Raw genomic sequence first — 56,632 nt, 5'->3', positions numbered from 1 at the left:
CGTCAAAGGTGATACGCCCCCGGCGAAACGCCTGACGGTAGCGGAACTCAAGCGTGCGGGTCACACTGGACAGATAGGGCGTCAGGGTCAGGTCGCGGTGGTCGCCCAGTTTGATAAAATACGGTACCTTCAAGCCGGTGCCGAGCTGCGAGGTGGTGCGGGTTGAGGGCACCAGAAACCCGGTGGCGCGTTCCAGCCCCGGACCGGGCAAACGCAGGCGCGGGATATAGAAGACCGGCACGTTCAGGATGCGAAACTGGGCCTGATCAAAATACAACTGGTCTTCAAGGCGGTCATGGATCACCCGCTGGGCACGGATTTGCCACAGGGGGGCACTGCCGTCGTTGCAAACCCTGCAAGAGGTTGCAGATACTTTGGAAAGCTGGCTGTAACGGCCTTCGACCCGGTGTACCTGTGCAGCGGCCAGTTGCAGTTGCTGGTTCAGGATCATCCGCGCGCCGGTCAGAATGCCGTTGCGCATATCGGCATCTAATTGCCCCGCATCAGCAAAGATCAAGGTTTCGCTGCCCTCGGTCAGCGTGATCGGCCCCTCGATAATCAAACTGCCGTCAGCCTGACTGTAACGTACGGATTTGGCCTGAAGTCGTGTCCCGTCCTGAAACGCCTCTACATTGCCACGGGCGACCAGCGTGCGGTCGCTTTCAATGAACACCTCGTCGGCAATCAGGATGGCCGCAGCCTGGGCGTCCTGCTGGGCGTGCAGGGATGCGGGCAGGGCCAGAGTAAGGACGATAAATAGGCAGCGCAGCATCAGCCGTCCTCCACATGCAAAAGTAGTCCGACCGCAAGCAATACCGATGCTATCGGCGGTGCCCATGCGGCCAGCAAAACGGGGATCTGGCCGTTTTCACCCAGGATTTGCGCAAAGCTGCGGATGAAATACAGACCAAAGCCAAGCAAGACCGCCATCAGCACCGCAACACCGGTGCCGCCAAATCGCGTGTGACGCATACTAAAGGCGCTGGCAACCAGAACCATCGCCATCAGGAACAGGGGGCGGGCAAGTTCAGTCTGCAACCAGACCTCGTGACGACGTGCGGAAAACCCGGCTTGTTCGAGCTGGCGGATGAAGGTGGGCAGATCATAGATCGACACAGCTGCGGGTTTGCCAATGCTCTCGCGGATACGCTCCAGCGTCAGGGACGACGGAATTTCCAGCGTTTCGAAATACTGGGCATTGGCCTCGGCGTTCACCCCGGGGGTCAGTGGCCAAGCCTTGGCGTCGTTCAAAGACCATGCGCCATCCATCAAAGCGGCGCTTGCGGCCTCGATCCGACGCACGGGACCGTTTTCCAGATCATAGGAGATAAAGGACACCTCATAGAGGACAGAGGCATCCGCGTTTGACCGCCATGCGCGCACCACGGTCTGCCCGTCTGCATTGCCCTGACGCAACCACAGACCTTCGTCGCTGATGGACAGGGCCGAGGCACCGCCGGCGCGATAACTTTCGGACAGTTGCAGGTAACGGTTGCCGGTTGCAGCAACAATCGGGTTCAACATGCCTACGGCCATGACCCCGATGACAAAGGCCACAAAGACCGGGGCAATCAGCGCCCGCATGGCTGACCGGCCCGCCGCGCGGGTCACCACCAGTTCCGAAGAACGCGCCAACGAAATAAACAGCGTGATGGTGGCCAGAATTACAATCAGCGGCAGAATCAGATTGATGGTTTGCGGCGCATTCAGAAACGTCAGCCCCAACAGCCGCTGCCAGCCCAGATCAAGCCCGCTAAATTTTCGGGCTTGTTCAACCGCGTCGACCAGCATCACCAATGCAAACAGGACGCCGCAAATCATCAGAAAGGCCAGGAGGAAACGGCGCGCGAAATAGACATGCAAAATCATGATGTTGCGCGCCTTCTACGCAGGCTGTTCAGCCAGCCGGAATTGGCCACATGCCAAAGCATTGCAAGCACCAGCAGGCCACCGACCACCGAGGGTAGATACAGCAGCGGCCAGCGGCTGGCATCTTCGCGTACCGTATCAACCAGTGCCCCGCGCATCCCGTCAATGGCGATCAGCAGGCCAAAGGCGATGGCAATCTCGCGCCAGACCCCGAAACGTGAAAATCCGCCCACCAGCAATGTGGCATAGCCCACAAGGGCGGCGATGATGCAGAATAAGGGCTGCGCAAAACGCCCGTGCAGCTCTTCGGCGATGACTCCCTTGGTATCGCCGGTCACAGCGGCGACATGGTCCCAGTCTGCCATCAAGCGGGGGGAAATCAGATTGGCAACCGGCTGCGCGCTGGCAATGCTCTGATTCACGAGGGTCGAAATATCAAAGGAAAAATCGCGGAACTTGGCGGTGGCCAGACGGGAATCGGATTTGTTTAACCGCTGCGCCAGACCATCGACCATGATCAGAGTGGTGCCGGCACCATTGCGTACCAGATAGGCCTCTGCGGCGGTATAGATCACACCTTCGGCGGGGTTGCGACGGTCCGAAAGGAAGACATCCCGCAACACGCCGCTGGAATCGATAACGCGGGTGTAGAAAGTGACGTTTCGCGTTGGGTGCAGGAACTGGCCTTCGCGCAAAAGGCTTGCGGTGATATTTTGCGAGATTTCATTTTCGCGGTGGGTCAATTCGCCCTGTGCCATGGGGACCAGAAAATGGCTTAGGATGCTCATCATCGCCGCAACGCAAACCCCGTAGATGAACACCGGTCGCGCCAGACGCCAAGGGCTTGATCCGGTTGATTGTAAAACGGTCAGTTCGGATTCGGATGACATCCGGTTGGTGACATAGACCGCGCCGGCAAAGGTGGCGATGGGCAGAACCGTGGTGATCAGCTTGGGCAGGCCCAGGGCGGCAAACTCCAGGAAAACAAGGGCGGATTGCCCATCTCCGATCAGCCGGTCAAACAAGACAACCGCCCGATTGATCCAGAACAGCGCAACCAGCACAAGGGCGAAAAAGCCAAAAAGCAGCAATAGCTGTGACAGCATATAGCGGTCTAGTCGTGCCACTCGTTCCTCCCCAAAGGTTCTGCGGGCCCCCAAACATCACGGTTTGGTCTGATTTTCCCGCAATCTGTAAAGCAAAATATGGGCGGGGAAAACTGCTAACTGGTCATAGGTTGCCCTTCACGCTAGGTCTTGTGGGAAATCGCAAACAAGGGCCCATCTTATGACCGCAGTTACCCCGATCACATTCGCCGCCACTGATATTGAAAAGATCGCTACGCAGGAAGGTCGCGTGGCGATTTTTGTCGCCCCGGAAGGGCCGCTGGATGCCGGGGCGCGACGGGTGAACAAACTGACACGCGGGGCGGTGCAGCGGTTGATGGAGGGGCAGAAATTTGCCAAATCCAAACCCGGCGAGATGTTTTCACTGGATTTTCCTGTCGGTATGGCGGCCGAAGCTGTTGATATCGTGCATTTGCCGCGCCGGACTGATGTGCAGGAGGCGCGCAAAGCGGGTGCCGCCCTGGCCAAGCGGCGCGGGCAGGCGGATCTGTTGATGATCGCAGCAAATATGAAATACATCGCCGAGGTTTGTTTTGGCTTGGCAATGCGCGATTACGGGTTTGACGATCACAAATCTGATGCCAAGGAACGTCGTGGCGCGGTGCTTGTGATGTGCAGCAAACCGGAAGAGGCCGAGGTCGCGGCAGCGCCTTTGATGGCGATTGCCGACGGGGCCTTCATGACCCGTGATCTGACCAATGCGCCAGCGAATGTGCTGACAACCACAGAGTTCGCCAATCAACTTGAAGCTATGCAGGATCTTGGCCTTAAAGTTGAAGTGTTGGATGAGGATGAGCTTTCAAGTCTCGGAATGGGAACGCTTTTGTGTGTCGGTCAGGGGTCGGATAGCCCGTCAAAAATAGTTGTTATGGAATGGAATGGCGGCCCCAAAGGGGACGCTCCATTGGCGCTGGTTGGTAAAGGTGTGGTGTTTGACACCGGTGGTATCAGCCTGAAACCGGCAGCAGGTATGGAAGATATGACCATGGACATGGGCGGTGCCGGCGTGGTGGCGGGCGTGATGCGGTCGCTCGCCCTGCGTGGTGCCAAGGCAAATGTCGTGGGATTGGTGGGGCTGGTAGAAAACATGCCCTCTGGCAACGCGGTGCGCCCAGGCGATGTTGTCACCTCTATGAAGGGCGATTCGGTTGAGGTGATCAACACGGATGCCGAGGGGCGTTTGGTGCTGTGTGATGTGATGTGGTATGCGCAGGACCGGTTTGAACCCGCGGCGCTGATTGATCTGGCAACGCTGACCGGCGCGATTATTGTCGGTCTGGGCCATGAAAACGCAGGAGTGTTTTCCAACGACGATTCCCTGTGCAACGCCTTCTTGAAAGCAGCCGAAGCCGAAGGAGAAGGTGCGTGGCGGATGCCGATGGGCAAGGGTTATGACGCGCTGCTGAAAAGCCGGATTGCCGATATGAAGAATATCGGCGGACGGGCAGCGGGATCGGTAACAGCCGCGCAGTTCCTCAAGCGGTTTGTGAAAGATGGCACACCTTGGATTCACCTTGATATTGCCGGTGTGGCCTCGGTCAAATCGGAAACCGCATTGGCACCGGCGGGGGCCACCGGCTGGGGTGTGGCAGCACTGAACCGGCTTGTGCGTGACCGGTTTGAAAAGGGATAGGCGCGATGGGGGCGGCCTATTTTTACCACCTGACGCGCCGGCCATTGGTCGAAACCTTGCGAATGTTGCTATCCAAGTCGCTGGAGAATGACTGGAACGTGGCCGTGCGCGGCACTGATGTGCAGGCGCTGGCGGATCTGGATCGGGTATTGTGGCTGGGGCCGGAAGAAGAGTTCCTGCCCCATGCCATGGCCGGGGGCGATGATGATGCTTTGCAGCCGGTTCTGTTGACCACGGCGGAAACGGCGGAAAATGCGCCGGATTGTGTGATGTCGGTACATGGCGCGGCGGTCACCGTAGAGGAGGTCGCGGCGTTGCAACGGGTTTGCGTGTTGTTTGACGGCGAAGATGAGGCCGCGTTGAACGTCGCGCGTGGCCAGTGGAAAGCGCTTAAGGCCGCAGGGGCCTCAGCGCAATATTGGTCAGAAGAATCAGGACGTTGGGAGAAGAAGGCCGAGACTTGAACGGGGGGGGTATTGGGCTTTGCTGATTTTTTGAAAAGACGTGTGAAGCAATGTATCTGTTTTGAGGGGCTTATTTGAAAGAGAAGGACCTCAAAAATGCTCTCATGGCACCATTGATATGCAGCGTCGTCTCATTTGCTCTGCTGACAATTTTGGGTGCGGCGGTCATGCTGGTACCCAAAAGTCGCTTGGAAAGGGATGCAGAGGCTTTAGCAGAAGTGCAGGCCAGAAGAGTGATCTGTAATCTTACACCAACGTTCAGCGGATTTGACGCCGTAGCTGGAAAGTACGACTTTGAAAGAGAAGCGCAGCAGAAGTTCAAACGAACATATATCTACTACTTTTCAGCAGCTTATGATAGGATTTTGGCTCAATCTACCCAGCAGCAGAGCTTGCTTTGCAAGCATCTGAACGTTCCAGAGGATGGGGATAGGGGGAGCGTCATCGATTGATGTAAGCTTGCTGTCGTTTTGCTGAAGCGCTCGGTGCTTGCATGTCACACGCCTTGCCTCCTTCCGCCACGGTTCCCTCATCAATCACCGCGTCAGGATCAATTCACCGCCGGTGATTTCGATGCGGCCCCAGCGTTGCAGATAGCCCATGCCCAAAAGCGATTGTTCCATCTGGCCTTCGTTCACCACAGCGGCAACATCGGTATCGACAACACCGCCCAGTTGCACTTGGTCAAGTCTCACAAAAGCGGTGCGCACCTCGCCGTTGGCAGTATTAGCGCGCCCCATATAGGCGAGGGAAGCGGGGTCAATGCCGGCGCGTTTGGCATCCGTCTGGGTCAGCACCATATCGGTGGCCCCGGTGTCGACCACAAAGCGCAGGGCGGTGCCGTTCACTTCCGCTGTTAGGTAATAATGGCCGTCACGGGCGCGTGGCACGATGATCTGGTCGCTGCCGGCGACACTGAATTGCGGGGTGCGGGCATCGCGGCTGATGTCTTGCCACAGGCCTACGGCGGCGGCTCCGCCGATAAAGATCATCATCCAGACCGCGGCGTATTGCAGTGTTTTGTTCAACCCTTCACGCGATTGCATGAAGAACCAGCCGCCGACCATTAGAAGCAGGACGATCAGATAGATCAGGTTTCCTGTGTCAAACTCGTCCATTTTGCGGCCCCTCGTCGCGGTTTCATCATTATATAGAACCTGCGGTGGTGATGTCAGCCCGGGGTGGGGCCGAAACCGAAGGCGGCCAGCCCGTCCAGAACAAACTGAACGGCGAGAGCAGCCAGAAGCATACCGAGGATCCGGGTGATGACGTCGATCCCCTTTTTGCCGATCAAGCGGTCAAGATAGCTGCTTGCCATCAGGGTCAGCCCCAAAGCCACCAATGTCAGGGCGGTGATGCCCAATACGGTGATCAGCCCCTCGCCACCGGGCCGTTCACCGATCAGCAGGATGATCGAGGCAATGGAACCAGGGCCGGCAATCAGCGGGATTGCCAGCGGAAAGACAGAAGGATCGTCGATTTCCTCACCTTCGGTGCGGTCCTCGCGGCGTTTGCTGCGCCGTTCAAACAACATATCCAGCGCGGTCAGGAACAAGAGAATTCCGCCAGCGATACGGAAAGCCGGCATGGAGATACCGACAAATCCAAGCACTGCCTCGCCGAAAAATGCAAAGAGAACAAGAACAAGGCCGGCGACCAGACAGGCATGCAGGGCAACCCGCCTGCGCTCCCCAGGTGTCATGCCCGCGGTCAGTGCGAGGAACAGTGGGGCAATGCCGATGGGGTCGATCACCACGAACATGGTGACAAGGGCCGTGATCATATAGGCGGTGTCGAGTGTCATCTCAGCGTCGATCCAATTGTGGGCTGTGCCCGTTCTTTTGTTTTAGGGGGCTCTGCCCCATCGGTCAAAGACCGATTCCCCGCAGTATTTACGGCCAAAAAGAGCAATATCAGGCAGAGGCCTTTTCGAGTTTCTCTTCCGCTTGCATCCAAAGGCTTTCCGCGCGCGATAAGGCGTCCATCACTTCAGCATATTTCTTGTTCCAGACTTCAAGTTCACCGATTTTACTGCTTTCGTAAAGAGCAGGGTCTGCCAGTTTCTTGGCAAGCTTGTCCCGCATCTCGTTGATCTTGGTCACACGGGCCTCGGCCTTGCGTACCTCGGAACGCAGGGCAAGGATGTCTTCGCGGCTGGCGCGTTTCTCTTTGGGTTTTTCCTTGACCTTGGTGTTTTTGCTGATCGGCTTTGTGGGGGTCAGCAGCAGTTTGCGGTAGGATTCAAGGTCGTCCTCATAAGGGACCACCGTGCCATTTGACACCAGCCAAAGCCGATCAGCCACCATCGACAGAAGGTGCATGTCGTGGCTCACAAGGATGACTGCGCCGGAATATTGAGTGAGCGCCTCGACCAGAGCCTCGCGAGATTCGATATCCAGGTGGTTTGTCGGTTCGTCGAGGATCAGCAAATGCGGTGCGTCGAGCGTGGCAAGCAGCAGCGAGAGCCGCGCCTTTTGACCGCCCGACAGGCGGCCCACTTCGGTTTCGGCCTGATCGGGCCCAAGGCCAAAGCCAGCCATCTGCGCACGCAATTTTGAGTGCAGCACACCAGGGCGGGCCGAAATCATATGTTGCAACGGGGTTTCATTCACGTGAAGTTCGTCGACCTGATGCTGGGCGAAGAAGCCGATGCGCAGTTTGTTGGCATTGATCGCTTTACCATCCATCAGCACAAGCCGGTCTGACAGAAGCTTCGACAGGGTCGATTTACCCTGACCGTTGCGTCCCAACAGTGCGATGCGGTCGTCCTGGTCAATGCGCAGGTTGAGGCGCGACAGGACGGGGTTGCCTTCGGAATAGCCCACTGCGCCGTTCTCAATCGAAATGATCGGCGGCGAGAGTTCTTCCGGTTCGGGGAAGGTGAACACCCGTTTTGCAGCCTGTTCCGGCGTTGCAATCATGTCCATCTTTTCAATCATTTTCAGACGGGACTGGGCCTGTTTTGCCTTGGATGCCTTGGCCTTGAACCGGTCCACAAAGGATTGCATGTGGTCGCGCCGTTGCTGCTGTTTCTTGGCCATGGCGGCCTGAATGGCGCGTTGTTCGGCACGTTGGCGGGCGAATTGGTCATAGGGGCCCTGATAAAACGTCAGTTTGCGCTCTTCGAGGTGTAGGATGCCATTGACCGCGCGGTTCAACAGGCCACGGTCGTGGCTGATGATGATGACCGTGTGCGGGTATTTAGCAAGATATGCTTCCAGCCAAAGGGCCCCTTCAAGGTCGAGATAGTTTGTTGGCTCGTCAAGCAGCAACAGGTCAGGCTGGGCAAAGAGAACCCCGGCCAAGGCGACACGCATGCGCCACCCTCCGGAGAAAGCAGAGCAGGGCATCAGCTGGTCTTCGGGTTCGAACCCCAGACCTTTGAGAATCGAGGCGGCGCGCCCTTCGGCGGACCATGCATCAATGTCCGACAGGCGTGACTGAATATCCGCAATGCGACCCGGGTCTGTGGCGGTCTCGGATTCGGCCATCAACGCCGCACGTTCGGTATCCGCCTCAAGGACGGTATCCAGAAGGGAGGTTTCCGAAGAGGGCACCTCTTGGGCGACACCGCCGATTTTGGCCCGCGAAGGCAGGGAAATATCCCCTGCATCAAGGCCCAGTTCGCCGCGAATGATCTTGAACAACGTGGTTTTGCCGGCGCCGTTGCGCCCGACAAGCCCCACTTTGTGACCATCGGGAATGACTGCGGAGGCTTCCTCGAACAGAGGGCGACCTTCGACGGAATAGTTGATTTCTGAGATGCGTAACATGGGCGGGGTGTGCCGCAATGCGGGCTGCGCGTCAATCGCGGGTTTTCATAGGCCAAACCTCATGCTAGGGAGCGGCCAAATTAACCCCCACAGGAGCAAGCCACATGGCCCTAGAGCGCACATTCTCTATCATCAAACCAGACGCAACCCGCCGCAATCTGACAGGCGCGATTGTCAAGAAATTCGAAGACGCAGGTCTGCGTGTTGTCGCGTCCAAGCGTATCCACCTGACAATGGCGCAGGCTGGCGAATTCTACAAAGTACACGCTGAACGTCCTTTCTACGGTGAACTGTGTGAATTCATGGCATCTGCGCCAATCGTTGCACAGGTTCTGGAAGGTGAAGACGCCATCGCGAAAAACCGCGAAGTTATGGGCGCAACCAACCCAGCGGACGCTGCGGCCGGCACCATCCGCGCCGAATTCGCTGAAAGCGTTGGCGAAAACTCTGTTCACGGTTCAGATGCGCCAGAAACCGCCAAAGAAGAGATCGCGTATTTCTTCTCCGGTCTGGAGTTGGTGGGTTAAGTCTAGCGACTGCCATCAGAAATATCGGAAGGGGCCGCAGCGATGCGGCCTTTTTTATGGGCAGAGATCAGGGTTTGCGCACGCCGATGTCGTCGAGCAACTGGTCCAGGGTGTGTTCCGGGGCAGGGCGGTGCGCCGCTTTCAACGCATCGAAGCTTTTGCGCAGCGCGGCTTTTTCTGCACCTTTGCAGTCGTTCCACGGGCGGCCCTGAAGCGCCATTACGAGAACGTAATACCCGATGAAATGCGGCTTGGTGCCTGCGGCGAGGAGTTTCGCATAGGCGGCGTCTGGCCCGAGATCGCGCAGGGTTTCGGCATCTTGGATGCCTGCCGATGTGCAACTGGCCTCGAATGCCGGGCCGAGATTGCGAAGTGTTGAGACCGGTGTGGACATGGCCGCCAACCTATCGCGCAAACTGGCGGTCTGTCACCTGTCAAAGGCTGGCATAATCCGTAAATACCGGTTTTTGCTGTGGCTTTGGTGGTGCGGCCTGCGTGTTGGATGCAGGTTTCTGTTGTTGGGTGGCGGGTGTTTTGCTTGTGTCTAGGCGTGCCATTTGGCTGCTCCTGGGTTACGGCCGGACGGGAAAGAAACCAGCCAATGCCAGAAGGCTGCCTGAAAAGCTGGGCCTGAGGAGGGCGGAAATGTGGCAAGAATTTGTTCTCAATTTTCGGAAATGTCAGAAGGCCCACCAGACCGATGGCCGCAGTCTTTTCTTAGATCCCATCCCATTTCTGCGGAGACCCTGGGCGTAGGTCTGGGGCCGATCCCTTGTGTGATACGAGTTGGCTTGCGGTTTTTGGGGTTGTCATGAGGCTTTTGCGAACCATGTCTTGCCCTGAGGGCTGACATCTGTGAAAGGCGGGATTAACCAGATTCAAATGGCACGCCCGTGGCACCCGTGCCATTCGATCATCTTCAGGAGAGCATCCATGAGTATTGCATACCTCGTTACCCATTCCGGCGGTTTTCATGCAGATGAACTGCTGTCCTCTGTTATCCTGACGCGTCTTTACCCGGATGCACAGTTGCAGCGCAGCCGGGACCGGCAATGGATCACCCCGGCGGCAGACCGGATCATCTATGATGTTGGCGGCGCATTTGATGCGGAGGCGCAAATCTTTGACCACCACCAGCGGCCTAGCCCACTGCGGGAGGATGGACAGCCTTATAGCTCTTTTGGATTGATCTGGTCCCAGTACGGGCGGGCCTATCTGGCTGCGCTGGCGGTGCCTGAGCATGACATCGAAGCGGTACATACCAAATTCGATACGAAATTCGTCCTGCCGATTGATCTGTTGGACAATGGGGCCGTGGAACCCTCTGTCGCGGGCCCTTTGTCGGCGCTGACCTTGCCGGCATTGTTGGGCAATCTTAAACCGTCCTTTGACGACACATCCCCAACGGCGGATGATGACGCGTTTCTTGCGGCTTTGCCGATTGTAAGTGCCTTGATCGAAGCCGAAATTCGTACGATGGCAGCTAAAGCGCGGGCCCGTACCCTTGTTCTGGAGGCAATTGAGGCGGCGGGAACTTCCCCGATCCTAGAGTTGCCCATGGGTATGCCCTATGGTGCAGCACTGGATCAGGCGGGCGCAGATCACATCCTGTTTGTTGTTTGTCCGCGCGGTGCCGACTGGACGCTGGGGGGGATCAAGCTGTCGAATGACACGTTTGAACAGCGGGCCGACCTGCCAGAGGCTTGGGCGGGATTGACCGATGCGGCACTTGAGGCGGCGAGCGGCGTTAAGGGGGCGAAATTCTGCCATAACGCGCGTTTTATCGCAGTGGCAGACAGCCGTGAGGCCATCCTGAAAATGGCAGAGATTGCTGTGCAACAGGCCTGAGCCTGGGAACAAACCCTAGAGCGTCCCGCCTTAAATATGAATCGCTTGTTCGCGGCCTCTCCCTTTGGTCGAACGCGAAAAGCGATATGGGATGGCTCAGGTTAAAGGCGGGAGGCTTTAGACGAGCCGCAAGGCAGAGACCGCCACATCAGCCTGAAACGCCCGCCCGATCGCAAGCACCCCAATGCGGCGCAACCGGTCGGGATCAAAGGCGATGTCGGTGCGATGTGGCATGATATCGGCAAAGGGAATGCGAATTTTCTGCCAGAGTGGTTTCGCCCTGAATTCAGCACGATAGGACTGCCACGGTTTCACCAGCTGATCGGTGCGAAGGCGCAGATCATAGATTTCGCCGTTGCCGTAGACCTCCAGTTCAACCGCGCTAAAACTGGCAGCATTCAGGACGGTACCCTCGGCGGCCAGGTCGCAAGCCATCTGTACAAACCCCCCGTTGTTCTCCAGCGATACCGTGCCGGTTAACCGCGTGGCGGGGCGTGCGCAGACCTGCAAATGGGTAATCTTGCCGGTAGAAACCCCGCCCATGACAGTATCTGCGACATATTCCCAGTTGGGTGACAGTTCCATTCAGAACCTCCTGTGATCGGGCCGGCATCAAAAATCCGGTGTGACGGGCAGGGTTGTTTTAACGCTTCCTTTAGCGTTCCGTCTTTAACCTGAGCCATCATATATCGCTTTTCGCGTTCGACCCAAGGGAGAGGCTGCGAACAAGCGATTCATATTTAAGGCGGGACGCTTTAACATTCCGCAGGCCTTTTCCAAGAGACCCGCAAAAGGCAGCTGTGGTTTCAAAGCGCAGTACAAATATTTAGGGGAATAAGTGTCGGATTCTGTTGCCAGGCTCCGACAGGCCCCGCCTTAGGTCGCTAAACCCAAGGAGTTAAGTTTCAATAGTTCCGGTCGCTTACGCGGCCATCGCCATTGGAGCACGATTGTCATTTGCAATTGTACAGTTTGGGCCGATACGGTGGCACCCAGCCGAAACAAAGCTAACTTCTTTAGGCGTTCGTCGATCCTATTTCGACCCCATGATCCCCAAATGAAGGATGTTTGGTGGAGTCGCCGGGTACCGCCCCCGGGTCCGATCCGATTATTACAAGCGCGTTTATGTCCATAGTCCCGAAGGACAGTGTTAAAATAGGACAGTCCCCGCGTGTTATCAATGGGTAGCGGTCAGATTTTCACGTGATTTTGCCCGTTTGGCCATCACATCTCGGCCCAGGTGCAGGGTGTAGCGTTCAAGTTCGCATAGGGCGGTGTCGGCCGCGCCCGCATCTCGCGCCTCTAGCGCGTCGGTGACCTGCGTGTGCAGGGCGACAATTTCCCCACGTGAACGCGCAGTAAAGGTGATCATATTCATCAGAGGCTGCATCGCTTCGACAGCGCCAGCCAATTGATAGGACATCACCGGATTACCGGTCCCATCAACCAAAGCGCGGTGAAAGGCGACATCTGAGGCGCAAAACGCTTCATCTGTTAGCCCCGGCTGCGCCTGTCGATGACATTCGGCGCGCATGGTGGCAAGGTGATCTGCGCTGCGTCGGGCCGCACTCAGCGGCGCGCAGGCCCGCTCCAAAGCATAGCGTGCCTCGCAGGCGGTTTCGAAGCTGACTGCGTTCATGGACAGCAGTAGCGTTGAGGTGGTGATGTGCTGGCTATAGGCCTCTTCAAAGCTGATCCGGTTGACAAATGCGCCGCCTGTAGCCCCACGCTGCGTTCGGATAAGTGATTGTGCAGCAAGCCTTTTTAGCGCTTCGCGTACGGTTGGTCGTGACACTGTGAATTGCTCTGCCAGTTCCGCCTCACAGGGTAGTCGCTGGTTGACGATAAGATCACCCGATACGATTGCGTCGCGAATGGCAGCCGCAATTTGGGCAGACAGATCGGTCGAGGTCTTGGGGCTGGTTTTCATATGTCTTACAATTAGTATTTGCGAGGTTTCTAATTGTCTGACATTAATTTGACAAGAGGGCGAGTCAGGAGGGCGCTTGGATGATTGCAACGGTGCGCCGTTCTTGTCTGGATGGTTTTCCCGGCCTTGCCGCGCTGATCTCCTTTGATTCGTGTATTCAAAACAATGCTTTGAACGCTCTAAGGGGAGCAACGCAGATGTTGTATGCCGACCATCAACCAGTCGACGCGAAAGGAGCAGATGCATGATTAACGCGGGATATATATTGATGATGTCACGTTATAACATGTGGCAAAACAAACAGATAACAGATGTTGTTAAGGTCATGGATGAGGCAGAGCTGCGGCAGGACCGTGGTGCATTCTTTAGCTCGATCCTGAATACACTCAATCACATTCTCTGGGCTGACACCCTCTGGATGAGCCGCTTTTGCAGCGATGTGGGCTTGCCAAGCGTGCCGGGGTCAGAAAGCGTTTCCTATACGGCGACGCCGGGGGAATGGCAGGCGGCGCGGTTCCGTATGGATGGGCGGATGCGGATTTGGGGCGAAACCGTTTCAAATCTTGATCTGTCCGGTGATCTCACGTGGTATTCTGGCGGCATGAAGCGGGATTTCTCCCAGCCGATCGCGCTTTGCATCATCCATATGTTCAACCACCAGACGCATCATCGCGGTCAGGTACATGCGATGTTGACGGCGTCGGGTCATCCAGCGCCGACGACCGATATTGTCTTTATGCCGGAGGATGCCTGATGGCCCTTATTTCACCGTCCCGCCGCCTGCGCCGTACGCCATTTTCTGAGGGGGTCGAAGCTGCGGGTGTCAAAGCCTATACCGTTTATAACCGGATGCTTCTGCCCACAGTTTTCCGATCAGTAGAGGAAGACTATCGGCACTTGAAAGAGGCGGTGCAGGTCTGGGATGTAGCTGTGGAACGTCAGGTTGAGCTGCGCGGGCCGGACGCGGCACGGTTGATGCAGATGCTGACCCCGCGTGATTTGCGCCGCATGTTACCGGGGCGGTGTTTTTATGTGCCAATTGTTGACGAGACCGGCGGCATGTTGAACGATCCGGTGGCGTTGAAACTGGCCGAGGACCGGTGGTGGATTTCGATTGCCGACAGTGATTTGTTGTATTGGGTCAAAGGGATCGCCAACGGGTACCGTCTGGATGTCTTGGTTGATGAACCCGATGTCAGCCCGCTGGCGGTGCAGGGACCGAAGGCAGACGCGTTGATGGCGCGAGTCTTTGGCGATGCTGTTTGCGACATACGGTTCTTTCGCTTTGGCTGGTTCGAATTTCAGGGGCGTCCCTTAGTTGTTGCGCGTTCAGGGTACTCCAAGCAGGGCGGATTCGAGATTTATGTCGAAGGGTCCGATATCGGGATGCCCTTGTGGCACGCGCTGATGGAGGCCGGTCGAGATCTGGATGTATATGCAGGATGCCCCAACGGGATCGAACGCGTTGAGGGGGGATTATTGAGTTATGGCAATGACATGACCGATGACAACACGCCCCATGAATGTGGTTTGGGGCGGTTTTGCGATACTCAGGCGGCAATTGGCTGTATGGGACGGGATGCGTTGTTGCGGGTGGCCAAAGAGGGTCCGATCCAGCAGGTACGCGCCATCGAGATCGCCGGTGACAAGGTGCCGGTCTGTGATCGGGTTTGGCCGGTGATGGCGGGAGAGAAACGTGTGGGGCAGGTGACCTCGGCAGCGTGGTCGCCTGATTTTCGTACAAATGTGTCGATTGGCATGGTGCGGATGACCCACTGGGATGATCGCACAGCGGTGCAGGTGGCGACCCCTGACGGGCTGCGCGATGCTGTTGTGTACGAAAACTTCTGGACATAGGTGTTCGGAGTGGGCGGTGGTTTTTCGGGGCGCTGCCCCGGACCCCGGAGTTTAATTGCAAGATGAAGAGGGGGCGTGGGCCCCGGGATGGAGAAGACGATGTTTAATGCGCTTGTGGTGAATGAGGATGATGCGGGGAAAACTTCGGCAGCTGTGACGCAGATGTCAGTGGATCAATTGCCGGAGGGGGATGTGACCGTTGCGGTGGAGTATTCCACGGTGAACTACAAGGATGGTTTGTGTATTGGACCGGGTGGCGGATTGGTGCGCAATTACCCACATGTACCGGGTATTGATTTTGCCGGCACGGTCGAGGCTTCTGACGATCCGCGTTATAAGGCCGGGGATAAGGTTGTCCTGACGGGGTGGCGTGTGGGAGAGGCCCATTGGGGTGGTTATGCCCAGAAGGCGCGGATCAAGGCGGATTGGCTGGTGCCTTTGCCAGCGGGGGTGGACACACGTCAGGCAATGGCGGTGGGTACGGCCGGATTTACCGCAATGTTGTCGGTAATGGCGTTGGAAGACCACGGGATCAAGGACGGGCCGGTGCTGGTCACCGGTGCGGCGGGTGGTGTCGGGTCTGTTGCGACTGCAATTTTGGCGCATCTGGGGCATCAGGTTGCAGGTGTGACGGGTCGGCCTGAGACAGCGGAGTATCTGAAATCGCTGGGGGCAAGTCAGATTGTCGCCCGTGAAGAGATCAACGAGACAGTGAAGCGCCCGTTGGAGGGTGAAACATGGGGCGGCTGTGTCGACGCTGTTGGCGGGGCGATGTTGGCGCGGGTATTGGGCCAGATGCAATATGGTGCCAGTGTCGCTGCGGTTGGATTGGCCGGCGGCGCGGGGTTGCCGGCGACGGTCATCCCGTTCCTTTTGCGCGGTGTGAATCTGTTGGGGATTGATAGTGTGATGCAGCCCTATGACAACCGTTTACGGGCATGGGAGCGCATTGCCCGCGATCTGCCGATGGATAAATTGGAGGCCATGGTCCGTCCGGCGACCTTGTCCGATTTGCCGGCGCTGGGAGCTGATATCCTAAATGGACAGGTTCAGGGCCGGGTTGTTGTGGATGTCAATGCATGAGCGTGGCGGCATGCTCCTTGCCGCCAGCGGCTTTGCTGGCGGTCTATCAGGGCCAGGAAGGTGCCTATACCGACTGTTTTTCGGTACAGCACACGGGTGAGGCGGATTTGTCCGCCTTTATTGGCGCTTTCTATACGACCTGGCTTTTCCGGCTTGAACGGGCGGTGCTGACGGTGGCTTTGCGCAAGCGGATCAGAGACAGCGATGTCGTGGCGCTGGCCGAGGGGCATGCGACGGAATTCGCGGTCTGGACCGTCGAAAGCCGCGCAGAACGGCAAATCCTGCTGCGGGATATGTTTGGCAAAACCCGGTCTTTTCTGTCGGTTGCGCCTGTCGGGGACGGTAGCACCGAACTATTGTTCGGTTCTGCGGTTGTCTCGGGGGGCGGTAGCGGGTCATCGCTGTTCATGCGGCTGACAACACCGTTGCACCAGATTTACGCCAAAGCGCTGTTGCGTCAGGCTGAACGCCGGCTGCGCCGTGGTTGAGCTTGACCGGCACAGGGCCTAGAAGGCTGCTCAAGAAGGAGACATGATATGCCAGAGGCTTATGACGACCAGAACATCTTTGCCAAAATCCTGCGCGGCGAAATCCCATGCGTTAAGGTGTACGAGGACGCGCAAACCCTGTGTTTTATGGACATCATGCCCCGCACCGACGGGCATTGTCTGGTGATCCCCAAGACACCATGCCGCAATATGCTGGATGCGACACCTGAACAGCTGGCGGCTTGCATGGCGACCGTCAACAAAGTTGCCAATGCTGCAAAACGCGGATTTGGCGCGGATGGCATAACTCTGCTACAATTCAGTGAAGCGGCAGGCGGGCAGGAGGTGTTCCATCTGCATTTCCATATTCATCCACGTCATGACGGCGTGCCGATCCGACCCCCGGGGGCCATGGGGGATATGGATGTGATTAAGAAACACGCTGAGGTCATCACGCAGGCATTAGCGTCGTCCTGACCCCGGGTCAGTGGTTGAAAGGCCGGTCCGCCCTATGTGAGGAGCAAGGCGGTCGGGTTTTTGCACTGTAAGGACATCACGTTCTACGCAAGAGCTGCTGGTGAAGGTTGTTTATTCCCGCTTGTGTGCGTTCTGCCAGTGGCGGACCTGTGACTGCTTGCGATCAAATCAAACTTAATGAAAGGACGTCTTTATGTCAGATGCCAGTTCCAATCAGGGAATACCGGAGCCGGAAGGCGCCGCGGATATCATTGATACAGACTATGAGATCGGTCAGGATAACGTGGACGGGTCGCTGGGCAACATCGGTTTTGACATCCATAATCCGGTTTTTGCCATTTCTGCGGCGGCGATTGTCGCCTTTGTTTTTTACACGCTGGCCTTGCCGGAACAGGCTGCTGGTGTGTTTTCAGCCATGTTTAGCTTTACCACCAAGAACTTTGACTGGTTCCTAATCGGCGCGGCTGATCTGGTGGTGATCTTTGCGCTGCTGCTGATTGTCTCGCCGTTTGGGTCCGTGCGGTTGGGCGGTGCGGATGCGGCACCGGATTACACCTATATGGGGTGGTTCGCGATGTTGTTTGCTGCGGGCATGGGCATTGGATTGATGTTTTACGGCGTGTCCGAACCGCTTTCGCATTTTTCGACGTCTTTTGGTGACACTGCTGTGGGTGAAAACGGTTTACGCACGGATTGGGCCCCGTTAGGGGCCGCGACCGGTAATGAGGTCGGTTCTGTGCGTCTTGGCATGGCGGCAACGATCTATCACTGGGGGCTGCACCCTTGGGCGATCTATGCCACGGTCGCGCTGGCGCTGGCCCTATTTACGTATAACAAAGGGTTGCCACTGACGATCCGCTCGGCGTTTTACCCGCTGTTGGGGGAGCGTGTCTGGGGCTGGCCCGGTCACGTGATTGATATTATTGCGGTTTTTGCGACGCTTTTCGGATTGGCAACTTCACTGGGCTTTGGCGCAACGCAGGCCAATGCGGGGTTGAACGAATTGTTTGGCATACCGATCGGCCAAACGACCGAGGTTGTGCTGATTTCTGCGATCACTCTGGTGGCGTTGATTTCGGTTATGCGGGGCCTTGATGGCGGGGTGAAGATCCTGTCAGAGATTAACATGGGTCTTGCCGGTTTGCTGGCCATCTTTACCTTGATCGTTGGACCAACAGCGTTCTTGTTCGCCTTCTTCTGGGACAGCCTGAAGGCCTATGTTGAATATCTGCCGGCCTTGTCGAACCCGTTTGGCCGGGAAGACGTGAACTTTTCACAAGGCTGGACAGCGTTTTACTGGGCGTGGTGGATCAGCTGGTCGCCTTTTGTCGGCATGTTCATTGCCCGCGTTAGCCGGGGTCGCACAGTGCGTGAATTCGTGATCTGCGTTTTGTTGATCCCGTCCATGGTCTGTGTGATCTGGATGTCGATCTTTGGCGGCACGGCAATTCATCAGGTGATGGCCGACGGGTTTACCGGTGCCCAGGATGCGGGGCTTCCCTTGCAACTGTTCAAAATGTTGGGTGAGTTGCCGCTGGCCTCGATCACATCCTTTATCGGGATCGTTCTGGTTATCGTGTTCTTTGTAACCTCGTCGGATTCCGGCAGCCTTGTCATTGATACGATCACGGCGGGCGGCAAAATCGACGCGCCGATGCCGCAGCGGGTGTTCTGGTGCATCTTTGAAGGTGCGGTTGCGATTGCCCTGTTGTTGGGTGGCGGATTGGCGGCGTTGCAATCCATGGTGATTTCAACCGGATTGCTGTTCACGGTGGTTTTGTTGCTGATGTGTTTCTGCATTTTCCGCGGCTTGCAAAGTGAGCGCGCCGAAACCAAGTGATCTTGCCCTGCGACACGCCACGCGTGAAGCGCTAAAGAAAGCCCCGGTGCCGCATGGTATCGGGGCTTTTGCATTTGACCTGCGGGAGATTTCGTTAGACCTTGCTGGGATGACAAAACACAAGCTTGATACCGCATGGGTGCGCACCCAATTCCCCGCCTTTTCCGAGCCATCGTTGCAGGGGCAGGCGTTTTTTGAAAACGCTGGCGGGTCCTATACCTGCAAGCCGGTGATTGACCGGTTGTTCCGGTTTTACACCCAGCGCAAGGTGCAGCCCTATGCGCCTTACGAGGCCAGCACATTGGGTGGCCAGGAAATGGACGAGGCCCGCAGCCGGATGGCGGCACTTTTGGGGGTGGCCACGGATGAGTTGAGTTTTGGCCCGTCAACGACGCAGAACACCTATGTTCTTGCGCAGGCATTTGCCCAGTTGCTGAAGCCGGGGGAAGCGATTGTCGTGACCAATCAGGATCACGAGGCCAACACTGGCCCATGGCGCAGGTTGGTCGATCGGGGCATCGAAATCCGCGAATGGTGCATTGATCCTGAAACCGGCGCGTTGAACCCAGATGACCTTGAAAACCTACTCGATGAGAAAGTTCGGCTGGTCTGTTTTCCGCATTGTTCAAACGTGGTGGGGCAAATCAATCCGGTGGTCGAGATCACAGCGCTGGCCCATGCTGCTGGCGCTTTTGTCTGTGTGGACGGGGTTTCTTATGCGCCGCACGGTTTTGCCGATGTGGGGTCCCTTGGTGCGGATATCTATCTGTTTTCTGCCTATAAGACCTATGGTCCGCACCAGGGTGTGATGGTGATCCGGCGCGCCTTGGCCGAATTGCTGCCCAATCAGGGCCATGTGTTTAACGGCGACACCCTGTACAAACGTTTCACCCCCGCTGGCCCCGATCACGCGCAGGTGGCGGCCTGTGCTGGCATGGCTGATTACATTGACGCGCTTTATGCGCATCACTTTGACGCAGCAGCATCACCGGCAGAACGCGGCGTTGCGGTACATGATCTGATGCGCGACCATGAAACCACCTTGCTGCAACCTCTGTTGGATGCCGTGAGTGCGCGCAATTCCGTGCGGTTGATTGGTCCGTCAGATGCAGCAGGCCGCGCGCCGACCGTCGCATTGGCGCTGAACCGCCCCGGCGAAGAAGTCGCGACAGAGCTGGTCCAACATGGGATCATGGCGGGGGGCGGCGATTTCTATGCCGGGCGTGCGTTGTCCGCCATGGGGGTCGATATGGACAGGGGTGTTTTGCGGCTGAGCTTTACGCATTACACCAGTAAATCCGAGATTGATCAGCTTTTGTCAGCTCTTGATGCGGTTTTGTGAAACCAATTGCTTGACTACCACGTGTCTGGGCTAACTCCTTTATCAACGAGGAAAAAATAGCTGAGATATGACTGACAAAACACCTATCCTGATGTGGTTCCGCCGCGATCTACGGCTGAGCGATCATGCGGCATTGACCGCGGCCTGTGCGTCGGGACGTCCTGTGATCCCTGTGTTCCTTTACGATTCACTGGTGGCAGGCTTGGGTGCCGCCCCGAAATGGCGGCTGGGCCTTGGCATTGGGCATCTTGCCACCACGCTGGAGACCAAAGCCAGCCGGCTCATCCTGCGCCGTGGCGACCACGCCTTACCGCTTCTGCAAGAGCTGATCACGCAAACCGGGGCCACAAGTGTTTACTGGTCGCGCCTCTATGATCCGGCGAGTGTTGTGCGGGATAAAGAAATCAAGGAATCCCTGAAAAACCAAGGGATTGACGCGCGTTCTTTCGGCGGTCACCTGATGTTTGAACCTTGGACCGTCGAAACCAAAACCGGCGGGTACTACAAGGTTTATACGCCGTTCTGGAACAGCGTGAAAAACAAGGGTGTCGACACACCACGGGCGGTGCCCAAGGACGTACCAGCCCCGATGTCATGGCCCGAAAGTGACCAATTGGACGATTGGCACATGGGCGCGGCAATGCGGCGCGGTGCGGCGATTGTACGCCCGTTTGTGCGTCTGGGGGAAGAGGCTGCGCAGGAACGTTTGGCGCAGTTCATCGCGGAAGATGTCGCAGGGTACAAAGACAACAGGAACCTGCCAGGTGTCGAGGGCACCTCTAACCTTTCGGAAAATCTGGCGCTTGGCGAGATCAGCCCACATCAGTGTTGGCAGGCCGGCGAACGGGCGCTGCAAGAAGGCAAGCCGGGGGCCGAGACCTTTCTGAAAGAGGTGGTCTGGCGTGAATTTGCTTATCATCTGATGCATCATACCCCACATCTTCTTGAAAGCAGTTGGCGGCCGGAATGGGATGCATTTCCTTGGCGGACAGATGCTGAAAGTTCCGAAGTTATCTCTTGGAAGCAAGGCCTTACAGGGATTCCTTTTGTTGATGCTGCAATGCGTGAACTTTATGTTACCGGTCGGATGCACAATCGCGCGCGCATGATTGTAGCCAGTTTTCTGACGAAACACTTGATGACGGATTGGCGTGTCGGGATGGCATGGTTCGAGGATACCTTGATTGATTGGGATCCGGCCAGCAACGCGATGGGATGGCAGTGGACCGCCGGATCTGGCCCCGATGCGGCCCCCTTTTTCCGGGTGTTCAATCCTGAAACCCAATTGGATAAATTTGACCGCGACCGCGCCTATGCCAGCCGTTGGATTGCCGAAGGGCACCATAGGCCACATGAGGACGCGCTTGCCTATTTCGAGGCTGTACCGCGCAGCTGGAACCTGTCTGCCGACGCGCCATATCCGAAACCTGTGGTGTCTTTGGCTGATGGCCGCGCCCGCGCGCTGTCGGCTTATGAAAACCGGAATTTCTGAACAAGAATCAAAGGCCTGCGATGGGGCAACCCGCAGGCCCATACCAACGGGAGTGGCTATGATCTTAACCAGTACAGACGGGCAAAGCGATTTACCGCGCTATTTTTCCCGCGTGTTCGGAATGGCGCAGGCGATGCGCAACGGGCGGGTGGATTTTGTGTTGCCAGATGGGCGGGTTTTTCGCGCGGAGGGGGCTAATCCGGGTTATGTCGCTGAATTGCATGTACATAGCAGCGATTTGTTTGCACGTCTTATCCGCGAGGGCGATCTTGGGTTTTGTGACGCCTATCTTGACGGAGATTGGTCTACGCCAGATCTACAGGCGTTTATGGACCTGGTGCATCATGGCAATGAAAACATGTATGACGGGTTCCCGGGCATGGGGTTGGTGCGCCGGTTTGAACAGTTGCGGTTCTGGTTGCAACGCAACTCCAAGACGCAGGCCCGCAAAAATATCAGCTATCACTATGATTTAGGGAATGATTTCTACGGTTTGTGGCTGGATGATACGATGACCTATTCATCGGCCCTGTTTGAACAGGATGCACAGCATTCGCTGGAGGCGGCGCAGGTCGCCAAATACAAAAGCATGGTGGATCAGATGGGGGTAAGACCCGGTGATCATGTGCTGGAAATTGGCTGTGGCTGGGGCGGCTTTGCTGAATACGCGGCAAAAGAACGCGGGCTTAAGGTGACCGGGCTGACCATCAGCGAAGAGCAGTTTAATTACGCCAAGCAACGGATTGAAAACGCTGGACTTTCAGGCCAAGTTAATTTCAAACTTCAAGATTATCGGGATGAGCGTGGCTTTTATGACGGCATTGCCAGCATCGAAATGTTTGAGGCTGTGGGTGAAAAATATTGGCCGGTCTATTTCGACACCCTTCGAGAGAGGCTGAAACCCGGTAAACGGGCAACCTTGCAGATCATTACCGTCGATCATGCCCGTTGGGCAGTATATAAGCGGGGAGTTGATTTCATACAAAAGTACATATTTCCCGGTGGGATGCTGCCGTCTCCTAAAGTGCTGCGCGAGCAAATCGAGCGGGCTGGTTTGGTGGTGGATACTTCTGTCGAGTTTGGCAAAAGTTATGACATCACGCTGCGTCGCTGGCATGAGACCTTTAATGCACGTTGGGATCAGATCAAGGCACTGGGCTTTGATGACCGGTTTCGGCGGATGTGGAATTTTTACCTCACATCCTGCGCGGCGACATTTGACAGTGGAAATTGTGATGTAACACAGATTACCATACGCAAACCCGGCTGACGGGTTTGCAACAGGAGCCGACCCATGCCTACCGCTGCCCGTTTGATGGCTGCCGTTTCTGTCGCTGTTACGGCTTTTTTCCTTTCTTTGATGGTGATGCCGTTGATGCCCGAAAGCACTGATTTCGGGTACTTTATTCCGGTAAATATCTGTCTCGGGTTGGGGGTCGGCTGGTTTGCCATGGGGCGGCGTGCCGGACGTGGCACGACCGCCGCGATCAACAACGGGCTGACAGGCATGTTCCTGTTGATGCTTTGGGGGATCGGGGTGCAGGCGATTAACGAAATGGTGCGGCAGGCCATGCGCAACCGCTATGACGGGCCATTCGAAGCTTTGGTGGCAATTTTCCAGATCGGCGCGGAGTATGCGGTGATCATCGCAACGGTGCCGATGGGGATTGCCTTGCTGGTGGGAACTTTGGTCTGTGGTTTACTGACCGAGTTTGCGGATAATCGTTGGCCCTAAAGGTATGAAAAACTTATTCTTTTACGGAACCTTACAGCATCTTTCTTTGCTAGAAGTCGTTTTGGGCCGGGCGGCGCGTGACATTGATGCGATTGCCGTCTCTTTGCCGGGCTATCGCGTCAGTGCGGTGGCCGAGGGGCCATTTCCGATGATTGAAAAACGTGATGGGGCCATAGCCCAGGGAGTGATAGTGCGCGGGCTCAGCCTTGATGATATCGCGCGGCTGGATTTCTATGAGGGCAGTTTTGCCTATGATCTGGTGTCGGTCATTCTGGCAGACGGGCAGGTGGCTGAAATCTATTTGCCACAACCGGGGCTGTGGACGCCTGACGGGCCTTGGTCCTTTGACGGGTGGGTGGAAAAATCCGGTGATATGAGCGTCCTCGCGGCACAGGAGGTCATGGGGTATTTTGGCCAGCGCAGCCGCGATGAGGTTGCCCGCATGTTTCCGGGCATCCGCGCGCGGGCAGATGCCCAGCGGCGCGCGGCACTTTCACTGCATGGTGCAGACAGCTTTCAGGGCGATATCGAAGTGATGCGCCGCACCCGAAGTTATGCCGATTTTTACGCGCTGGATGACATCGTGCTGCGCCATGCGCGCTTTGACGGATCGCTAACTGCACCGCTTGAGCGCGCGGTGCTGATTGACGCAGATGCGGCAATTGTCCTGCCGTACGATCCTGTACGGGATCGCGTTTTGCTGGTTGAACAGATGCGTATGGGGCCGCTTGCGCGGGGCGATCGGGCAAGTTGGCAGCTTGAACCGGTGGCGGGAAGGATTGATCCGGGCGAGACCCCGGAAGAGGCGGCGCGGCGCGAGGCGAAAGAAGAATCAGGGCTGACATTGGGCCCGCTTGAAAAAATCGCCGAAGCGTATCCCAGTCCCGGCAGTTCGACGGGTTTTTATTATGTTTATCTGGGGCTTGCTGATTTGCCTGACGGGGTGGCCGGCACCGGTGGATTGGTTGAAGAAAACGAGGATATCCGCTCGCATCTGATGTCTTTTGACGATCTGATGGCCCGCGTTGCGCGGTTTGATCTGGCAAATACGCCGGTGGTGATGGCGGCTTATTATCTCGCGTATCACAGGGACCGCTTGAGGTCCGCGGGGGCGACGGATACACCTGAAAGCGAATAAAGCTGCACCGCAGCCGTAACTTTTGGGGGCATTCATGCACATTGCATCTGATCTGGCCAAGGCCGTCGGCAAGACACCACTTATCAAACTTCGTGGACCATCCGAAGCAACGGGGTGCGAAATATTCGGCAAGGCCGAATTCATGAACCCCGGCCAGTCGGTCAAGGACCGTGCGGCCCTGTTCATTATTCAGGATGCGATTGCCAAAGGGACATTGAAACCGGGCGGTACAATTGTCGAGGGGACAGCCGGGAACACAGGCATCGGTCTGGCGCTGGTGGGATCGTCGATGGGGTTCAAGACGGTGATCGTGATTCCGGAAACCCAATCCGAAGAAAAGAAAGACATGCTGCGCCTTGCCGGTGCGGAACTGGTACAGGTGCCCGCAGCCCCTTATCGCAATCCCAACAACTTCATCCGCTATTCCGAACGGCTTGCGAACGAGCTGGCGCGCAGCACCAACGAAGGGGTGATCTGGGCCAACCAATTTGACAATGTCGCCAACCGTCAGGCGCACATCGAAACCACGGGCCCAGAGATCTGGGAGCAGACCGATGGCAATCTGGACGGTTTCTGCTGTGCTGTCGGATCGGGCGGTACTTTGGCCGGGATTTCCCATGTCTTACAGCCCAAAGGCGTCAAGATTGCCCTTGCCGATCCGGACGGGGCGGCGTTGCACAGCTATTTTACCACCGGAGAGCTGACCTCTGAAGGGGGCTCGATTGCCGAGGGCATCGGGCAGGTGCGCATCACCAAGAACCTTGAAGGGTTCAAACCCGATTTCAGCTACAATATCCCGGATGCTGAGGCTTTGCCGGTTGTTTTCGACCTGTTGCAGCAAGAGGGGCTGTGTCTGGGCGCGTCTTCTGGCGTTAACGTGGCCGGTGCCATGCGTTTGGCGCGGGAATTGGGGCCGGGGCATCGGATCGTAACGATCCTGTGTGATTTCGGGACGCGCTATCAGTCGAAACTGTTCAATCCGACGTTCCTGCGCGAAAAAGGGCTGCCGGTGCCTGAATGGCTTGACCGTGATCCGGCCACCTTGCCCGAGGTCTTTGAAGACCTGTGATGTTGAGGTCTGTTGCAGGTTTCTGGCTGGCGATTGTTCTGTCCTTTGCCCTGGCGCATGGCGCTTTGGCGCAGGGGGCGGGGCCATCCGAAGTAACCCGTTGGAGCGTGGCGGCGGCGGCGGCGGAACAACTGCTTGATTCCGACAACGGCTCTGAAGGTCGTCTTGAAGAGCTGCGTGCCGAGATCGTTGCGTTTCGAAGTGATTTTCGCGAGGCAACCACCCAGAACGCGGCACGTATCGCAACCCTGCGCGAACAACTGACAGCGCTTGGTCCCAAACCCGAAGGCGAGGGGGCAAAGCCAGAGTCCGCAGATGTTGCTGCCAGCCGTGCAGAGCTTGAAGAGCAGCTTGATACCCTGCTGACGCCGGTCCAGCGCGCCGAAGCGGAATACGTCCGTGCCGACGCCATCATCAGCCAGATTGATAAGTCCCTGCGCGAAAGACAGGCTGAAGAACTGTTGGAAACGTCGCCTTCGCCTCTTAACCCGGTCTATTGGCGGCCTGCTTTTGCTGATCTGAACGCCGCACTTTCAAAGTTGTGGAACGAAAAAGCCGAAGGCCTTGAGGGAGACGACGATCTGGTCGCCGGGCTGCCGATTACCATTTTGCTGGGGGCTTTGGGGACTGTGCTGATCCTGAGGGGGCGGCGTTGGTCAGAAATGATCGTCAGCAGCCTTCAGCGCCTTGGTGCGCGCGGCTTTGGCATCTGGCGGTTTCTGGTCTCTTTGTTGCGGATCATCCTGCCGTTTGCAGGTTTGATCCTGTTGGCGCTTGCCGTAAGTTCGACCGGCATTTTCGGACCGCAATTGAATGAGATGTTTTTGCTTTTTGCCGTCCTCGGGGGGGTGATGCTGGGGCTGCGCTGGGTCTCGGAGCGGGTGTTCTCGCGGGATGACGATGAAGCGCTGATCCCGTTGGATTGGCAAGACCGGAAAGCCGCGCGTTTCCATGTTTCCTGTAGTACCGCGTTGATCGTCGTTGCAGCCCTGATCGACGAAGTATTGGAGGCAGGTGATCCGGCACCTGCGTCTCAACCTGTTCTGATGTTTCTGATTACGCTGCTCGCTGCGGTGTCGCTCTATTGCATCGGCAAGATCCTCGGGCGGGTCAAAGACCCAGAAGCGGATGATGCGGTTGCAACGGAATTGCGCTCCTCCACATTGGTGGGAACGATCCGGACGTTGGGTAAGGGGGCAATTCTGGTAGCCTTCGCCACACCGGCGCTTGCGGCCTTTGGGTATTTCCATGCGGCAGAGGCAATTTTACCGCCGTATTTCATGACCCTGACCTTGCTGGGACTGGTGATGACGCTGCAACGGTTTGGTGCTGATGTTTACGGTGCAATCACCGGGCAGGGTGCCCAGGCCCGCGAGGCGCTCTGGCCTGTTTTGTTCGGGTTCGTCCTGTTGGTTCTTTCCCTGCCATTGCTGGCCCTGGTCTGGGGGGTCAGGTTTAACGATCTTACCGAGCTTTGGGCCGTGTTCCTGCGTGGCTTCTCGATTGGCGAAAGCCGGATTTCTCCCACTGATTTCATTGCCTTTGCCGTGATTTTCGGGGTCGGTTATGTGCTGACACGGCTGGTACAATCGGCGCTTAGAAATAACGTTCTTCCCAAGACACGGATTGATGTGGGCGGGCAGAACGCAATTGTGTCGGGGCTTGGCTATGTCGGGATTTTTCTGGCGGCGCTTGCGGCGATCACTGGCGCTGGAATCGACCTGAGTTCATTGGCGATTGTCGCCGGTGCGTTGTCGGTCGGGATCGGTTTTGGTCTGCAAAACATCGTCAGTAACTTTGTCTCGGGCATTATCCTGTTGATTGAACGCCCAATTTCCGAGGGGGACTGGATCGAGGCCGGTGGTCATATGGGATATGTGCGCGATATCTCTGTGCGCTCGACCCGGATCGAGACCTTCGACAAAACAGATGTCATTGTGCCCAACGCCGATCTGATCAGTGGCACGGTCACCAACTATACCCGTGGTAATACGGTGGGGCGTGTCATCATTCCGGTTGGGGTGGCCTATGGCAGTGACGCCCGACAGGTGGAAGACATCCTGCGCGAGATTGCCGAGGCCCACCCGATGGTTCTGCTGGCACCGCCGCCATCGGTGCTGCTGTTGAATTTTGGGGCGGATGCGCTGGAGTTCGAGGTGCGCTGTGTGCTGCGGGATGTGAATTTCATGCTGGCAGTCAAGAATGACATCAACCATGAAATCGTTGCGCGCTTCAAAGATGCGCAGATTGAGATTCCCTTCGCCCAACGTGACGTCTGGCTGCGCAATCCCGAGGTATTGCAAGGTGACACCGGGCCAGCCAAAGCGGCGGATCCCGAGACAAAAGAGGCCCAGACATGACCCGCTTGCTGTTTCGCGAAGACACATACCGACGGGATGCGCCTGCCATGGTAAAGGAGATCACGCCTGAGGGAGGCGTCGTTCTGGACCAATCCTTGTTTTATGCCACTGGCGGCGGGCAACCAGGCGATTCCGGCTGGATCAGCTGGGATGGTCAGCGCCTTCCGATTGCGACAACAGTCAACGGCGATGACGGGGCGGTTGTTCTGGTGCCTGCCGAAGCCTCTGCCTTGCCACCCAAGGGCGCCCATATTGTTCAGGAACTGGATTGGGACCGGAGATATAAACACATGCGGGTGCATTCAGCGCTGCATTTACTGTCTGCGGTGATGCCATTCGGGGTGACCGGTGGGCAGATATCTGCCACCCACGGGCGGCTGGACTTTGACATGCCTGACGCGCCACAGGACCGTGATGAGATCGAGGAAGTGTTAAACGAACTGGTCGCCATGGATCTGCGGATCGGCGAAAGCTGGATGACGCAAGAAGAGCTGGAGGAGAACCCGCATCTGATCAAGACAATGGCCGTCCGTCCACCGAAAGGCGCAGGCGACATCAGGCTGATCAGCATCGGCGAAGAGGACGATTGCATCGACTTGCAGCCCTGCGGCGGCACACATGTGGCCCGTACCGGTGAAATCGGCAGTTTGCGTCTGGGAAAGATGGAAAAAAAAGGTCGGATGAACCGTCGCGTCTACCTGCATTTGGACGGCTAAAGCTGGCGTCGTGAAGAATGCGCAAAAGGGTGCGTTTTCGCCCTTGCAATGGGGGGCACGGTCATACTAAACCCCGCGCAATGGATCGGTGGCCGAGTGGTCGAAGGCGCACGCCTGGAAAGTGTGTAGGCGGGAGACCGTCTCCAGGGTTCGAATCCCTGTCGATCCGCCATTACCCCTTTTTAAGATACAAAATACGTTTGATGTATTGTGACACCGGCTTATAGCGTGGTTTCGCAATTCCGTGGGTCTTGCCCAAAGCCGCTATTGCAGTGTGCCTGAGCGTTAGAGCGTCCCGCCTTAAACATGAAACGCTTGTTCGCGGCCTCTCCCTTTGGTCGAACGCGAAAAGCGATATGTGATGGCTCAGGTTAAAGGCGGGACGCTCTAGGGCAAAAGAACTGCGGTTCACACCCGGTTTTGCAATAGACCGGCATGTATTTTGGCACAGTTATGGCGGCACCATTCGGTCAGGAAGGATCATTTGTTTAGAAGTGGAGCGGGTAACGAGAATCGAACTCGTAACTAAAGCTTGGGAAGCTGCCGTGATACCTTTTCACCATACCCGCTTGCCAATTCAGATATGGTATCTTGCCGGTGTGGTCAAGCGAACCCCGGCAGTTGAAACGTGACGAAATTTCACGCGAATCTCGTGGTATTATTCTATTGTGGGTTGTTCATTCTGCTGTGCTGGAATACCGATATTTTGTTATCTTAAGAAGCCAGCCCAAGCGGGGAAACACCTATGTCATTTACTATTCGTTTCAAACACCCAATTTTTCTGGTGGTCGTGCTTTCGTCCGTTACCCTGATGTCGGCATGTGGGGCCGGTGGACGCTCTAGCAGCATTACCGCGAGCGGTGTGGAAAGCGTTTCTGACGGGCGCGTGAATGTCTCACTAGAGAAAGAATCGAATTTGTCCGTTTCAAATGCGCGCGTTGGGCTTGTCGCATTTGCAACTGGGATCAACGATCGCAAGGGGCAGGTTGTCGCCGTGGCCGGGATTGCCGATAATCCAGAGGTCGGTGCCCCCGTCACAGAGGGCAGGGTGACTTACAACACCCGATATAACTATATCGTCCTTGATAACACCAACCGTACGGACAATTTCATCAACGCGGACCAGGGGACGCGCCGGTTTAATGGCCGTACAACCTTGACCGCGGATTACAGCGCTGGAACGCTGACCGGGTCATCTTCGGACCTGCGGGTGAATGGCCAGATCAGCGGTCAGGAAGTCTCGGGGACTGCACGGGTGGATTACAACGTCAGAGGCGGCTTTCTGGGAACAAAAACGCTTAGTGGTCGGATGAATACCACGCTGGACGGGCGCATTGGCAGCACCGGCGTGATTGCAACGTTCCATGGCACGGACAGCAACACGGCAGTTGCAGGCGGATTGGTCGGTGAGGCGAATTGAGGCACGCCACAGGAAGAGGCGCAAACAGATGGCTGGGTTTCTGCCTTGTTGTTTGCTTGTCGCTGCCAGCCTGGCCCTCCCGCGCCTCTGAGGGTGCGAGAGTTGCGCAGGGTGCCCCTGTTTTGCAGTTAGAAGCTCATGGCGTTCTGGGGCAGGCGCGCGCATTACGTGCAGCGGGTGAGTATTCGGGCGCGATCAAAATACTGCGGGCCGGTCTTCGGGCGCGACCCGACGATGTGGCGCTGCGCGAAGAGCTGGGGTATACCCTTATTCTAGACCGTCAGATGGCGGCTGCCCAATATCAGTTTGAGATTCTCGCCGAGCGCAACCGCGACCCCGGGCTCAACACTCTTTACCGGAGTGTTCTGAATCGGATCGTCGCGGAACGCCCCTTTGGTGTCAGCCTGATTTTCGGTTTTACCCCTTCTGACAACATTAATCAGGGTACCGACAACAAGACACTGGAGAACCATGTCTTGGGGACCGGTATCATTGATCCGTCAAACCGGCGGATTTCCGGATGGAGCAGCCGGATCGGCCTCAAAGGATATGCCCGCACAACCCTGTCACCGCGTGACCTTGTGGTCTTGGACTGGCGTGCCGAACGGGAGTTTTTCTCGACCCAACTGGCCCCGCAAAATGATCTGGAACTTGGCCTGACCTATTCACGGTTTTTTCCACGGGCAGAGGTCGGGCTGCGCGGGTTTCACCTGTCCAGCCAACGCGCAACAGGTGATTATACCCGTACCGGCGTCAGCTTTTTCGGTTCTTATGATATTGATCGGCGTCGGCGGATCGACGGGCGGTTACAGCTATCCGACCTTGATGTCGTGGGGGTAAATGGTGCGGATGGGCGGCGCGTGCTGCTGGATGCGGGGTATCTGTTGACACCCCGTCCGGCCCTTGCATTTCGGTTCGGAGTGCAGGTGGAACGCGCTAACGCCCGCGCAGTGGTGCAGCGCTATACCAGCATTGCCGCGACGCTGCGTGCAAGCAAGGCACTGCGCAACGGCATTGAAGTAAGCGGGCAGGCCAACCTCGGCAAACGCAGGTTCAACAGTTTGCTGGGATTTGCCCGCCGGGACAGCTTTGCTGATGTCTCTGTGACTGTATTCAACAGCAAGTTCAGCTATCGCGGTGTTGTGCCCAAACTGACCTGCCGAATGGGCAAGACGTCATCGAATGTCGCCTTGTTCGAGGCCAGAACCCGCGCCTGTGCAATCGACCTTTCCCGCCGGTTCTAGGCTCAAAATTCGGGCCTACGGGAATCGGTTATCGCCCCGACAAGCAGGGCGTGCCCAGAGCCAGTCGCCCCTGTGCCAGTCGCCCCTGTGCCAGTCGCCCCCGTGCCAGTCGCCCCTCGTTTCGGCTGCGCCCCGGGTCAGCTGCGGCGTCTACGCCGACCGCCGCCGCGCCCTTCGCCACTGTCTCCGCCGGTGTTGAACGTTTCGCTTGGCAAGGTGACAATACTGTTCAGGATTGGGAAGGGTTCCACCGCATTTGGTATCGCCGAGGCATTGACAAAATGCTCCTGAAAACGTGGCTCAATTGCGGTCTCGATCTTATGGATTGCACGCACAGTTTGTTCAATCTCGCTGCGGGCTTCGGTATTCAGCAAAGCAATCCGCGCGCCGGTGCCGGCGGCGTTGCCCGCCGATGTCACCTTGTCCAGCGGACAATCGGGGATCATCCCCAGCACCATGGCGTGTTTGGTACTGATATGCGCGCCAAACGCACCGGCAAGAACGACACGGTCCACCTTATCAACGCCAAATTTGTCCATCAGCAGACGCGCACCGGAATAGAGCGCCGCCTTGGCCATCTGGATTTCACGGATGTCACGGTTGGTGACGGTGATCTTGGGGCCGCCTTTGTCCGTGCCGTCATAGACCAGATAGGAGTTTGTGCGCCCGTCAGCAAAGACACTGCTCGATCCGGTTTGCGCTGCGGTGCCGATCAGACCGGGGGCATCGACAATCCCATGGATGCGCATCTCCGCTACCATCTCGATAATGCCGGAGCCACAGATGCCAGTAACGCCTGTGGTGGCAATTGCGGCCTCGAAAGCGGGATCATCGGACCACAGATCACTGCCGATCACCTTGAAACGCGGCGCTTTGGTTGCCGGATCAATCTCGACCCGTTCAATGGCCCCAGGGGCGGCGCGTTGGCCAGAGCTGATTTGCGCTCCTTCAAAGGCAGGGCCAGTCGGGGAGGAACAGGCCAGCACCTTATCCGTGTTGCCCAGAAGAATTTCAGCATTGGTGCCGACATCCACCACCAACACAAGGTCCTCGGATTTATCCGGTGCTTCTGACAGGGCAACCGCAGCGGCGTCTGCCCCCACATGGCCCGCAATACAGGGCAATAGGTACACATGGGCAGAAGGGTGGATATTCAGCTCCAGATCACAGGCCCGCAGACGCAGTTCATCCGAAGTGGCCAATGCAAATGGGGCCTGACCCAATTCGAAAGGATCAATGCCCAGAAACAGATGATGCATCACCGGGTTGCAGACAAACACCACGTCCACAATCAATTGTTTGTCGATCTCGGCCTCCGAAGCGATTTGGCTGAACAGCCCGTTCATGCCTTCACGCACGGCGGTGGTCATCTCGTCGGCACCTGTGGTGTTCATCATCGCATAGCTGACGCGGCTCATCAGGTCCTCGCCAAAACGGATCTGCGGGTTCATCACACCGGATGAGGCCACTACTTCGCCTGTCGCCAGATCACATAGATGGGCCGCAATGGTGGTGGACCCCAGGTCAACCGCAAGCCCGTAGACCGTCCCCTCGTAATATCCCGGCCAGATGTGCATGATCCGGTTCGGGTTTTCGTCATCCCCCAAATGGATCGCCACGGTTACTTTCCATCCGCCTTTACGCAGAATCGGCTGCATCTTTTGCAGGATGTGCAAATCGACGGTGACATTGTCGATCTCCCACTGGTCGTTCAAGGCCATGCGCAGCCTTTCCAGATCGCCTGACGGATCATGCATATCAGGTTCGGCAACCTCGACGTAAAACAGCTTGGTTGAAGGATTCAACACAATGTCGCGGGCCTCTGCGCGTTTGCGCACGACTTGTTTGTGGACCTGGCTTTCCGGCGGTACGTCGATGACGATGTCCCCTTGTACCGTGGCCTGACAGCCCAACCGCCGCCCAGAAATCAGCCCGCGCTTGTCCTGATAACGCTGCTCGACGGCATTCCATTCGGACAGGGCATCCTCCTGAACGGTGACCCCATGTTTGGAGAACTCGCCGTAGCTTGGCGTGATCTGGCACTTTGAACAAATGCCGCGCCCACCGCAGACCGAATCCAAATCAACACCCAACTGGCGTGCGGCGGTCAGAATTGGTGTGCCGGTCGGGAAATGCCCGCGCTTTCCGGAAGGGGTAAAGATAACAAGTGGATCACTGCTCATTGCGCTATTTCCCAAGGGTGTTTTGCGCCAGCATACCGTGATCATGCGCAGGCGAAAGCCGATCCGCGGCAAAAAACACAACAGGGGCGTCACCTGTATAGATGTTGAGCCGCCTTCTTCCTCTTTTTGGCCGTAAATACTGCGGGGAATCGATCTTTGATCGATGGGGCAGAGCCCCTGAAAATCGCGTGCAGCTTTGCTGCGCCTTTTGGGGCTACAATTGGCTGCGGGCGTGAAAGATAAACCCCAGAAAATTCAACAGAACCTGCGCCGCGAGAATCGAGGTCGAGCCGGATGGATCATAATCCGGTGCCACTTCCACCAGATCAATGCCGACAATCTCGTGGCGTTCAGCGGCTGCCTGCAACAGTTCAACAACCTCGTAATAGAGGAACCCGCCGTGCGATGGCGTGCCGGTCCCCGGTGCGATTGACGGGCAAAACGCATCAATATCAATGGTCACATACAGCCGCGCCCCGATCGGCACATGGGCCAGCACACCGCGCACGCCCATTGCACGGGTCTGGCGGACTGAAATGATGTCTGACCCCATGGCGCGGGCGTCCTCATAGCCTTCTTTTGCGGTCGAGCTGACATTGCGAATACCCACTTGCGTCAAGCCAGTGACATATTCGCGCTCGGCGGCCCGGCGCATCGGGTTTCCGTGACCATGGCGTACCCCATGGCGCACATCGACAAAGTCCAGATGGGCGTCAATTTGCAGCACATGAATGTCGCCCTGATCGTCAAAGGCGCGGATGCAGGGAATATTGACCGAATGGTCGCCGCCAATCACCACCGGCAAGGCCCCGGCATCCAGTATGGCGCGCACCCCGGCTTCGATATTGGCATGGCTCGCCTCTGTATCGGTATGCACAATGTCCGCATCGCCCATATCAACGATGTTCACATCGCCCGGCAGGTAGGTCACGTCATCCTCATGATCATAAGCACCGGCGTGGCCAAAGCTGAACAAGGTGGAGGCCTCGCGCACGCCGCGCGGACCAAACCGAGCGCCGGCGCGAAACTGGGTTCCCGCATCAAAGGGCGCGCCAAGGATTGCAACATCGGCGTCCAGCGCCGCCCAATCCGGCTGATAGGGGCGTTTGCCAAAAGTCGAAATCCCCACAAACGGCAGGTTTAACCGCCCCGCATTATACCCGTGATCTGCCATTATTCGCTCCTTGTTACAGGCAGCTTTCCGCAAACCATGGATCAATACAAGTCCGGCGCTCAAATCGCCCTTTTCATCAGCCCCAGACCGTGAAATAGGAAATTGCCAAATGAAGCCATAAGCCAGAGGTGCAAAATGGAAATTCGCGAGGCCTTTACCTTTGATGATGTGTTGCTGGTGCCGGGGGCATCTTCGGTGCTGCCATCCACGGCGGACACCCGAACACATGTGACCAAATCCATCGCGCTAAACATTCCTTTGCTCAGCTCTGCCATGGATACCGTAACCGAAGGACGGATGGCGATTGCTATGGCGCAGGCCGGCGGCATGGGCGTTGTGCACCGTAACCTGACGGTGGAAGAACAGGCCCGCGAAGTGCGCCGTGTAAAGCGCTTTGAGAGCGGGATTGTTTATAACCCGATCACCCTGACACCAGATCAGACGCTGGCAGATGCCAAGGCCTTGCAGGCGCGTTATAACGTCTCGGGCTTTCCGGTCGTGGATGATCAGGGGCGGGTGCTTGGCATTGTAACCAACCGCGATATGCGTTTCGCCAGTGATGATGAAACACCTGTCAAGCATATGATGACAAACGAAAACCTTGCGATGCTGACGGAACCCGCTGACCGCGGTGAAGCGCTTAGCCTGATGAAGGCACGCCGCATCGAAAAACTGCTGGTGACCGATGGACAAGGGGTGCTGACGGGCCTGTTGACCCTTAAGGACAGCGAACAATCAGTGCTGAACCCGACCGCCTGCAAGGATGATCTGGGCCGGTTGCGTGTGGCTGCTGCGACCACGGTGGGAGATGCGGGTTTCGAACGCTCGCAGGCGCTGGTTGAGGCGGGCGTGGACATGATTGTTATCGATACGGCCCATGGCCATTCCGAAGGAGTCGCCCATGCGGTGACCCGCGCAAAGGCCTTGAGCAACGAGATTCAAGTCGTCGCGGGCAACGTTGCCACAGGCGAAGCGACACGGGCGTTGATTGACGCAGGCGCAGATGCCATCAAAGTTGGTATTGGCCCCGGTTCTATCTGTACCACGCGCATGGTGGCGGGCGTTGGTGTGCCCCAGCTCACGGCGATTATGGATTGTGCAACAGCGGCGGGTGACATTCCGGTCATTGCAGACGGCGGTATCAAGTTTTCCGGTGATTTTGCCAAAGCGATTGCGGCGGGTGCGTCTTGCGCCATGGTCGGCTCGATGATCGCGGGCACGGATGAGTCCCCCGGCGAGGTGATCCTCTATCAGGGCCGCAGCTTCAAAAGCTATCGTGGGATGGGATCACTGGGCGCGATGGCGCGGGGATCGGCAGACCGTTATTTCCAGAAGGATGCCGCAAGTGACAAACTGGTGCCGGAAGGCATTGAGGGTCAGGTGCCATATAAAGGCAGCGCCGGCGCAGTGGTGCATCAGTTGGTAGGCGGGTTGCGCGCGGCCATGGGGTACACCGGTTGTGCAACCGTTCCAGAGATGCGCAAGAACTGTAACTTCGTTAGGATCACCGGTGCGGGGCTTAAGGAAAGCCATGTGCATGATGTGCAGATCACCCGGGAAAGCCCGAACTACCGAATTGGATAGTGTTTTATTTCAGTATCCTACATTGCTTTGTTAACCTGATAGGTGAAGTATGACGCCAGGCGCAAGGGTGGCTGCGGCCATTGAGGTTTTGCATGACATGTCTGAAGGGTTGGCGGCTGAACAGGCACTGACCCGCTGGGCCAGACGCAGCCGGTTCGCTGGTTCCAAAGACCGTGCCGCGATCCGTGATCACGTGTTTGATGTGCTAAGGTGCAAGCGCACTGCGGCGCATTTCGGCAAGGGCGAGACGCCGCGCGCTCTGTTGATCGGGATTCTGCGCCAACAGGGCGCTGACCTTGAAGCCTTGTTTTCGGGGATTGGTCATGCGCCGCAGCCTTTGAGTGCGCCCGAGCTTGAGGAGCCGACACCGCCCGAGGATACGGCAACCTTGTGGAACTTGCCCGATTGGGTGATCCCCTCGTTCCAGACATCATTGGGCGAGGCGGCAGGGCCAACCGCCTTGGCGTTGCAGGAGCGCGCACCGGTATTCTTGCGCGTAAACCTCGCAAAAACAACGCGTTCCGCGGCGATGTCGCAGCTTGCCGAGGAAGGGATTGCCACCCAGGAAAACGCGGCCTGCGCTACTGCGCTGACCGTTACCGAGGGCGCGCGAAAAATCCGAAATTCCGCGGCATATGCTGAGGGGCTGGTCGAGTTGCAGGATGCAGCAAGTCAGGCGGTTGTTTCGGCGCTGCCGTCAGGGGCAAAACTGCTGGATTACTGTGCTGGTGGTGGGGGAAAGGCGCTGGCCGCTGCGGCACAGAACGGTCGCGCGGTTTGGGCGCATGATATTGATTCACGCCGAATGGCAGATTTGACAGCCCGGGCGGAACGGGCAGGAGTGCAAGTTGGTCAACTGGACACGGAAGCGCTGCAAGGGTCGGCACCCTTTGATGTGGTCTTGTGCGACGCGCCTTGTTCAGGGTCTGGGGCGTGGCGGCGGGCGGCAGAGGGAAAGTGGACCCTCACAGCAACCCGACTAGCCGAGCTGACCGAGATTCAGGATAAGATTCTGGATGATGCGGCAGGGTTGGTGGGCGAAAATGGTACCTTGGCCTATGCCACTTGTTCGGTTCTGACCGCAGAAAACGAAGACCGGCTTGCTGCGTTCCTTGAACGCCATGCCGGTTGGCGCTGCACCTATCAACAGCGTTTTGCGGTGGGCCCGACAGGGGATGGATTTTTTGCGGCCCACTTTATCCGTGCGTGATCTTGCTTATTTTCAATCAAAACGTGTTTGCATGAACAAAGTTAAAGGCTGATTAACCCTTCCTGCGCGTAATAAGGGACGATTCGCGCATGCTAGGGGGAATTCATTGCCCGATACCCGCACTCAACGACCTGACCTTTCAATATCTCTGAAAGGGGCAGCGCGTCAGGCCAGATGGACATTGGCCCTTTGCCTGTTGCTATCGGCCTTGGCGTTGGCCGCGCCGCACCGGTTCATCGCGATCGGGATTTATGCGGCATCCGTGACGCTGCTGGTTCTGGGGGCCATGGTCTGGTTTCACTCTTGCCGGATTGCGCGCAAGAAGACGTCCGATCTGGCGGTGATCAAAGGGTTTATCCGGCAGGATGCCACTCCGACGTTTGTGGTCAATGCGGACGGACAAATTCGGTCGGCAAACCCCGCCGCGCAACAGCAGTTTGATATCCACGGCTTTAGCACCCTTGCCGGTATCCTGAAGACTTCCGTGGCCAACCCCGGCAGCATCCTGTTTCGGCTGCAAACACGCGCGGTTGCCAATGGGGCGGCGCAGGAGGATGTTTTTACCCGCGCCGGCCATCTGCGGGTGTGTGTACATTCGGTGGCCGAGGATGCTTATGTCTGGCGTATTGATCAGGTAATAGAACGCGCTGCACCAAGGGCCGCGCAGGATAGCCAGCAATTGCCAATGTTGATGGTTGGGCGCACCGATGCGGTGTTGTTCATGAACGACGCGGCACGGCGATTGATTGGCAGCCGGATCAAGGGGTTAGACCGGCTGTTCAATACCTTGCCGGTCCTGCCCGGACTGCCCACGGAGGTTGCCACCTCTGATGGGGTGAAGCGGGTCCTTGTTGCCGAGGTGCCCGCGGGTGCCGGGCGGCGGGCGTTGTATCTGTTGCCGGCCCCGGAACAGGCGGTCGAAGCAGAAGATTGGCATGCTTTTGAGGATCTTCCTGTGCCGCTGATCAAGGTTGCACCGGATGGTAAGGTGCAGTCGTTTAACCGGACAGCCGCCAAGTTGGTCGGGGTCGCGCTGGAAGATAATGTGCATCTTTCCAGTTTGATGGAAGGGTTGGGGCGGTCGATAACCGATTGGATCAACGACACCTTGGCCTATCGCAAGGTGCAAAAGTCCGAATTCCTGCGCCTCAAGCGGACTGACAAAGAGGTATTTGTTCAGGTCGTGCTAAGCCATATTGTCAATGATGGGGCGCCGTCGTTGATTGCCGTTCTGCATGACGCGACCGAGCTTAAGGCGCTTGAGGCGCAATTTGTGCAGAGCCAGAAAATGCAGGCAATAGGGCAACTTGCCGGTGGTGTGGCGCATGATTTCAACAACTTGTTGACCGCGATATCAGGGCATTGCGATTTGTTGTTGTTGCGCCGGGATCAAAGTGACCCTGACTATGGGGACCTGATCCAGATCAACCAAAATGCCAACCGCGCCGCCTCACTGGTGGGGCAGCTGCTGGCCTTTTCACGCAAACAAACTCTGCGCCTTGAAACCATCGACATGCGCGACACGCTGGCGGATCTGACACATCTTTTGAACCGTCTTGTTGGGGAAAAGGTCACGTTGACGCTGAAGCACGATCCCGTGCTGAAGCCGGTGCGGGCGGATAAGCGGCAGTTGGAACAAGTCCTTATGAACCTTGTGGTCAATGCGCGTGACTCTATGCCGGCCGGTGGCGAAATTCGCGTCACGACAGAGCTGCTTGAGCTAAAGGAGCCGCTGGAGCGGGATCGCGCTTCGGTTCCACCAGGCCAGTATGTTACGGTGCAGGTCAGTGACGATGGTGCAGGGATAGCCCCTGACAAACTACAAAAAGTGTTTGAACCGTTTTACACAACCAAACGGACGGGCGAGGGGACCGGTTTGGGGCTGTCGACGGCCTATGGCATCATCAAACAAAGCAACGGATATATATTTGTTGATTCCATGGTTGATCGTGGCACCACCTTTACCCTCTATCTGCCTGTCTATGTCACGCGCCCTGTCAAAACGAAAACTCTGGCGGCGCCGTTGGTTCAACAACCGCAGCAAAGCGAAGAGGGGGTTATCCTGCTGGTCGAGGACGAGGCACCGGTGCGGGCTTTTGCCAGCCGCGCGCTCAGGTTGCGCGGGTATACGGTGTTGGAGGCAGACTCTGCTGAAACGGCCCTCAAAACGTTGGAGGATCAGTCACTTAGCGTTGATGTCTTCGTCACGGATGTGGTTATGCCCGGAATGGATGGCCCCAGTTGGGTGCGTGAGGCATTGAAGATCCGGCCCGATGTACCTGTGGTTTTTGTGTCTGGTTACGCCGAGGACAGTTTCGGCGAAGAGCAGACCCGTATCCCCAATTCCGTTTTCCTACCCAAGCCTTTTTCACTCAGTGATCTGACTGAAACCGTCCAGAATCAGCTGCATTAACTCAGTTGATTGAGGCATAAAGGTCAAATTCCTCGGCGCATTTCTTGCGGAACCGGCCGGCGATCCCGGGGGACAGATTTAGTGCCATCTGTGGCGAGACGTTCTCTTGTTTCAGCGACAACGTGACCTTTAGCCGATCTTGCAAAAAAGCCTGAAGCTTGGGCTGGTCCTCGTAGCGGAACAAATGATCGACACCCGTGCCATTCGGTTGTGTCTTCAGGAATTGAAACTGGCTGCCGACATCCGCAAAGCCGGGTTTCTTGCCCTTCATATAGGCCAGTACAAAATCGTCAAAACTGACCCCTTCTGTGCTGTTGGGCTTTCCAGCCATAAACGGGCGCTGGCGGTATCGATACCAGCTGCCCAGCCAGGAAACCGGCTCGCGCATGACCGCCACAACTTCCAGCTTGGCATCACAGACCCGTTCGAACATTGGCCGGATAAAGCGGTTGTAGCGATAAACAGGGGCGTGTTTCAGCATCGGGGGATCGGAAATCACCATATCCGCCCGCGCGGCCAAAGCGCTTTCATAGGCGGTTGTGCCGGTTTTGGGGACCGAAAGAAACGCAAGGCGTTCCTTATAAAAAACAAGCATTTAAAGCCCTCTGTAGAAAGAAACTGCTCTTCACAAGTTTAATGTAAACCACATTTTAACCAAAGAGGAAAAAGATAGGGTGGGAAGATTTATATTGAAGTGTTCTTGTTTTAGACCCATATAGAACATTAGCAGAACATATGATGGCGCAAGGTGAATGATTGCCGATGCCACCACACTATGACAGTAAGGGAACAGGCACATGGCAACGGCAGATCTTTTGACAATGACAGATAAAAAAACGGCTGAAAAGCAAAAGGCACTTGATAGCGCGCTGGCGCAGATCGAACGGCAATTCGGCAAAGGCTCGATCATGAAACTGGGGTCCGAAGGGGCCGTGCAGGACATCAAGGCCAGCTCGACCGGCTCCTTGGGGCTGGACATTGCATTGGGCATTGGCGGTTTGCCGATGGGCCGGATCATCGAAATTTACGGCCCGGAATCCTCGGGTAAAACAACGCTGACGCTGCATTGTATTGCGGAACAGCAAAAGGCCGGTGGTGTTTGTGCTTTTGTCGATGCGGAACACGCGCTTGATCCGCAATATGCCAGAAAGCTGGGCATTGACATCGACGAATTGCTGATCTCGCAGCCGGACACCGGCGAACAGGCGTTGGAAATCACCGATACATTGGTGCGTTCCGGTGCGGTAAATATGGTTGTGGTCGACTCTGTTGCGGCGCTGACACCCAAATCCGAACTTGAGGGGGATATGGGTGACAGTTCGGTCGGGGTGCAGGCCCGTTTGATGAGTCAGGCCATGCGCAAGCTGACCGGCTCGATTGCGCGGTCAAACTGTATGGTTATTTTTATCAACCAGATCAGGATGAAAATCGGCGTTATGTTCGGTTCTCCGGAAACGACGACGGGCGGTAACGCATTGAAATTCTACTCTTCTGTCCGATTGGATATCCGCCGTATCGGCGCGTTGAAGGACCGTGACGAGGTTGTGGGCAACGCTACACGTGTCAAGATCGTCAAGAACAAGGTCGCAGCACCGTTCAAGCAGGTCGAGTTTGACATCATGTATGGCGAGGGCATCTCCAAGATGGGAGAGCTGCTGGATTTGGGGGTCAAAGCTGGCGTCGTGGATAGATCCGGCTCGTGGTTCTCTTATGGGGATGAACGTATCGGGCAGGGCCGTGAAAACGCCAAGCAGTTCCTCAAGGACAATGAAGCCATGGCCATGGACATCGAAGATAAAATCCGTGCGGCCCACGGGTTGGATTTTGACGTTTCTAATAAGGACGATGGCGATATTCTTGAGGCATGACGCCATGCGCGGAACCGGCGCGCATCATCATTTGTCCTGAAACTTGCAGGACAGGAAAAGGGGTATGCCGCTGCGGCTGCCTCTTTTCGCGTTCTGGGCTGTGGACACCCCATGCACACAGGGCTATTTCTGGCGGACCGTAGTTCCCCCCGGAAGGCAGCCCATGAAGACCTTGAACGAAATCCGCTCCACTTTCCTGTCCTATTTTGACAAGAACGGGCATGCCGTTGTGCCCTCCAGCCCGCTGGTGCCACGCAATGATCCGACATTGATGTTTACGGCGGCGGGCATGGTTCAGTTCAAGAACCTGTTTACCGGTGTGGAAACCCGTGATTACACCCGCGCCGCAACTGCGCAGAAATGTGTGCGCGCCGGTGGCAAACACAACGATCTGGACAATGTTGGTTATACCGCGCGTCATCATACGTTTTTCGAGATGCTGGGAAACTTCAGCTTCGGAGATTACTTCAAATCCGAAGCGATTCCGCTGGCGTGGGACCTGCTGACGAAAGGGTTCGGCATCGACGCCAACAAACTGCTGGTCACAGTTTATCATACTGATGACGAGGCGGTAGAAATCTGGAAGAAACACGCGGGCCTCAGTGATGACCGGATTATCCGCATCGCGACCGACGACAATTTTTGGTCTGCTGGCCCGACCGGCCCTTGCGGCCCCTGTACAGAAATTTTCTATGATCACGGGGACCACATCTGGGGTGGCCCTCCCGGTTCACCGGAAGAAGACGGCGACCGGTTTGTTGAAATCTGGAACCTCGTTTTCATGCAGTACGAACAGCTTGAGGATGGCACGCGGCGGGATTTGCCGAACCAATCGATTGATACCGGCATGGGGATCGAGCGGGTTGCGGCACTGTTGCAGGGCACCAATGACAACTACAGTACAGATTTGATGCGCAATCTGATTGAGGCGTCAGCCGATGCGTCAAGCACCGATCCCGACGGTCCGGGCAAGACCCATCACCGTGTGATTGCGGATCACCTGCGCTCGACGTCGTTTCTGATTGCCGATGGTGTGATGCCGTCAAACGACGGGCGCGGGTATGTTCTGCGCCGGATCATGCGCCGCGCGATGCGCCATGCGCATTTGCTGGGGGTTCAGGACCCGTTGATGCACAAGCTGGTGCCGTCGCTGGTGAGCCAAATGGGTGCGGCATATCCTGAATTGGGGCAGGCGCAATCCCTGATCACTGAAACGCTGCATCAGGAAGAAACCCGGTTTAAACAGACACTTGAGCGCGGTTTGCGTTTGCTTGAAGATGAGGTTTCGGGGCTGCCCGAGGGGGCAAACCTGCCCGGACAAGCGGCGTTCAAGCTCTATGATACATTTGGTTTTCCGCTTGATCTGACACAGGATGCCCTGCGCGAAAAAGGCCTGGCCGTGGATACGGACGGTTTTGATGCGGCGATGGCCGAGCAAAAGGCCAAAGCGCGCGCAGCATGGTCCGGTTCGGGTGAAGCGGCAGATGCGGCGGTTTGGTTTGATGTGGCGGATAAACACGGTGTCACTGATTTCCTTGGTTACGATACGGAAACCGCCGAGGGGCAGATTGTTGGGGTTGTCAAAGAGGGCGGTTTGGCAGACAGCGCCAAACAGGGCGATAGCGTCCAGGTCGCGCTGAACCAAACCCCATTTTACGCTGAATCCGGTGGTCAGGTTGGCGACACGGGCAGCATCCGCACCGACAGCGGTGTGATCACTGTCACGGATACCCGCAAAGCGGCGGATGTTTTTATTCATTTCGGCACGGTTTCTGAAGGATCTGTTAAACAGGGGCAGGCGGCGGTTTTGACTGTGGATCATGCCCGCCGCACGACCATTCGCGCCAACCACTCGGCCACCCATCTTTTGCATGAAGCACTGCGCGGGGCACTTGGCGATCATGTTGCACAGCGCGGCTCGCTTAATGCGGCAGACCGGTTGCGGTTTGATTTCAGTCATAACAAGGCGTTAAGCGCTGAGGAGCTGCGCAAGGTTGAACGTGAGGTGAACGACTACGTCCGGCAGAATACAGCAGTAGAGACCCGGATTATGACACCGGATGATGCGCGGGCCTTGGGCGCGCAGGCGCTGTTTGGCGAAAAATATGGCGACGAGGTGCGCGTGGTATCCATGGGCCGCGAGGATGGTTCGGGCAAAGGTACCGATAAAAATACCTATTCACTTGAGCTTTGCGGCGGCACCCATGTGCGCCAAACCGGCGATATTGGGGCTTTTGTTCTGCTTGGCGACAGTGCCAGCAGTGCCGGTGTGCGCCGGATCGAGGCATTGACCGGTGCCGAGGCGCTGGATTGGCTGCGCGAACAGCAGGCGGCCTTGGCTGGCATTGCCGAAGGATTGAAAACCTCAGCCGCGGATGTACCAGAGCGGGTGAAGTCCCTAATGGAAGAGCGCAAATCCCTGAGCAACGAGGTGGCCCAACTGCGCCGCGAATTGGCGATGTCCGGTGGTGGGGCGTCGGCACCCGAAGCGGTCGAGGTTGCCGGTGTGAAATTCATAGCCCAGGTTCTCCAAGGGGTTACCGGCAAGGATTTGCCGGCACTGGTCGATGAATTCAAGGCGAGCCTTGGATCTGGCGCTGTGTTGTTGATTGCGGATACCGGTGGCAAGGCGGCTGTTGCGGCTGGTGTAACCGCAGATTTGACCGATAAGGTTTCAGCGGTTGATCTGCTGAAAGCTGCGGTTGTTGAACTGGGTGGCAAGGGCGGCGGTGGTCGGCCCGATATGGCGCAGGGCGGCGGTGCCAGCGCTGAAAACGCGGATGCTGCCATCGCGGCAGCAACTGCCATTTTGAAAGGATAAGACCATGGGCGCACTTTGGATTGCACATGTTACGGTGACGGACGAGGAGGCATATAAGAAATACGCTGCCGGCGCGACCGTGGCGATTGCTGAACATGGTGGGGAATTTATTGCGCGCGGCGGACGTTTTGTTCAGCTGGAAGGCAAAGAGCGCCCCCGCAATGTAGTGGCCCGCTTCCCTGATGTTGAAACCGCAGAAAAGTGTTATCATTCAGATGCCTACCAATCGGCATTAAAGCACGCTATCGGTGCTTCGGAACGTGAATTAATGATCGTCGAGACCACAGAATAGCAAAAAGCCCCGGAGATGATCCGGGGCTTTTTGTCTCTGGTGCCTTATTCAATCGAAGTCGAAACCGGCATGTACCACCGGTTCCCGCTCTTTTTGGCCCTAAATACTGCGGGGTCCGGGGCAGCGCCCCGAAATTCCGAACTTAGGCTGATTTCGCCATCCGTTTACGCTCGTGCGGGTCAAGATAGCGCTTGCGCAGACGCACAGCATTTGGCGTTACTTCAACCAGTTCATCATCGTCAATATAGGCAATCGCCTCTTCCAATGACAGGATCTTTGGCGTGGTCAAACGGACCGCTTCGTCGGTGCCCGAGGCCCGAACATTGGTCAGCTTCTTACCCTTCAGCGGGTTCACTTCCAGATCGTTTTCGCGGCTGTGTTCACCGATGATCATGCCAGTATAGACATCCGCCTGCGCGCCAATCATCATCTTGCCGCGTTCTTCGAGGTTCCACAGGGCAAAGGCAACCGAGGTGCCGTTTTCCATCGAGATCAAAACGCCAGCGCGACGGCCGGGGATGGTCCCTTTATGCGGTGCCCATGAATGGAACACGCGGTTGATCACACCTGTGCCGCGCGTGTCGGTCAGGAATTCACCGTGATAGCCGATCAATCCGCGGGAAGGCACATGGGCGATGATGCGGGTCTTGCCTGCACCGGCGGGCTTCATCTCGACCAATTCACCTTTGCGCACGCCGGTGATTTTTTCGATCACCGCGCCGGAATATTCGTCATCCACGTCAATGGTGGCTTCTTCGATCGGCTCGTGACGCACTCCGTCGATGTCCTGAAACAGAACCTGCGGGCGTGAGATCGACAGTTCGAATCCTTCGCGGCGCATGTTCTCGATCAAAACACCCATCTGGAGTTCGCCGCGACCGGCAACTTCAAAGGCGTCACCGCCCGGGGTGTCGCTGATTTTGATCGCAACGTTGGATTCGGCTTCTTTGTGCAGACGTTCCCGAATGACACGGGACTGAACTTTTTTACCGTCACGACCGGCAAGCGGGGAATCATTGATGCCAAAGGTTACGGTGATGGTGGGCGGATCAATCGGTTGGGCAGGAATCGCCTCGGACACGGATTGATCGGCCAGCGTATCCGCAACGGTCGCCTTGGTCATGCCTGCGATGGACACAATGTCACCGGCCTCGGCCATGTCGATGGCTGTCTGCTCCAACCCGCGGAACGCGAGGATTTTGGTGCAGCGGAAGTTTTCAATCAGCGTGCCGTCGCGCGACATTGCCTTGATCGTTTGACCGGCTTTCAAGGTGCCGGTTTCAACGCGTCCAGTCAGCAGGCGACCAAGAAACGGATCGCCGCCCAAAGTGGTGGCAAGCATGGTGAAAGGCTTGTCCGCTTCGGCAATCTGCGCCGGGGCGGGGACGTGATCCAGAATCAACTGGAACAATTCGTCCAAACCATCGCGTTTGCCGTCCAGCGTGTGATCGGCCCAGCCGGCACGGCCAGAGGCATACATTGTAGGGAAATCAAGTTGTTCGTCCGTGGCATCCAGGCTGGCAAACAGATCGAAACATTCATCCAATGCGCGGTCTGGTTCGCCGTCAGGTTTGTCGACCTTGTTGATCACAACAATTGGCTTCAACCCCAACTTCAGCGCTTTTGAAGTCACGAATTTAGTCTGTGGCATTGGACCTTCAGCAGCGTCCACCAGCAGGACAACACCATCGACCATCGACAGGATGCGTTCGACCTCGCCGCCGAAATCGGCGTGGCCGGGCGTGTCCACGATGTTGATACGTGTGCCTTTCCACTCGACGGAGGTCGGTTTGGCAAAAATAGTGATGCCGCGTTCGCGCTCCAGATCGTTGCTGTCCATGGCGCGTTCGGTGGTCGCCTGGTTTTCACGATAGGTGCCAGATTGTTTCAACAGTTCGTCCACCAGCGTTGTTTTGCCGTGGTCGACGTGTGCGATAATTGCGATGTTGCGCAGGTCCATGGGTTCAGCCTTGTTCAGGGAGTTGGGCGGGCCATACCGTGCAGGCGCAGCAAAGGCCAGATAAAAAGAGAGTTAATGCGTATTGGTGGCAGAAAAGAGATGGATAATCAGGATTCCGCCGATGATCATCGCCAGACCCAGCATCGCCGGCAGATCCAGCTTTTGCCCAAACAGCACAAATCCGATGCCCGCAATCAGCACAATCCCCAGACCGGACCATATCGCATAGACAATCCCGACGGGCATCGCGCGCAGCGCAAATGACATGCAGTAAAACGACAGCCCATAGAAAACCACAACTGCAAGGGCCGGCCAGAAACGGGTAAATTGCTGAGATGCCTGCAAGGCAGTGGTGCCCAGCGTCTCGGTCAGGATGGCAAAAAACAACCAGATGTAATGAGCGGGCATGTTGCGTCCTTTCAAATTCGGTTTCGATAGTGGGGTAATCCGGCTGGGATCAAAGGGGCAGGGCAGTGGTTTCCTTGATCTCTTCCATCACAAAACTGGCAGAGACGTCAGAGAGGGGCACCCTGGCAATCAGTCGTTGATACAATCGGTCATAGCCGGCCATATCCGTCACCTGCGCACGGATCAAGTAATCCAGATCGCCCGACATGCGGTAGACACCGAGAATTTCAGGCATGCTTTTGGTGGCGGTGGAAAAGGTCTGTAGCCATTCGGCGGTATGCGCGCTGGTGCGCAATTGGATGAACACCGTCAGGCAAAGGCCAAGAGACGCCGCATCAAGCAGTGTCACACGCCCCTTGATCACGCCGGCTTTCTCCAAGGTGCCGATCCGCCGCCAGCAGGCATTGCGCGACAGGCCAACGGTTTCACCGATCGTATCAAGCGACTGCCCCGCGTCGCGTTGCAACTCGACGAGGATTCGGCGGTCTATTGCGTCAATTTCTTTCATTGGGGTAATTTGGTGGGATTTTTTCCCGTAATCAAGCCGGAAAGTGTGATCTTTGGGATAAATTCACACCCAAAATTTAACATATTGATCGGCAAGAGTAAAAAACGGAGAGCCCCAATGATTGCCCGGATATTCCTGGATCACCCCGCCAAAGTTGATGAGACCTTCCTTGAGCATATGGCCTTTGCTTTGAAGTTTTCGGGCCTCTTGTTTCTGGCTGCCGGGGCCGCGCTGGTACATGCTTTTGTCCCGTGTCTGTGCGAGAAAACCGCAAGCGGGATCATCAAGACGTTGTATGAACGCACGCACAACCGAGGTTGATCGGGCATGTGCAGATGGGCGGCGTGGCAAGGTGCGCCAATATTCGCCAGCGAGATTTTGACTGCGCCGGATCATTCACTGATCCAGCAGTCGCGCGATGCCAGCGAGTGTAAGACTGCAATCAATGCCGATGGCTTTGGTTTGGCGTGGTATGACAAACGCCCGACGCCGGGCTTGTACCGTGATGTGCATCCGGCGTGGTCGGATCCGAACCTGAAATCACTCGCCGAACAGGTGCAGGCACGTTTGTTCATGGCGCATGTGCGGGCCTCGACCGGCACGGCGACCAGCCGCAACAACTGCCATCCGTTTGTGCAGGGCAACTGGACCTTTATGCACAACGGTCAGGTGGGCGGGTTCGATCAGCTGCGCAAGGCGGCCGATATGCTGATTCCGGATGACCTTTATCCGCATCGCAAAGGGGCGACGGACAGCGAAGCGTTGTTTCTGGTGGCTTGTGGCATCGGGTTGGAGCGCTGTGCGAAATCCGCGCTTGAGCATTCGGTGGCTGTTTTCGAAGACATGGCGCGCGGTGTGGGCTGTATCCCGCATATGCGTGTGGCGGCTGCTTTGTCGGATGGCGAAACACTCTATGCAGTGCGCTATGCCTCGGATGATCGTGCCCCGTCGCTGTATTACCAGTGGAATGCGGAATGGGGCGGCTGGTCTGTGGTGTCGGAACCCTATGAGACCGCCTGTGGTGGCTGGAAAGAGGTGCCCAAAGGCAGCTTTTGCCGTTTCACCCCGACAGAGGTCGAGATCACGGCATTTGTTCCAAAGGTGCAGGCGGCCCCGGCCAAGCTGGCCGGTTAACGAAAAGGGCCGCATCGCTGCGGCCCTGTGGTGCTTAGCCGGCGAGGGCCTTGTTCAGGTTCTCATCAACCTTCTCAAGGAAGCCCATGGTGGTCAGCCAGCCCTGATCCGGACCAACCAACAGCGCGAGGTCTTTGGTCATATGGCCGCTTTCCACGGTGCCGATAACAACTTTTTCCAATGTTTCGGCAAAGTTGGTCAGGGCCTCGTTCTCGTCCAGCTTGCCGCGGTGTTTCAGGGCACCGGTCCAAGCATAAATTGAGGCGATGGAGTTGGTCGAGGTTTCCTCGCCTTTCTGGTGCTGGCGGTAATGGCGCGTCACTGTACCATGGGCGGCCTCGGCCTCCACGGTTTTGCCGTCCGGCGTCATCAGGACCGACGTCATCAGCCCAAGCGAGCCAAAGCCCTGCGCCACAGTGTCAGACTGCACGTCGCCATCATAGTTTTTGCAGGCCCAGACATAGCCGCCGTTCCATTTCATTGCACAGGCAACCATGTCGTCAATCAGGCGGTGCTGATAGGTGATGCCGGCTTCTTTGAACTGGTCTTCAAATTCAGTCTCATAGATGTGCTGGAACAGTTCGAGGAAGCGCCCGTCATATTGTTTTAGGATGGTGTTTTTGGTCGACAGATAGACCGGCCAGCCTTTGGTCAGCCCATAGTTCAAAGAGGCGCGGGCAAAGTCGATGATGGATTTGTCGAGGTTGTACATCGCCATGACAACACCGCTGTCCGGGGCGTCAAAGACTTCCTGTTCGATCTCGGTGCCATCCTCGCCGACAAATTTGATTGTCAGCTTGCCTTTGCCGGGGAATTTGAAATCGGTGGCGCGGTATTGGTCGCCGAAAGCGTGGCGGCCCACGACGATGGGTTTGGTCCAGCCCGGCACAAGGCGCGGCACGTTCTTACAGATAATCGGTTCGCGGAAAATCACCCCGCCAAGGATGTTGCGGATGGTGCCGTTGGGCGAGCGCCACATCTTCTTGAGGCCAAACTCCTCGACCCGGGCTTCGTCCGGTGTGATGGTCGCACATTTAACGCCGACGCCGTATTTCTTGATCGCCTCGGCACTATCAATGGTGATCTGGTCATCCGTGTCATCGCGTGCCTGAATGCCCAGATCATAATATTTCAGATCAATGTCGAGATAGGGCAGGATCAGTTTTTTCTTGATGAAATCCCACATGATGCGGGTCATCTCATCGCCGTCGAGTTCGACAACGGGGTTCTCTACCTTGATCTTGGTCATGCGGGTTTCCTTTGACTACAGGCTGGGGCTATGCACGCCATGTAGCTTAAATCAGGTTAAAGGGGAAGTCTGTATGCAATGGTATGCAGGGTGGGTTACTTGGCGGTTTGCGCAGCAAAGAAGGCTGCAATCCGTGTCTTGGCATAGTCCCAAAGAAAAGGAGCGCCGATGGTGATCTTGCTGCCGACGCGGTCGTGAATCTGTTGTTCTGTCACGTTAAAATCGATCCAGCTGCCGCCACCGGATTGCAGATTTTGCATCGGCGGCTGGAAACGGTCCAGTGACTTGGCAAACTGCGCTGACGGGGTCTGCGCCGCTTCGAATTCGTCCCAGATTGCACGGAAGGTGAGACGTAGGTCGTCCGGCAGCAGGCCAAAGATACGATCGGCAGCAACCTGTTCCTGCGCCTCAATCGCAGCGTGGTCCAGATCGCCGAAAATGGGGTTATCACCGGCATCAATTTCGACCAGATCATGCAGGATCAACATTTTGATCACCAGCGTGATGTCCACATCCGGCCCCGCCTGATCGGCCAGGACCATAGCGTAGAGTGTCAGGTGCCAAGAGTGTTCAGCCGAGTTTTCATAGCGCGAATTGTCGCAAAGCTCAGTTGCGCGGATGGTGTTCTTAAGCTTGTCTGCTTCGTTCAAAAACGCGATCTGTTGATCCAACCGCGTTTCCATTTCCTTATTCATTGCCGCCGGCCTGTGCGCGGTGCGCCTGCAATGTCTGGGCCAGAAACTTACGGCCCTGATCATTTGCCATCCTTGTCCGGATTGCGGTCAGAAAGGCCTCTTCGAGTGTTTGTGAAGAGGCCCCCAGAACATCACCCATGCGCATAAAAAGCCGGTCCTCGCCGGTTTCTTTCTGAACCGCGATGCATTCCTCAGCCAGTTTGTTGGCCATTTCGACAACGACAGAATCAACCATTAACGTGTGGTCTCTGTCAGGCGACGTTTCACATAATCCGTGGTGGATGTGATCAGCGTGTCCATATGTGGTTCTTCAAAGAAGTGGCCGGCACCCGGCACTTCCTGATGGGTGATGGTGATGCCTTTTTGTTCGTGCAGCTTGTTGACCAGGCTGACGGTATCGGCGGGCGGTGCCACACGGTCCGCGGTGCCGTTGATCACCAGACCGGATGCCGGGCAGGGCGCAAGAAAGCTGAAGTCATACATATTCGCAGGCGGCGAGACCGAAATAAAGCCTGTGATCTCGGGGCGGCGCATCAAAAGCTGCATGCCGATCCACGCACCGAAGGAGAACCCGGCAACCCAGCAGTGTTTCGAGTTGTTGTTCATGGATTGCAGGTAATCGAGTGCAGATGCCGCATCGGACAATTCGCCGATCCCTTGATCATACTCGCCCTGTGACCGGCCCACGCCACGGAAGTTGAACCGCAAAACCGTAAAGCCCATGTTATAAAATGCGTAATGCATATTATAGACGACCTTGTGGTTCATCGTGCCGCCGAACTGCGGATGTGGATGCAGGATGATGGCGATCGGGGCATCACGTTCTTTTTGGGGATGGTAGCGGCCTTCAAGGCGGCCTTCCGGTCCGGGGAAAATGACCTCTGGCATGAAAGTTCCTGTCTGGTAGTCCAAAGTGGTGTTAGAGGGGCCGTGAATTGTTGACGACTTCGCTCGACTACTTTAGAACGGTTCTAATCTGGTGGTCCGCATAAGACGCAGTCCGGGCTTTTCGTTTAGGCGCAACAGCGGCCGGCGTCAATGAACGCAGCTGCAAACAAAGGACGGATGTGATGAAGCTTTCTACCAAAGGCCGGTATGCGATGGTGGCTTTGGCCGATATCGCGCTGCAACCGGGGGAAAGTCTGGTGTCTTTGGGAGATATCGCTGAGCGCCAGTCAATCTCTTTGCCCTACCTGGAGCAGTTGTTCGTGAAATTGCGCCGCGCGGAGCTGGTGGCCTCGGTGCGCGGTCCCGGGGGCGGGTACCGGTTGTCACGACCGGTATCGGAAATCCGGGTGGTTGATATCCTGTCCGCGGTCGATGAAACCGTGGATGCCATGCATAAGGGGGCGGGTGCGTCCGGAGGGGCGTCAGGCAGTCGCGCCCAATCATTGACCAACCGTCTATGGGAGGGTCTGAGTGCGCATGTTTATGTTTTTCTGCATCAGACGCGCCTGTCGGATGTGATTGAGAACGAACTGGCCCCCTGTCCGGCAGTGCCCAATCTGTTTGATGTTGTGGATGAGGCGTGAGGGGGGAGCCAGCTGACGCGCAAAGCGCGACGCGATTTTATTTGTGTTGGGGCGCTGCCCCAAACCCCGGAGGTTAAGGGCAAGATGAAGGCCGAGCGGTGTTATCTGGATCATAACGCGACGACCCCTTTGAGGGAGGAGGCGCGTGCGGCCATGCTGGCGGCGATGGATGTCCTGGGCAATCCGTCTTCTGTGCATAGTGAGGGGCGTAAGGCCAAAATGCTGGTTGAAAAGGCCCGTGCGCAGGTGGCTGCACTGGTTGGGTGTTTGCCGACACAGGTGATTTTTACCAGTAGCGCAACGGAGGCGGCGGCACTGGCGGTGGCGCAGAAGGCGCGGCATGGCGGCGTCTTTGCGGCTTTGCCGACAGAGCATGATTGTCTGGAGGTTTGGAGCGAGTTGTCTTTGCCGTCTTGGTATGGGGCGCAGGGCGCATATCGGCCAAGGCAAGGAGCGCAGCCCGTGTTGTTGGCTGTGTCGGCTGCAAACAGCGAGACAGGGGTGTTGCCCCCTGAGGGGTTTCTGGCGGATCTGGATCGGCGCAACGTGGTTTGCGATGTCACGCAGGTCGCTGGAAAAATGGCGTTTCCGTTTGGCGGGGATGACCGTCCAGCCTATGCGATCCTGTCGGCCCATAAGTTTGGCGGGCCAAAGGGTGTTGGGGCGCTGATCAACTATACACGCGATGACCCGGAACCCCTGCTGCGCGGTGGCGGGCAGGAGATGAACCGCCGCTCTGGTACGGAAAACATCACTGGCATTGCCGGGTTTGGAGCGGCGGCTGAGGCGGCGGCGAGGGATGTGGCTTCGGGGCGTTGGGAAGAAATTGAAGAACTTAGAAACATTCTAGAAAACGCCCTTGCGACTTCCGCAAAGAAGACTATTTTTGTCGGAAATCAAGTGCCGCGTTTGCCGAATACCTCCTGCATCATTGCCGAGGGGTGGAAGGGCGAAACACAGGTGATGCAGATGGATCTTGCCGGTTTTGCCATTTCGGCGGGATCGGCCTGTTCCAGCGGCAAGGTCAAGGCCAGCAAGGTGTTGCAGGCCATGGGTTATAATGAGAGTGAAGCCGCAAGCGCCATTCGGGTGTCCTTGGGGTTGGCGACAACAAAAACGGACGTTTTGCGTTTTGCCGATGAATGGCTGGCAAAGCGCGACAAACATACAGAACGGGCGGCCTGATGCGGCCCACGGGAAAAGGACAGATCTCTTGGATACTGTGATTGTAAATGAAAATGATGGCGTCAAAGACGGCGTAGATCAGGACACCGTGGATGCCGTGCGCGAAGTGGGCGGTGCCTATAAACACGGCTGGTCGACCGATATTGAAATGGAATATGCCCCCAAGGGCCTGACAACAGACATCGTGCGGCTGATTTCGGAGAAGAACGAAGAACCGCAATGGATGTTGGATTGGCGGTTGGAGGCCTATGAGCGTTGGTTGACCAAGACGGAACCGGATTGGGCGATGGTCGATTATCCTGAGATCGATTTTCAGGATCAGTATTATTACGCCCGTCCCAAAAGCATGATCGAAAAGCCGAAATCGCTGGATGACGTTGATCCCAAGCTGTTGGAAACCTACAAGAAATTGGGCATTCCTTTGAAAGAGCAGGCCATTTTGGCCGGCGTTGAAGGGGCTGAGAACATGGGCGACGAACCGCGTAAGGTTGCGGTGGACGCGGTGTTCGATTCGGTTTCTGTGGGCACCACGTTCAAGGATGAACTGGCCAAGGCTGGTGTGATCTTTTGTTCGATCTCCGAAGCTATCAAGGATCACCCTGAATTGGTGAAGAAATACCTTGGGTCCGTGGTGCCGGTCTCTGACAATTTTTATGCGACGCTGAATTCGGCGGTCTTTTCGGATGGTTCATTCGTTTATGTGCCACCCGGTGTACGTTGCCCGATGGAGCTGTCGACTTATTTCCGCATCAACGCGGAAAACACTGGCCAGTTTGAACGCACGCTGATCATTGCCGACAAAGGGTCCTATGTGTCCTACCTCGAAGGCTGTACCGCGCCGCAGCGTGATGAATCGCAACTGCACGCCGCGGTTGTTGAGATCATCATCGAGGAAGATGCAGAGGTGAAATATTCCACCGTGCAGAACTGGTACCCCGGCGATGAAGACGGCAAGGGTGGTATCTATAACTTCGTGACCAAACGTGCCGATTGCCGGGGCGATCGGGCCAAGGTGATGTGGACGCAGGTGGAAACCGGTTCTGCCGTCACATGGAAATACCCGTCTTGCGTCCTGCGCGGTGACGACAGTCAGGGCGAATTTTACTCCATCGCCATCGCCAATAATATGCAGCAGGCCGATACCGGCACCAAAATGATCCATCTGGGCAAACGCACCAAGTCGCGGATTGTCTCTAAGGGGATTTCGGCGGGTAAGGCGCAGAACACCTACCGCGGGCTGGTGTCGATGCACCCCAAGGCGAAGGAATCGCGTAACTATACGCAATGCGACAGCTTGTTGATCGGGGATCAATGTGGGGCACATACGGTGCCTTACATAGAGGTCAAGAATAACAGCAGCCGGGTCGAGCATGAGGCGACAACCTCCAAGGTTGATGATGACCAGATGTTCTATTGCCGTTCACGCGGGATGGACGAGGAGGAAGCGGTGGCGCTGGTTGTAAACGGGTTCTGCAAGGACGTGCTGCAAGCGCTGCCGATGGAATTTGCGATGGAAGCGCAGGCGCTTGTGGCAATTTCGCTGGAAGGGTCTGTGGGCTAGTCATGATCGTCACAACAACCAACACAATAGAGGGCCGCACCATAGCCGCCTATAAGGGCATCGTTGTCGGTGAGGCCATCATGGGTGCGAACATCGTGCGCGACATGTTTGCCCGGGTCACCGATATCGTTGGTGGGCGCTCTGGACAGTATGAGACCAAGCTGCGCGATGCACGCGAAACTGCGATGGCCGAACTGAAACAAGAGGCCGCCGCCCTGGGGGCGGATGCCGTTGTCGGCATTGATCTGGATTACGAGATCATATCGGACAGCATGATGATGGTTTCAGTGTCCGGCACTGCTGTCACATTGAATTAAGAACACGCGCCAAGGCGCTGAGAAGGAAGACTAAGATGCTGAGCATTAAGAACCTGAACGTGAAACTGGAAGATGAAGACAAGCAGATCCTCAAAGGTGTGAACCTTGAGGTTGAGGCCGGTAAAGTACATGCGATTATGGGGCCAAACGGGTCGGGTAAATCAACGCTGTCTTATGTGCTGTCCGGTAAGGATGGGTATGAGGTGACCGAGGGCTCTGCCACGCTGGACGCTGACGATCTGCTGGACATGGAGCCGGAAGAACGTGCCGCCGCCGGCTTGTTCCTGGCGTTTCAGTATCCGGTGGAAATCCCCGGTGTGGGCAACATGACCTTCCTGCGCACCGCGGTGAACGCACAGCGCAAGGCGCGTGGAGAAGAGGAAATGTCAGCGGCGGAATTCCTGAAAGTGGTACGCGCCAAGGCGAAAGACCTTAAGATTGATGCGGATATGCTTAAACGTCCGGTGAACATGGGGTTCTCTGGCGGTGAGAAAAAGCGTAATGAAATCCTACAGATGGCCATGCTTGAGCCAAAGATGTGCATTCTGGATGAAACCGACTCCGGTCTTGACGTTGATGCGATGAAACTGGTTGCTGAGGGCGTGAATGCGCTGCGCACCGAGGGGCGGGGGTTTCTGGTGATTACCCACTATCAGCGCCTGCTTGATCACATCAAACCGGATGTTGTTCATATCATGGCGAATGGCCGTATCGTGAAAACCGGCGGACCTGAGCTGGCGCTGGAAGTTGAAAACAACGGTTACGCCGATATTCTTGCCGAGGTGGCGTAATGACAGCAGTTGCTGAGAAAACCAACCCGACAGAGGCGTTGATTTCGGGGCGCGATGGGGCGGCCAAGGGCTGGTCGAAGGCGGCCCGCGCTGATGCTTTGGCGCGGCTGCGTGCGATGGGCGTGCCGGAGCGGCGCGATGAATATTGGAAATACACACGGCCAGATACGTTAACACAGGCCGGGGCCCCAGAAGCGGCGGTTTTCGAGAGTGATGAAGCGCCGATCTTTGACGGTGTCGACAGCCTGAAGCTGGTGTTTGTCGATGGTGTTTTTGATACAGAGGCTTCTGACGATCTGGCCTTGGAAGGGCTGA

The 56,632-nt window shown here is 56.8% G+C and carries 56 protein-coding genes, 2 tRNA genes and 1 other RNA gene (2 of these 59 cut by a window edge); 37 read left to right on the top strand and 22 right to left on the bottom strand.

What is annotated here, in order from left to right; genetic code table 11:
* The 3 genes in view from lptD to lptF are tightly spaced (each overlapping or abutting the next) and all read right to left on the bottom strand, a layout consistent with a single transcriptional unit that may run on beyond the window.
* Window positions 1-772, bottom strand: partial view of an LPS assembly protein LptD gene (gene lptD, locus HKX44_RS05460; protein WP_276150271.1) — the start only. 1,376 nt of this gene lie to the left of the window's left edge; 772 of the gene's 2,148 nt are visible here — the first part of the coding sequence; the start codon lies at window positions 770-772; its stop codon lies beyond the left edge, outside the window.
* Window positions 772-1,869, bottom strand: coding sequence for an LPS export ABC transporter permease LptG (gene lptG, locus HKX44_RS05455; RefSeq protein WP_276150270.1), 1,098 nt, complete (start codon window positions 1,867-1,869; stop codon window positions 772-774). Before lptG ends, lptD begins: the two co-directional genes overlap by 1 nt.
* Window positions 1,866-2,996, bottom strand: coding sequence for an LPS export ABC transporter permease LptF (lptF, locus tag HKX44_RS05450; protein WP_276150269.1), 1,131 nt, complete (start codon window positions 2,994-2,996; stop codon window positions 1,866-1,868). The genes lptG and lptF overlap by 4 nt, the downstream gene beginning before the upstream one ends.
* A 160-nt stretch (window positions 2,997-3,156) precedes the next feature.
* On the opposite strand from lptF, the gene HKX44_RS05445 reads away from it, so the two are divergent.
* The 3 genes from HKX44_RS05445 (at window position 3,157) to HKX44_RS05435 (ending at window position 5,545) form a co-directional block, all read left to right on the top strand.
* The gene (locus HKX44_RS05445; RefSeq protein ID WP_276150268.1) at window positions 3,157-4,629 is read left to right on the top strand and encodes a leucyl aminopeptidase; all 1,473 of its coding nucleotides are present in this window, start codon (window positions 3,157-3,159) and stop codon (window positions 4,627-4,629) included.
* 5 nt (window positions 4,630-4,634) lie between these two features.
* Window positions 4,635-5,093: a DNA polymerase III subunit chi gene (locus tag HKX44_RS05440; RefSeq protein ID WP_276150267.1), complete on the top strand. Its 459-nt coding sequence runs from the start codon at window positions 4,635-4,637 to the stop codon at window positions 5,091-5,093.
* Window positions 5,094-5,167: 74 nt separating this feature from the next.
* Entirely contained in the window at window positions 5,168-5,545 is a 378-nt protein-coding gene (locus HKX44_RS05435) for a hypothetical protein (RefSeq protein ID WP_276150266.1), read from the top strand.
* Between the two features lie 84 nt (window positions 5,546-5,629).
* Here HKX44_RS05435 and HKX44_RS05430 read toward each other — a convergent pair whose 3' ends face one another.
* The 3 genes from HKX44_RS05430 to HKX44_RS05420 form a co-directional block, all read right to left on the bottom strand.
* Complete coding sequence (locus HKX44_RS05430; protein WP_276150265.1) at window positions 5,630-6,211, bottom strand: TIGR02281 family clan AA aspartic protease; 582 nt, start codon at window positions 6,209-6,211, stop codon at window positions 5,630-5,632.
* Window positions 6,212-6,264: 53 nt separating this feature from the next.
* Window positions 6,265-6,897 (bottom strand): MarC family protein, encoded by a 633-nt coding sequence (locus tag HKX44_RS05425; RefSeq protein ID WP_276150264.1) that lies wholly within the window; start codon window positions 6,895-6,897, stop codon window positions 6,265-6,267.
* A 109-nt stretch (window positions 6,898-7,006) separates the two neighbouring features.
* Window positions 7,007-8,866: an ABC-F family ATP-binding cassette domain-containing protein gene (locus HKX44_RS05420; protein ID WP_276150263.1), complete on the bottom strand. Its 1,860-nt coding sequence runs from the start codon at window positions 8,864-8,866 to the stop codon at window positions 7,007-7,009.
* A gap of 104 nt (window positions 8,867-8,970) precedes the next feature.
* On the opposite strand from HKX44_RS05420, the gene ndk reads away from it, so the two are divergent.
* The gene (gene ndk / locus HKX44_RS05415) at window positions 8,971-9,393 is read left to right on the top strand and encodes a nucleoside-diphosphate kinase (protein WP_276150262.1); all 423 of its coding nucleotides are present in this window, start codon (window positions 8,971-8,973) and stop codon (window positions 9,391-9,393) included.
* Between the two features lie 67 nt (window positions 9,394-9,460).
* Here the strand turns inward: ndk and HKX44_RS05410 are convergent, their stop codons facing one another.
* Both HKX44_RS05410 and HKX44_RS05405 read right to left on the bottom strand, forming a co-directional pair.
* Entirely contained in the window at window positions 9,461-9,787 is a 327-nt protein-coding gene (locus HKX44_RS05410) for a TfoX/Sxy family DNA transformation protein (RefSeq protein WP_276150261.1), read from the bottom strand.
* A 40-nt stretch (window positions 9,788-9,827) separates the two neighbouring features.
* The gene (locus HKX44_RS05405; protein ID WP_276150260.1) at window positions 9,828-9,950 is read right to left on the bottom strand and encodes a hypothetical protein; all 123 of its coding nucleotides are present in this window, start codon (window positions 9,948-9,950) and stop codon (window positions 9,828-9,830) included.
* Between the two features lie 376 nt (window positions 9,951-10,326).
* Here HKX44_RS05405 and HKX44_RS05400 point away from each other — a divergent pair, with 376 nt between their 5' ends.
* Window positions 10,327-11,241 carry an MYG1 family protein gene (locus HKX44_RS05400; RefSeq protein ID WP_276150259.1) on the top strand — a complete coding sequence of 305 codons (915 nt, stop codon included), beginning with the start codon at window positions 10,327-10,329 and terminating at the stop codon, window positions 11,239-11,241.
* Window positions 11,242-11,358: 117 nt separating this feature from the next.
* Here the strand turns inward: HKX44_RS05400 and HKX44_RS05395 are convergent, their stop codons facing one another.
* The 3 genes from HKX44_RS05395 to HKX44_RS05385 form a co-directional block, all read right to left on the bottom strand.
* Complete coding sequence (locus HKX44_RS05395; RefSeq protein WP_276150258.1) at window positions 11,359-11,826, bottom strand: CIA30 family protein; 468 nt, start codon at window positions 11,824-11,826, stop codon at window positions 11,359-11,361.
* A 252-nt stretch (window positions 11,827-12,078) separates the two neighbouring features.
* Window positions 12,079-12,426: a transfer-messenger RNA gene (ssrA, locus tag HKX44_RS05390) on the bottom strand.
* Window positions 12,419-13,171: an FCD domain-containing protein gene (locus tag HKX44_RS05385; protein WP_276150257.1), complete on the bottom strand. Its 753-nt coding sequence runs from the start codon at window positions 13,169-13,171 to the stop codon at window positions 12,419-12,421. Before HKX44_RS05385 ends, ssrA begins: the two co-directional genes overlap by 8 nt.
* A gap of 80 nt (window positions 13,172-13,251) precedes the next feature.
* On the opposite strand from HKX44_RS05385, the gene HKX44_RS05380 reads away from it, so the two are divergent.
* The 16 genes from HKX44_RS05380 to HKX44_RS05305 all read left to right on the top strand — a co-directional run bounded on the left by HKX44_RS05380 (window position 13,252) and on the right by HKX44_RS05305 (window position 28,940).
* On the top strand, window positions 13,252-13,419 hold the full coding sequence (locus HKX44_RS05380) for a hypothetical protein (protein ID WP_276150256.1): 168 nt from the start codon (window positions 13,252-13,254) through the stop codon (window positions 13,417-13,419).
* The gene (locus HKX44_RS05375; protein ID WP_276150255.1) at window positions 13,416-13,925 is read left to right on the top strand and encodes a DinB family protein; all 510 of its coding nucleotides are present in this window, start codon (window positions 13,416-13,418) and stop codon (window positions 13,923-13,925) included. Before HKX44_RS05380 ends, HKX44_RS05375 begins: the two co-directional genes overlap by 4 nt.
* A complete protein-coding gene (locus HKX44_RS05370; RefSeq protein WP_276150254.1) occupies window positions 13,925-15,028 on the top strand; it encodes a dimethylsulfoniopropionate demethylase in 1,104 nt (367 codons plus the stop codon). The genes HKX44_RS05375 and HKX44_RS05370 overlap by 1 nt, the downstream gene beginning before the upstream one ends.
* 99 nt (window positions 15,029-15,127) lie before the next feature.
* The gene (acuI, locus tag HKX44_RS05365; protein WP_276150253.1) at window positions 15,128-16,111 is read left to right on the top strand and encodes an acryloyl-CoA reductase; all 984 of its coding nucleotides are present in this window, start codon (window positions 15,128-15,130) and stop codon (window positions 16,109-16,111) included.
* Window positions 16,108-16,599, top strand: a complete 492-nt coding sequence (locus tag HKX44_RS05360; protein WP_276150252.1) for a hypothetical protein — start codon at window positions 16,108-16,110, stop codon at window positions 16,597-16,599. The genes acuI and HKX44_RS05360 overlap by 4 nt, the downstream gene beginning before the upstream one ends.
* Window positions 16,600-16,647: 48 nt before the next feature.
* Window positions 16,648-17,076, top strand: a complete 429-nt coding sequence (locus tag HKX44_RS05355) for an HIT family protein (RefSeq protein WP_276150251.1) — start codon at window positions 16,648-16,650, stop codon at window positions 17,074-17,076.
* Between the two features lie 193 nt (window positions 17,077-17,269).
* A complete protein-coding gene (locus HKX44_RS05350) occupies window positions 17,270-18,916 on the top strand; it encodes a BCCT family transporter (RefSeq protein WP_276150250.1) in 1,647 nt (548 codons plus the stop codon).
* A gap of 109 nt (window positions 18,917-19,025) precedes the next feature.
* Window positions 19,026-20,258: an aminotransferase class V-fold PLP-dependent enzyme gene (locus HKX44_RS05345; protein ID WP_276150811.1), complete on the top strand. Its 1,233-nt coding sequence runs from the start codon at window positions 19,026-19,028 to the stop codon at window positions 20,256-20,258.
* Between the two features lie 67 nt (window positions 20,259-20,325).
* Window positions 20,326-21,750, top strand: coding sequence for a deoxyribodipyrimidine photo-lyase (locus tag HKX44_RS05340; protein WP_276150249.1), 1,425 nt, complete (start codon window positions 20,326-20,328; stop codon window positions 21,748-21,750).
* 58 nt (window positions 21,751-21,808) lie between these two features.
* Window positions 21,809-23,020, top strand: a complete 1,212-nt coding sequence (locus tag HKX44_RS05335) for a cyclopropane-fatty-acyl-phospholipid synthase family protein (protein WP_276150248.1) — start codon at window positions 21,809-21,811, stop codon at window positions 23,018-23,020.
* Window positions 23,021-23,044: 24 nt separating this feature from the next.
* Window positions 23,045-23,485 carry a TrgA family protein gene (locus tag HKX44_RS05330; RefSeq protein WP_276150247.1) on the top strand — a complete coding sequence of 147 codons (441 nt, stop codon included), beginning with the start codon at window positions 23,045-23,047 and terminating at the stop codon, window positions 23,483-23,485.
* A 4-nt stretch (window positions 23,486-23,489) separates the two neighbouring features.
* Window positions 23,490-24,623, top strand: coding sequence for an NUDIX domain-containing protein (locus tag HKX44_RS05325; protein ID WP_276150246.1), 1,134 nt, complete (start codon window positions 23,490-23,492; stop codon window positions 24,621-24,623).
* A 34-nt stretch (window positions 24,624-24,657) separates the two neighbouring features.
* Window positions 24,658-25,692 (top strand): cysteine synthase A, encoded by a 1,035-nt coding sequence (locus HKX44_RS05320; protein ID WP_276150245.1) that lies wholly within the window; start codon window positions 24,658-24,660, stop codon window positions 25,690-25,692.
* Window positions 25,692-28,052, top strand: coding sequence for a DUF3772 domain-containing protein (locus tag HKX44_RS05315; RefSeq protein ID WP_276150244.1), 2,361 nt, complete (start codon window positions 25,692-25,694; stop codon window positions 28,050-28,052). The genes HKX44_RS05320 and HKX44_RS05315 overlap by 1 nt, the downstream gene beginning before the upstream one ends.
* Window positions 28,049-28,768: an alanyl-tRNA editing protein gene (locus HKX44_RS05310; RefSeq protein WP_276150243.1), complete on the top strand. Its 720-nt coding sequence runs from the start codon at window positions 28,049-28,051 to the stop codon at window positions 28,766-28,768. Before HKX44_RS05315 ends, HKX44_RS05310 begins: the two co-directional genes overlap by 4 nt.
* 82 nt (window positions 28,769-28,850) lie before the next feature.
* Window positions 28,851-28,940, top strand: a tRNA-Ser gene (locus HKX44_RS05305).
* Window positions 28,941-29,263: 323 nt separating this feature from the next.
* Here HKX44_RS05305 and HKX44_RS05300 read toward each other — a convergent pair.
* Window positions 29,264-29,337, bottom strand: a tRNA-Gly gene (locus HKX44_RS05300).
* Between the two features lie 176 nt (window positions 29,338-29,513).
* On the opposite strand from HKX44_RS05300, the gene HKX44_RS05295 reads away from it, so the two are divergent.
* The gene (locus HKX44_RS05295) at window positions 29,514-30,188 is read left to right on the top strand and encodes a hypothetical protein (RefSeq protein ID WP_276150242.1); all 675 of its coding nucleotides are present in this window, start codon (window positions 29,514-29,516) and stop codon (window positions 30,186-30,188) included.
* A 122-nt stretch (window positions 30,189-30,310) separates the two neighbouring features.
* Entirely contained in the window at window positions 30,311-31,432 is a 1,122-nt protein-coding gene (locus HKX44_RS05290) for a surface lipoprotein assembly modifier (RefSeq protein WP_276150241.1), read from the top strand.
* 137 nt (window positions 31,433-31,569) lie between these two features.
* Here HKX44_RS05290 and HKX44_RS05285 read toward each other — a convergent pair whose 3' ends face one another.
* Window positions 31,570-33,615 carry an ASKHA domain-containing protein gene (locus tag HKX44_RS05285; protein ID WP_276150240.1) on the bottom strand — a complete coding sequence of 682 codons (2,046 nt, stop codon included), beginning with the start codon at window positions 33,613-33,615 and terminating at the stop codon, window positions 31,570-31,572.
* 214 nt (window positions 33,616-33,829) lie between these two features.
* On the bottom strand, window positions 33,830-34,789 hold the full coding sequence (speB, locus tag HKX44_RS05280) for an agmatinase (RefSeq protein ID WP_276150239.1): 960 nt from the start codon (window positions 34,787-34,789) through the stop codon (window positions 33,830-33,832).
* Window positions 34,790-34,924: 135 nt separating this feature from the next.
* Here speB and guaB point away from each other — a divergent pair, with 135 nt between their 5' ends.
* The 3 genes from guaB (at window position 34,925) to HKX44_RS05265 (ending at window position 39,996) form a co-directional block, all read left to right on the top strand.
* A complete protein-coding gene (gene guaB / locus HKX44_RS05275) occupies window positions 34,925-36,373 on the top strand; it encodes an IMP dehydrogenase (protein ID WP_276150238.1) in 1,449 nt (482 codons plus the stop codon).
* A 67-nt stretch (window positions 36,374-36,440) separates the two neighbouring features.
* Window positions 36,441-37,583 carry an RsmB/NOP family class I SAM-dependent RNA methyltransferase gene (locus HKX44_RS05270; RefSeq protein WP_346348166.1) on the top strand — a complete coding sequence of 381 codons (1,143 nt, stop codon included), beginning with the start codon at window positions 36,441-36,443 and terminating at the stop codon, window positions 37,581-37,583.
* 106 nt (window positions 37,584-37,689) lie between these two features.
* Window positions 37,690-39,996, top strand: a complete 2,307-nt coding sequence (locus HKX44_RS05265) for an ATP-binding protein (protein WP_276150236.1) — start codon at window positions 37,690-37,692, stop codon at window positions 39,994-39,996.
* A 1-nt stretch (window position 39,997) separates the two neighbouring features.
* Here the strand turns inward: HKX44_RS05265 and HKX44_RS05260 are convergent, their stop codons facing one another.
* Entirely contained in the window at window positions 39,998-40,591 is a 594-nt protein-coding gene (locus tag HKX44_RS05260; protein WP_276150235.1) for a gamma-glutamyl kinase, read from the bottom strand.
* 202 nt (window positions 40,592-40,793) lie between these two features.
* Between HKX44_RS05260 and recA the strand changes: the two genes are divergently transcribed.
* From recA to HKX44_RS05245, 3 genes are all read left to right on the top strand, one after another.
* Window positions 40,794-41,864, top strand: coding sequence for a recombinase RecA (recA, locus tag HKX44_RS05255; RefSeq protein ID WP_276150234.1), 1,071 nt, complete (start codon window positions 40,794-40,796; stop codon window positions 41,862-41,864).
* A 163-nt stretch (window positions 41,865-42,027) separates the two neighbouring features.
* A complete protein-coding gene (gene alaS / locus HKX44_RS05250) occupies window positions 42,028-44,685 on the top strand; it encodes an alanine--tRNA ligase (RefSeq protein WP_276150233.1) in 2,658 nt (885 codons plus the stop codon).
* Between the two features lie 4 nt (window positions 44,686-44,689).
* A complete protein-coding gene (locus HKX44_RS05245) occupies window positions 44,690-44,977 on the top strand; it encodes a DUF1330 domain-containing protein (protein ID WP_276150232.1) in 288 nt (95 codons plus the stop codon).
* A 142-nt stretch (window positions 44,978-45,119) separates the two neighbouring features.
* On the opposite strand, the gene typA is transcribed toward HKX44_RS05245, so the two are convergent.
* The 3 genes from typA to HKX44_RS05230 form a co-directional block, all read right to left on the bottom strand.
* A complete protein-coding gene (gene typA / locus HKX44_RS05240) occupies window positions 45,120-46,937 on the bottom strand; it encodes a translational GTPase TypA (protein WP_276150231.1) in 1,818 nt (605 codons plus the stop codon).
* Between the two features lie 72 nt (window positions 46,938-47,009).
* On the bottom strand, window positions 47,010-47,345 hold the full coding sequence (locus tag HKX44_RS05235) for a multidrug efflux SMR transporter (protein WP_276150230.1): 336 nt from the start codon (window positions 47,343-47,345) through the stop codon (window positions 47,010-47,012).
* A 49-nt stretch (window positions 47,346-47,394) separates the two neighbouring features.
* Window positions 47,395-47,853, bottom strand: a complete 459-nt coding sequence (locus HKX44_RS05230) for an Lrp/AsnC family transcriptional regulator (RefSeq protein WP_276150229.1) — start codon at window positions 47,851-47,853, stop codon at window positions 47,395-47,397.
* 117 nt (window positions 47,854-47,970) lie between these two features.
* Between HKX44_RS05230 and HKX44_RS05225 the strand changes: the two genes are divergently transcribed.
* A complete protein-coding gene (locus HKX44_RS05225) occupies window positions 47,971-48,174 on the top strand; it encodes a DUF6356 family protein (RefSeq protein WP_276150228.1) in 204 nt (67 codons plus the stop codon).
* Window positions 48,175-48,180: 6 nt separating this feature from the next.
* Entirely contained in the window at window positions 48,181-48,987 is an 807-nt protein-coding gene (locus tag HKX44_RS05220) for a class II glutamine amidotransferase (RefSeq protein WP_276150227.1), read from the top strand.
* Between the two features lie 34 nt (window positions 48,988-49,021).
* On the opposite strand, the gene HKX44_RS05215 is transcribed toward HKX44_RS05220, so the two are convergent.
* From HKX44_RS05215 to HKX44_RS05200, 4 genes are all read right to left on the bottom strand, one after another.
* Window positions 49,022-50,236 (bottom strand): NADP-dependent isocitrate dehydrogenase, encoded by a 1,215-nt coding sequence (locus HKX44_RS05215; RefSeq protein ID WP_276150226.1) that lies wholly within the window; start codon window positions 50,234-50,236, stop codon window positions 49,022-49,024.
* 95 nt (window positions 50,237-50,331) lie between these two features.
* On the bottom strand, window positions 50,332-50,919 hold the full coding sequence (locus HKX44_RS05210) for an HD domain-containing protein (RefSeq protein ID WP_276150810.1): 588 nt from the start codon (window positions 50,917-50,919) through the stop codon (window positions 50,332-50,334).
* 4 nt (window positions 50,920-50,923) lie between these two features.
* On the bottom strand, window positions 50,924-51,166 hold the full coding sequence (locus HKX44_RS05205) for a hypothetical protein (RefSeq protein ID WP_276150225.1): 243 nt from the start codon (window positions 51,164-51,166) through the stop codon (window positions 50,924-50,926).
* Window positions 51,166-51,819 (bottom strand): alpha/beta hydrolase, encoded by a 654-nt coding sequence (locus HKX44_RS05200; protein WP_276150224.1) that lies wholly within the window; start codon window positions 51,817-51,819, stop codon window positions 51,166-51,168. Before HKX44_RS05200 ends, HKX44_RS05205 begins: the two co-directional genes overlap by 1 nt.
* 182 nt (window positions 51,820-52,001) lie before the next feature.
* Between HKX44_RS05200 and HKX44_RS05195 the strand changes: the two genes are divergently transcribed.
* The 6 genes from HKX44_RS05195 to HKX44_RS05170 form a co-directional block, all read left to right on the top strand.
* On the top strand, window positions 52,002-52,463 hold the full coding sequence (locus tag HKX44_RS05195; RefSeq protein ID WP_276150223.1) for an Rrf2 family transcriptional regulator: 462 nt from the start codon (window positions 52,002-52,004) through the stop codon (window positions 52,461-52,463).
* Window positions 52,464-52,547: 84 nt separating this feature from the next.
* A complete protein-coding gene (locus HKX44_RS05190; RefSeq protein ID WP_276150222.1) occupies window positions 52,548-53,648 on the top strand; it encodes an aminotransferase class V-fold PLP-dependent enzyme in 1,101 nt (366 codons plus the stop codon).
* Between the two features lie 28 nt (window positions 53,649-53,676).
* A complete protein-coding gene (gene sufB, locus HKX44_RS05185) occupies window positions 53,677-55,209 on the top strand; it encodes a Fe-S cluster assembly protein SufB (protein ID WP_276150221.1) in 1,533 nt (510 codons plus the stop codon).
* A gap of 2 nt (window positions 55,210-55,211) precedes the next feature.
* On the top strand, window positions 55,212-55,526 hold the full coding sequence (locus tag HKX44_RS05180; RefSeq protein ID WP_276150220.1) for a heavy metal-binding domain-containing protein: 315 nt from the start codon (window positions 55,212-55,214) through the stop codon (window positions 55,524-55,526).
* 35 nt (window positions 55,527-55,561) lie between these two features.
* Window positions 55,562-56,317, top strand: a complete 756-nt coding sequence (gene sufC, locus HKX44_RS05175; RefSeq protein WP_276150219.1) for a Fe-S cluster assembly ATPase SufC — start codon at window positions 55,562-55,564, stop codon at window positions 56,315-56,317.
* Window positions 56,317-56,632, top strand: the start of a protein-coding gene (locus tag HKX44_RS05170; protein WP_276150218.1) for a SufD family Fe-S cluster assembly protein. It continues 965 nt past the right edge of the window; only the first 316 of its 1,281 coding nucleotides appear in the window; it begins with the start codon at window positions 56,317-56,319; its stop codon lies beyond the right edge, outside the window. The genes sufC and HKX44_RS05170 overlap by 1 nt, the downstream gene beginning before the upstream one ends.

Origin of the sequence: Sulfitobacter sp. M05 (assembly GCF_029285175.1) — a bacterium.
GTDB lineage: Bacteria > Pseudomonadota > Alphaproteobacteria > Rhodobacterales > Rhodobacteraceae > Sulfitobacter.
This window is presented reverse-complemented; position numbering and strand designations above follow the sequence as displayed.

Bases quoted from the DNA above. Each gene is read 5' to 3' on its own strand.
- lptG (WP_276150270.1), bottom strand. From the start codon at position 1,869: ATGATTTTGCATGTCTATTTCGCGCGCCGTTTCCTCCTGGCCTTTCTG.
- HKX44_RS05445 (WP_276150268.1), top strand. From the start codon at position 3,157: ATGACCGCAGTTACCCCGATCACATTCGCCGCCACTGATATTGAAAAG.
- HKX44_RS05440 (WP_276150267.1), top strand. From the start codon at position 4,635: ATGGGGGCGGCCTATTTTTACCACCTGACGCGCCGGCCATTGGTCGAA.
- HKX44_RS05430 (WP_276150265.1), bottom strand. From the start codon at position 6,211: ATGGACGAGTTTGACACAGGAAACCTGATCTATCTGATCGTCCTGCTT.
- HKX44_RS05425 (WP_276150264.1), bottom strand. From the start codon at position 6,897: ATGACACTCGACACCGCCTATATGATCACGGCCCTTGTCACCATGTTC.
- HKX44_RS05420 (WP_276150263.1), bottom strand. From the start codon at position 8,866: ATGTTACGCATCTCAGAAATCAACTATTCCGTCGAAGGTCGCCCTCTG.
- ndk (WP_276150262.1), top strand. From the start codon at position 8,971: ATGGCCCTAGAGCGCACATTCTCTATCATCAAACCAGACGCAACCCGC.
- HKX44_RS05410 (WP_276150261.1), bottom strand. From the start codon at position 9,787: ATGTCCACACCGGTCTCAACACTTCGCAATCTCGGCCCGGCATTCGAG.
- HKX44_RS05405 (WP_276150260.1), bottom strand. From the start codon at position 9,950: ATGGCACGCCTAGACACAAGCAAAACACCCGCCACCCAACAACAGAAA.
- HKX44_RS05400 (WP_276150259.1), top strand. From the start codon at position 10,327: ATGAGTATTGCATACCTCGTTACCCATTCCGGCGGTTTTCATGCAGAT.
- HKX44_RS05395 (WP_276150258.1), bottom strand. From the start codon at position 11,826: ATGGAACTGTCACCCAACTGGGAATATGTCGCAGATACTGTCATGGGC.
- HKX44_RS05385 (WP_276150257.1), bottom strand. From the start codon at position 13,171: ATGAAAACCAGCCCCAAGACCTCGACCGATCTGTCTGCCCAAATTGCG.
- HKX44_RS05380 (WP_276150256.1), top strand. From the start codon at position 13,252: ATGATTGCAACGGTGCGCCGTTCTTGTCTGGATGGTTTTCCCGGCCTT.
- HKX44_RS05375 (WP_276150255.1), top strand. From the start codon at position 13,416: ATGATTAACGCGGGATATATATTGATGATGTCACGTTATAACATGTGG.
- HKX44_RS05370 (WP_276150254.1), top strand. From the start codon at position 13,925: ATGGCCCTTATTTCACCGTCCCGCCGCCTGCGCCGTACGCCATTTTCT.
- acuI (WP_276150253.1), top strand. From the start codon at position 15,128: ATGTTTAATGCGCTTGTGGTGAATGAGGATGATGCGGGGAAAACTTCG.
- HKX44_RS05360 (WP_276150252.1), top strand. From the start codon at position 16,108: ATGAGCGTGGCGGCATGCTCCTTGCCGCCAGCGGCTTTGCTGGCGGTC.
- HKX44_RS05355 (WP_276150251.1), top strand. From the start codon at position 16,648: ATGCCAGAGGCTTATGACGACCAGAACATCTTTGCCAAAATCCTGCGC.
- HKX44_RS05350 (WP_276150250.1), top strand. From the start codon at position 17,270: ATGTCAGATGCCAGTTCCAATCAGGGAATACCGGAGCCGGAAGGCGCC.
- HKX44_RS05345 (WP_276150811.1), top strand. From the start codon at position 19,026: ATGACAAAACACAAGCTTGATACCGCATGGGTGCGCACCCAATTCCCC.
- HKX44_RS05340 (WP_276150249.1), top strand. From the start codon at position 20,326: ATGACTGACAAAACACCTATCCTGATGTGGTTCCGCCGCGATCTACGG.
- HKX44_RS05335 (WP_276150248.1), top strand. From the start codon at position 21,809: ATGATCTTAACCAGTACAGACGGGCAAAGCGATTTACCGCGCTATTTT.
- HKX44_RS05330 (WP_276150247.1), top strand. From the start codon at position 23,045: ATGCCTACCGCTGCCCGTTTGATGGCTGCCGTTTCTGTCGCTGTTACG.
- HKX44_RS05325 (WP_276150246.1), top strand. From the start codon at position 23,490: ATGAAAAACTTATTCTTTTACGGAACCTTACAGCATCTTTCTTTGCTA.
- HKX44_RS05320 (WP_276150245.1), top strand. From the start codon at position 24,658: ATGCACATTGCATCTGATCTGGCCAAGGCCGTCGGCAAGACACCACTT.
- HKX44_RS05315 (WP_276150244.1), top strand. From the start codon at position 25,692: ATGTTGAGGTCTGTTGCAGGTTTCTGGCTGGCGATTGTTCTGTCCTTT.
- HKX44_RS05310 (WP_276150243.1), top strand. From the start codon at position 28,049: ATGACCCGCTTGCTGTTTCGCGAAGACACATACCGACGGGATGCGCCT.
- HKX44_RS05295 (WP_276150242.1), top strand. From the start codon at position 29,514: ATGTCATTTACTATTCGTTTCAAACACCCAATTTTTCTGGTGGTCGTG.
- HKX44_RS05285 (WP_276150240.1), bottom strand. From the start codon at position 33,615: ATGAGCAGTGATCCACTTGTTATCTTTACCCCTTCCGGAAAGCGCGGG.
- speB (WP_276150239.1), bottom strand. From the start codon at position 34,789: ATGGCAGATCACGGGTATAATGCGGGGCGGTTAAACCTGCCGTTTGTG.
- guaB (WP_276150238.1), top strand. From the start codon at position 34,925: ATGGAAATTCGCGAGGCCTTTACCTTTGATGATGTGTTGCTGGTGCCG.
- HKX44_RS05260 (WP_276150235.1), bottom strand. From the start codon at position 40,591: ATGCTTGTTTTTTATAAGGAACGCCTTGCGTTTCTTTCGGTCCCCAAA.
- recA (WP_276150234.1), top strand. From the start codon at position 40,794: ATGGCAACGGCAGATCTTTTGACAATGACAGATAAAAAAACGGCTGAA.
- alaS (WP_276150233.1), top strand. From the start codon at position 42,028: ATGAAGACCTTGAACGAAATCCGCTCCACTTTCCTGTCCTATTTTGAC.
- HKX44_RS05245 (WP_276150232.1), top strand. From the start codon at position 44,690: ATGGGCGCACTTTGGATTGCACATGTTACGGTGACGGACGAGGAGGCA.
- typA (WP_276150231.1), bottom strand. From the start codon at position 46,937: ATGGACCTGCGCAACATCGCAATTATCGCACACGTCGACCACGGCAAA.
- HKX44_RS05235 (WP_276150230.1), bottom strand. From the start codon at position 47,345: ATGCCCGCTCATTACATCTGGTTGTTTTTTGCCATCCTGACCGAGACG.
- HKX44_RS05230 (WP_276150229.1), bottom strand. From the start codon at position 47,853: ATGAAAGAAATTGACGCAATAGACCGCCGAATCCTCGTCGAGTTGCAA.
- HKX44_RS05225 (WP_276150228.1), top strand. From the start codon at position 47,971: ATGATTGCCCGGATATTCCTGGATCACCCCGCCAAAGTTGATGAGACC.
- HKX44_RS05220 (WP_276150227.1), top strand. From the start codon at position 48,181: ATGTGCAGATGGGCGGCGTGGCAAGGTGCGCCAATATTCGCCAGCGAG.
- HKX44_RS05215 (WP_276150226.1), bottom strand. From the start codon at position 50,236: ATGACCAAGATCAAGGTAGAGAACCCCGTTGTCGAACTCGACGGCGAT.
- HKX44_RS05210 (WP_276150810.1), bottom strand. From the start codon at position 50,919: ATGGAAACGCGGTTGGATCAACAGATCGCGTTTTTGAACGAAGCAGAC.
- HKX44_RS05205 (WP_276150225.1), bottom strand. From the start codon at position 51,166: ATGGTTGATTCTGTCGTTGTCGAAATGGCCAACAAACTGGCTGAGGAA.
- HKX44_RS05200 (WP_276150224.1), bottom strand. From the start codon at position 51,819: ATGCCAGAGGTCATTTTCCCCGGACCGGAAGGCCGCCTTGAAGGCCGC.
- HKX44_RS05195 (WP_276150223.1), top strand. From the start codon at position 52,002: ATGAAGCTTTCTACCAAAGGCCGGTATGCGATGGTGGCTTTGGCCGAT.
- HKX44_RS05190 (WP_276150222.1), top strand. From the start codon at position 52,548: ATGAAGGCCGAGCGGTGTTATCTGGATCATAACGCGACGACCCCTTTG.
- HKX44_RS05180 (WP_276150220.1), top strand. From the start codon at position 55,212: ATGATCGTCACAACAACCAACACAATAGAGGGCCGCACCATAGCCGCC.
- sufC (WP_276150219.1), top strand. From the start codon at position 55,562: ATGCTGAGCATTAAGAACCTGAACGTGAAACTGGAAGATGAAGACAAG.